We start from the raw sequence: 57,671 nt of genomic DNA on the forward strand, positions 1-57,671 counted from the left end.
ATCTTTCTTTCTTGAGTTTGGTATTTGAATCAGACATTAATGAAATTGTTTGTTTCTGCAGTGCTAGAGATTATTGGGAAAATGAAAGTCCTTTGTCGATATTCTGATGCGGTAATTTTCAGCTCTTTTTTGAAAGCATCATAAAAATTAGAGAGTGATTTGTATCCAACTTCAAATCCAATATCGCTGACTTTTTTCTCGGGAAATTTTTCTAATAGGTATTTGGCTTCTTTGATTCGGTAACTATGTAAAAAAGAACTAAAGTTAGTGCGTTTTTTTTCATTTAAAAATTCAGAAAGTTGTCTTGGGTGTAATTCTAGTTCTTCTGCAAGAACTTCGAGAGATAAATCCTCGTTCTGATAAATTTTTTCTACTTCCATCAGTTGGGATAGACGATTATCGAGCTGGTCTAAGTTTACTTTTAACAATCGTGATTTTGTATTATTTTTGTTTTTTCTTAAGTTGGCATTTGTAAAAAATGAATATCTTTCTAAGGATAATCTTAATCTTTCTTCTGAGGCTGGTTTTGCGAGGAAGTCAATGACACCGTATTCAAAAGCCCTGACTGCATTCTCTGGATTAGCCGAAACAACAATAGTATTGACTGTCTTTTTGGGGAACCTGTCCAAAACTTCGAAACTATCTGAACCGAAAATATTGAGATCTAAAAAAAATAAATCTATAGATGTTTGTTTTAAACAAAGATAAGCCTCCTCCACTGACGCAACATGACTGATTTCAGTAGTAGACAAATCCAAAATATCGTTCAATAACTTAGTTAAATATTTTGCGTGAACTGGTTCATCTTCTAGGATTAATATATTCATTCTAGTTATTTGAGACCGAAATCAATACTCTTGTTTTTCATTTTTTCTATTGGTTTCCATTTTTCTGATGTATATGTTCTTTTTAACTGAGGCAACGATATCCCCTTGGGAATCTACTATGTTGGTTGAAAAAGTGTAATTTGTTTTCCTTTGCTTTGTTAAAAGAGATTTGATATTTTCTATATCACTGTCCGTTACTTCAAATTTTGCATAAACAGATTCCTTGTTTTGTTTGATATAATCAATCTCTGCATGTTTGTCCCAAATCATATAAAGATTTCCTAATCTCTTTATCAATAGGTATACATAGAATGGATCACACATGGAATAGATTGATCCCCCAAAATGAGTTCCCATATACCCTCGAGTAAAAAAATTCATTTTTAATCTTACATCAATTTGGTGGTTTTCTTTGTCATAATTGATCACCCGGATTCCTGATCCTACAAAAGGGCTATATAAGTTGATGGCATATTTAAAACCCAAAAAAAATTCTAGCCACTTCCATTTGGGATCAAGTTGGAATTGATTGGAGTTTTCTTTTCTCATAATCGAGCCTTTTTATTTTCTACTGACTTTCAAAAACAATTTTTCTTTTGTTTGTGCGCACAATCAAAAATCTAATGAATATTGAAAAACGGTTTACTGATTGGTAAACTGTTGACTATTTGGTAAAGATGGCAAGATCGGTAACAGAAAAGAATGATTTGGTTTTTCCATTACTTGAGTTGTTTTGTGAATACGGCGTTGATGGTGTGTCTATTGCTATAGTTTCACAAAAAACTGGTTTAGGAAAAGGAAGTATTTATTATTTTTTCCCAAGTGGAAAGTCTGATATGGTTGAATTTGTTCTGAATCATGCAGAACGCACTCTTTCTGAAAAAATGGCCGTACTTAATGATTATAAAATAAAAGGTAAAAGAGGCATTGATGAGTTTTTAAACTTTTTTGTTAGTGATAAAGTGTTTCTGACTTATATTCATTTTGTAAGCATCTTGGTCTTGTCAAAACAGAAGGAATTATATCTTCATAAAATTAATTTATTTTATGAAGATATGACATCCAAACTTGCAAAAGCCATTGCAAAAGAAGGATATTCACCAAGTAAGGCTTGGAACATTGCAGAAAACGTTACTGTATCCATTTATGGCAGTTATCTTTTTTCTTGTTCTTTAAGTAATGAAAGTTATTTTACCAATCGAATCAAAAAACTCAATAAAATTGTCTCGGAAAATTTAAAAACTAAATCTTAAGTAAAAATGTCTGATTAGAAAACAAATTAAACATAACCTGAGCTTAGATTTTTTTTAGACTATATTTCAATTTCTTATGAGTTGGCAATAATTCTCTATACCAGCTTCATGTGTATGTGTTGGAGAACAATCTGCAGGGTAAACAGTATATGTTGCTCGTTGTTTGCATCCACTGGCACCAAAATTTTTGTTGTCAATTACGTTAACTTTAACATCTCCAACTGGGCAATCAAAATCGTATGCAGCTCTCGCCTTGACCTTATTTGTGACCAATTCGTTAAAACGTTTTTCTCCAACGGGGAAAGAGCCACAGTGAATTAAAAGTAATATAGCCAGAACAAACGGATTTAGTTTTTGAATCATAACCTTTTTCTCTCCTTAGAGTCGTTGCACTCATTCCATTTTAAAGTGGATGAAGAGAACTGTCGTCCTAGGACGGGAATCAGGATGAGAAATTTTTGATTGCTAAAAAAGAGATGGAAGAAATCTGAAAATCCACATATCATGAACAAAAGTTACATTAAGCGACTATAAACTTTAAGGAAAATAATTGTGGTTTCTAAGATTTTTAAAATATATATTTTTTTATGTGTTTTCTTTTCTCTGTTCTCATGTTCAACAGAACCCGTTAAGGAAACCACTTTAGAAAAATCTGAAGTATCCTCTCTGACAAAACGCAATTGGAATCCAGAACCAAAGTGTTGTGATCTGCATTCTGAATTTTTAGGAGTCGTGGTCTTGAGTAAAGTTTGTGTATCTGATACAGAAACAAAATTGGAATTATACACAAAAGAATCTAAAAAGGTATGTGTTTTAAAAGAAGGGATGTTGTTCCGGGATGATTTGGGAACTTCTTATCCATTCATAAAATCCGAGGGAGTGGGGCTCTGTCCCAAAAGAACCCAGATGAAAAACACTCCATTTACTTTATATTTCCCAAGTATTTCTTCTGAAACAAAATCCTTCGACTTAATTGAAGATAAGAATGCAAAACATGCATACAAACCTTGGGTTTTCGAAAAAGTAGATTTAACTCAGTGTGTTTGGAAATAAAACTTAAGATCTTTGTGACCAAGCAGAACACCAACCTTCTGTGGACACAACACCAGAGGAAATGATATTACATTTCCCCCAGGTTTCGTTGATCTTTGTAAATTGTGCACAATGTTTGCAAAACTGGTTTTTGGATCCTGGTTCTTTTCTTTCCGGATATAGGATAAAATCAGTTTGTTTTGCATCCTGATGAAACCCAAGTGCTTTTGCAGTTGGGTCCGACTCCGAGACTGGATGCAAACCATCAGGCAAAGGGGCAGAAGGTTTTTTATCTGCCATCAATTTTGTAACTAAACCCAATCCCCCCTCTAGAAAAAAGAGGGAGGTTGTCCAGACCAACGATGTTGTTAGGAATTGTTTTCGTGAAGGTTTTGACATTCTTATTTCTTTACATCAAACCTGTCGAGCATCATCACTTTGTTCCATGCAGAAACAAAGTCTTTGACAAACTTATCCTTTCCATCATCTGCTGCATATACTTCAGCTATGGCACGAAGTTCAGAATGAGAGCCAAGGATTAGATCCACAGAAGTGGCAGTCCATTTTTTAGCGCCTGTTTTGCGATCGACCCCTTCATACACTCCATCGGTTTGTGCAGATTTTTGCCATTTTGTCGACATATCAAGTAAGTTGACAAAGAAGACGTTGGTAAGAACTCCTGGGCGAGTGGTAAGGATTCCGTGTTTTGATTTTCCCGAATTTGCGTCCAGAGATCTCATTCCACCCAAAAGCACTGTCATTTCCGGAATGGTAAGGGATAACATATTGGAACGATCCACTAACATTTCCGTTGGAGACAAGGAATTTCCGGCACCATAGTAGTTACGGAATGCATCTGCTTTTGGTTCTAGAACCGAAAAGGAATTAACGTCTGTTTGCTCAGGTGTTGCATCCGTTCTCCCTGGAGTAAAAGGAACTTTCACATCAACTCCTGCTTTTTTTGCCGCATCTTCAATTGCTGTATTTCCAGCTAACACGATTAAGTCGGCAAGTGAAATTTTATTTCCGGATTCGTTAAAATCGGATTGGATTTGTTCTAACTTTTTTAATACCTTTGTTAACTCTTCTGGATCATTCACTGGCCAAGTTTTTTGAGGTGCTAATCGAATTCTTGCTCCATTGGCTCCCCCTCGCATATCAGTGCTACGGAAACTTGCAGCGGAGGCCCAAGCTACTCTTACTAACTCAGGGATTGTCAGACCTGACTTTAGGATTTTTCCCTTTAAGTTTTCGATCTCTTTTGCACCAACTAACTTATGGTCAACGGCAGGGAGCGGGTCTTGCCAAATGAGTGGTTCTTTCGGTAAATCTTTTGAGATATATCGGGAGAGTGGTCCCATATCTCTATGTGTGAGTTTAAACCATGCCTTTGCAAAAGCAAGTTCGAACTCTTTTGGATTTTCTTGGAACTTTTTAGCAATCACTTTGTAACTTGGATCAAATTTTAATGCCAAGTCTGTTGTGAACATGATGGGAGCATGTCGGAGTGTTTTGTCGTGAGCATCGGGAACCATATTGGCTCCGGCCCCATCTTTTGGAATCCACTGGATCGCACCTGCTGGGCTTTTGGTTTGCACCCATTCAAAACCAAACAAGTTATTTAAATATTGAGTGGTCCACTTCGTTGGGTTTGCAGTCCATGCACCTTCCAGTCCACTGGTAATGGTATCTTCTGCATTTCCCTTTTTATAATTATTTTTCCAACCAAATCCTTGTTCTTCGATGCCAGCTGCAGCCGGTTCTTTTCCTACGTGTTTGGAAGGATCAGCTTTTCCGTGAGCTTTTCCGAATGTATGACCACCAGCAATCAGAGCCACTGTCTCTTCATCATTCATCGCCATTCGGCCAAAGGTTTCTCGTATGTCTTTAGCGGCTGCTAGTGGGTCTGGGTTTCCGTTAGGTCCTTCTGGGTTTACATAAATAAGCCCCATTTGTACGGCACCAAGTGGATTTTTTAATTTTCTTTCACCTTCGTATCGTTCGTCGGCCAACCATTTTTTTTCTGGTCCCCAGTATACTAGGTCGGCTTCCCAATCATCTGTTCGTCCACCGGCAAACCCATAAGTTTTGAATCCCATGGATTCCAGTGCCACATTTCCTGTGAGGACCATTAGGTCGGCCCAAGAGATTTTTTTTCCATATTTCTTTTTGATCGGCCAAAGGAGACGTCTTGCTTTGTCTAGGTTGGCATTGTCAGGCCAACTATTGAGTGGCTCGAATCTTTGTTGTCCACCACCGGCTCCCCCGCGTCCGTCTGAGATGCGGTAAGTTCCAGCACTATGCCATGCCATCCGAATGAAGAAAGGTCCGTAGTGACCGTAGTCGGAAGGCCACCAATCTTGTGAGGTTTTCATCAAGGTTTTGATCTCTTCTTTTATCTGTTGGATGTCCAGATCTTTGAATTCTTTGGAGTAGTTGTATTGTCTCCCCATCGGATTGGATTCCGCAGCATGTTGGCGGAGAGGTGCCAAATCCAGTCTTTCCGGCCACCAAAACTGGTTAGAGTTGCCTTGGCGTTCCATCGAACTTGCAGATTCTTTAGTGTCCGCAGCCCCTAAAGAGCTTAAAGAGAGCACTAAAATGGCAATAGCAGAAATATTGGTTGTTCTCATATTGTCCTTCACTTTCTAGATTTAGTTTAAATTTAGATTTAATCTAGGTAACGAGAGCAAGCAATTTTTTAGATTTAGTCTAAATTTATGCAGTTGAGAAGTGGAAAACCTAGTTTTGTCAATGAGAACGAAAAAAAAATCTGAATCAGATTCTTTATAAGAACCCAAGAATGTCTGGATGTAATGTTTCAAGCATAGGATTCGGGTGGTGGCCGAAGCTATATCCGTTCCTCTGGCAAAGAGAGTTTAGATGGGTGAAAAGAGTCGCTATATTTTAAGAAGGACCCGACTAAGACCGGTAGGATCGAATTTGTTCCATTTCAAAAGAAAACAAAAACAGTATCTTCCAGATATTTGAGTTAAGAATTTGGAAGGTTGGTGTTCATTCTATTTTAGTGATCCAATCTTTCCATTCTTCTGCAATTGCAAAAAGTTCTGTTTTCTTTTTTGAATCCATTCGATTGAGATTCATAACTCCTGATCCTTGCGCATAAAGATCATATATTGATTTTAGTTGGCACTGGCACCAAAGAAGACAAATCAAAAAGTTGATTCCCAAGTACCAGCAAATCCATTTTCATTTTTTCTTTGCGTAATCATTAGACATTCTTCTGAAGAATTGCTCCAGTTCTATGTTAGTAAAAGAGAAAAGTTCTATCCGAAAGTTTCTTAATTAGATATAATCTGTCCATGGGTTATAGAATCATCCTTGGCACAAAAACTTACCATTTCCCCGAATTAAAAGATTTGTTAGCAAAGGCAAGTCCCCATAGATCAGGAGATGTTCTGGCTGGATTATCAGCAACTAACCAGGAAGAAAGAGTGGCTGCACAGATGTTACTTGCTGATGTATATCTTTCTGAATTTTTAAATGTAGAACTCATTCCAGCAAACAAAGATGAGGTGACAAGGCTCATTTTAGACTCCCATAACAAAGAGGCTTTTGCATTGATTTCTCACCTGACGGTGGGAGGGTTTCGTGATTTTTTGTTAGCGGAGACAACTGACAACGAGGTCATCCATTCGATTCGATGGGGAATAACGCCTGAAATGGCTGCTGCAGTCTCCAAACTCATGTCCAATCAGGACTTGATACTGGTTGGAAATAAAATAAAGGTGATCACAAAATTTAGAAATACCTTGGGATTACCAGGTCGGCTATCTGTTCGTTTGCAACCAAACCATCCTACAGATGATCCCAAAGGAATTGCTGCCAGTCTTTTAGATGGGTTACTACTCGGAAGTGGAGATGCTGTGATTGGAATTAACCCTGCTACCGATAATATCCCGACTAATATTGCTTTATTAGAGATGTTAGACAATCTTATCCAAAAGTATTCCATCCCCACGCAGTCTTGTATCTTATCTCATGTAACCACTTCGATGGAAGTGATGAAACGAGGAGCTCCTTTGGATTTGGTTTTTCAGTCGATTGGAGGAACCGAAGATTTAAACAAAAGTTTTGGTGTTTCTCTTTCTCTTTTGAAAGAATCAAGAGAATTGGCACTTTCCTTAAAACGCGGAACAGTAGGCGATAATGTAATGTATTTTGAAACAGGGCAAGGCAGTGCTTTGTCAGCAGGAGCCCACCATGGGATCGACCAACAGACGTTAGAGGTAAGAGCCTATGCTGTTGCCAGAGAATTTTCTCCCCTTCTTGTGAACACTGTTGTTGGTTTTATTGGTCCAGAATATTTATACAACGGAAAACAAATCATCCGTGCTGGTCTTGAAGATCATTTTTGCGGAAAATTGTTGGGACTGCCTATGGGTGTGGATGTTTGTTATACAAATCATGCAGAAGCCGACCAAGATGATATGGATACATTATTGACACTATTAGGTGTTGCAGGTTGCACTTATATTATGGGGATACCTGGTGCTGATGATGTGATGTTGTCTTACCAAAGTACATCCTTCCATGATGCATTGTATCTTAGGCAAGTATTGGGTTTAAAACCAACTCCAGAATTTGAGGACTGGTTACTCAGCCGAGGAATATTTTCAAACAAAATAGGCTTTTTACCCAAAGAAAATCGGGAACTTAGTTTACTCGAAGATTTATTAGGAAAATGACCTTCATGACTTTTTTAGAAGAATGGAAACAATTTAGTCAGGCAAGGATCGGGTTAAATCGAACTGGAGGATCAATTTCCACCAAAGATATATTAAAGTTTCGGTTGGACCATGCAAGGGCAAGGGATGCTGTATTGCTGAGTCCCAATTTTCCAAGTTTACTTGAAAACTTAAATGTTTTGGGCAAAGAAAAAAAAATCCCTGTCGTATTTGTGGAAAGCAGAGTCCAATCCAAAGAAGAGTATTTGTTACGACCGGATTTAGGACGAAGACTCTCGCAAGATTCTCTTGCGACATTGCAAGAGTTAGGTGGCGAATTTGACCTGGTTTTTATTGGTGTGGATGGACTTTCTGCAAAAGCTATCGATGATAATTTGATTCCATTTCTAAAAATCTTAATGCAAGAAATAAATCAAACTGGTTTACGAATTGGTCCACTTGTACTTTCAAAGTGGGGACGAGTGGCGATTGGGGACGAAATTGGTGAGGTTTTGAATGCCAAAATTTCGATCGTTGTGATTGGGGAACGTCCAGGTTTGTCATCTGCTGATAGTTTGGGTGTGTATATCACTTACAAACCGCAAGTTGGCAAAACTGACGAAAGTCGCAATTGTATTTCCAATATTAGGCCAGGTGGTTTTGTTTTTGAAAGTGCTGCCAAAAAAACAATGTATCTTGTCAAAGAATCAATGTTGAGGAAATTATCAGGTGTGAAATTAAAAGATGAGATGCCACCAGAGTTTTTATTGCAATCAAAAGACAAAAACCAAATTCCTGATTCTTATTGATTGTTTGTGTAGATAGAAAAAAACAATCATTCGAAACAGAAGATTGACAGAAATAACAAACTTCGTTTTAATCAAAGTTATTCCGGGAGGAATGAGGTGAAACTCCTCAACTGACGGTGCAACCGTGAATTCTATTCCAAAGGTATTGGATGGAAAAGTCGGATCTTCCCACAAATGAATCGCCCGTAAACGATCATTCGTCCTAAAGTTTTCAAAGGGTTCCCGGACAAAGTTACTGGAATTTCCCAACCTCTACCAACAGAGATTGTGCGATTCCTTTTTGAAAGGAGATACTTCTTGGAAGAATTCAAATCAAATACCTTAAAAATGTCTAACGAGAACCAAAAGAATCGCAAACACGAAGATAAAATTTGTCCCCATTGTTTACGAATTTTTGAATGTAAGGTCGGTTCCATTAGTCTTTGCCAATGTACTAAAGTGTCTCTATCTTTAGAAGAAAGAGAATATATAGCAACACAATATGCTGATTGTCTTTGTTACCATTGTATGGAATCTTTGGCCTTTGAATTCAGGATAGGCAAATCCTATAAGGCCATTACTTGGAGTTTTTGAGGTTTGGTATATTCGACGATTTTGTTTTCGTTACTTTCGTTCGCCAAATGATTGTAGGATTAAACTCAAATCTTTTTACACAAAGTGTAAATTTGAATGGTAAAAAAACTTAGGAAGTGGTCTTATTAGCAATAGTAAGGTTAAACTTCATTGTTATGAGTGTATTCTTTTTAGTTCCTTTGTTTGCATCTTTGGCAAATGTAAGTTGTTTTATTGAAAATATCACTCGTGACCACCGTTTTCACCGACTCTTAAGTCTTTTTTATTTTACGATTGGAATTCAGAATGCGGCCACAGCAGCTCTTTGTTTTGCTCCTGATGAGACCACTAGCCTTGCTTTTTGGATTTTCCAATGCCATTCTTTTTTTCTATTAGCCCCCGTTCTTGTTGCCATCTGTTCATTTTGTACGGGGAGGCGATTGTTGAACCGAGGGACTATCTCCATTGCCGTATATGCATTGGCTGTCGATTTACTTTGTTCTTCTATGCCAAAAACGGTAGTCTATGGTTTTACAAAATTTTCTTTTGGAATGGCTCCCCTCGTGACACAAGTTGGCGGAATTCTGGGTGGTTCTGTTCATTTTTTTGCGATTGCTTTGTCTTTATACTTTGTTCTTTTCCCATTGGAATGGAATTCCTTTTTTGAACGTAGGACCTTTCTCATTGCTCTTTGTGTTTGGTGGTTTGGATTGTTCTCCAACTTTCTGCCAATGTATGGTTTTGATTTTCCGCCGCTTCATCCGGTTGTGGATGCCACATTGTCCGTGTTATTATCAATTTATTTAAATCGGTTTAATGCTTCAAGACCCAGTGTTTATAGCCTAATCGCCTCCATATTAATCTCTCTTGCGGTGGGGTTACTTTTCGGTATCATCGTTTTAGGGATACTTCCTGTTTTTGTTTATAAAGAATTTCTAATCTCCATTGTTACAACACTGATCAGTCTTTTGTTTTTTGCATACTTGCTAAAAACTACACTCAAAGACAATCGGCCCAATCTTTCCTTCTCCTTACCACTTGAAAATTTTGGATTGTCCAAACAAGAATTACGAATTTGTGAGTTGATTGCGGAGGGCCATAGCCGTTCATTCATTCGTTTGATTCTTAATGTTTCCGATGGAACATTAAGAAATCATTTAAAAAATATATATGGAAAAGTGCTTCCTGAATCTAATTCTACCTCCAAAGACCAATTGCAACGTTTGACTGTGTTTTTATCCAAACAAAAAATCACTGACCGACAAAACATTGAATAAAATCTATCAGTTTGTATATATCAAATACTTGTTCATTATTGTTCGACACAAACTAACTCGCGATTGACGGAACAATTTTGTAATCCTTTTCCTGCTGTAAGTGTCAATATATCTTGAGTATAAGCATCTCCAGCGACTCCAAGTTCATAACTGGCATTTGTTGTCCATTTCAAACAGGCCCCATCTAAATAGGATGTCCAATCAAAATTGAGTCCCGTCCAATGGTCGGAACTAACAGTTGTAATTGGTGTAGATAGACTTGTTGTAAATAATCCATTGGCATTGGATGTTTCTATATTGATTCCATTTGGCCGTATATAAGCTTGGTTTGCCTTAAACACCCAATCGATTTGACCATCACCGACATTCTGTGTGATGCTAGCTCTACGTGATAATCCGTCGACAACCATTGCCTTGTAATTACCTGAACCAGGGTAGTTTGGATCCGAGTGGCAACTAGAATCAAAGTTCGAAGCTTTGCCAACATTGGCAGGATAAGCATTCTGGGTGATAAAAATGATACAATTGATACAGGAAGCCTGACAGTTGATTTCAATATCTTTTACGTTTTTGCCTAAGACCGTTCCCGTAGAATTGACCAACTCACAGTAGTTACCTTCCGCTTGTTTTGCAAAATTTACTTCGTAATTGGAACCAATTGGGATTTGAACAGGAAAAGCGAACTCTGTGCTACCAGAAGGAATCATAAGTGAGTTCTTCTGATTTAAAATTAATATCAATCCGCTTCCTGTTAGACCAGATATTTTCCCTCCAACAGTAAATCCTGTTTGATTTGATACATTCGCTGGAAAACAGGGATGGCTTGTGTCACCTAATATTGATTTTGCTGCTATGATTTTTGAAAATGATTCGGAACTTATATCACAAGTATTTTCTAATTGAGATGGAGAACAATTTGTTATCAAAACGAAGGAGATGATGAATTCATAAGTAACCTTAGCAAGGGAATGGAAACTGTAAAAAAGATTTTTACAGTTTTTTAAATCGCAAGTTGTGATTTGTTTCAAATCGTTTCTAATCCCAGATGTTCTCATAAAGTTTCCAAAAAAGGAACACCTGGAATTTACGAATCCGTAATCACTCATTGGGGATGTCTACGTATCCTTTTAAGAGTGTAAACCGGAAAGGTTCGTTTAGCATGACAAGTGATTGTACCTCTGCACAAAGAAACTCTTTCTCTTGAAAACTAAAACTTGTTTTCACTGTATGTTGGCCCGCCAAAGGAATCGCAATATCTAAATCAACTGATGGTGCAATCGACTCAGGTAAACTTCTTGGGCTAAGGGCACTTAAATCTAAATGAAATGATTTTCCATCAATGGGAAGAGTGAATTTTGCTGTGATTTCAATTTTGTCACCAGACTTGGTTGTTTCCAAACAATGGTCGGAACAATTTCCATATGTACCAGGTGATTTGATTGCTTCAGCGCACTTCCTTGCGTGTCCGATTCTTAATTCTTTTGAAGCGATTCCAAATTCATTTTTTGCAACAACGAACACTTTGTACTTTTTATCTGAATCACAAAGGTAGGTATAACCGGAAAAGTTACCAGCTGTGCGTTTTACTGATTGTAAGGCATTGGTCACAGTTCCATCAGCATTTAGTTCCATATTATTTTTCCCGAAGTACATTGTGAGTTCGGTGTTAGTTGGAACTGGTTTCTGAAAACTAATACTTGTTTTTTGGAATTGTAATAGCCCTTTGCTGGAGTAAGGATCGTCTGCAGGATTTGCAGGATTTGTGATGTAGGTAACTTCATTCAGAAGAGGAGGAACTTCGGGGATCTCACCTGCTGCAATGGGTGTTTCCGTTCCAGAACCCGTTTGGCTCCCTCCAAGGTTTGCAGCTGTGTTTGGATCTGCTGCAACAAGCAGTGGAACAAGAACGGTTTTGGGATCGGGAGATGAACCCTCACATTTTAGAAAAAAAAGAGAAAGTCCCGTCATCAGTAGAACTGGGAGGTTCCAACGAACAAACTGAATGGCTCTGCCTTGGAGCCGGTCAAAATGTCGAAATGTTTGGTTGGGTGTTTTCATGCACCAAAGGTAACATGTCCCTCAGGTTTCTACCATGTCCTGGATGTCACGACTGCGACTGCAGGCCTATCACAAATGTCATGTTTGGAAGTAGAGATCGGCAATCCCTGTTTTTTTTCGCCTCTCTCACTTTCGAAACTCACTTACTTTTTTCACCGGGTTACATCTTTTAAATAGTTATCCATTCGGGTAACTATTTTGCTTGCATTCAAACCTCGGCCAATTAATAGTTTTCCAAATGGATAACTATCAAACCCCAAACTTACTACTCTTCTTCCACCCACTTGCTTCCTTTTGCCATAAGGTTCTCATCGCTCTGAATGAAAATGGAATAGAGTTTGAGTCAAGGTTGGTGGATTTGATGGTGGAAGAGTCCAGCGCTGAACTATTTGCTTATTGGCCCGTTGGTAAAATCCCTCTCCTTCGTGACCGAGTGAAGGAAAAAACAATTCCAGAAACAAGTATCATCATTGAGTATTTGGATGAATTTTATCCCGGAAAAGAAAGGCTCATTCCTACAGAAAAAACCTCTGCTTTGGAAACAAGACTATGGGACCGATTTTTTGATTTATATGTCAGCGAACCGATGCAGAAAATTGTCCTCGATCGTTTGCGTCCGATCGACCAGAGGGACCAACTGGGTGTAGAACAGGCTTACCAAAGGTTACCGATTGCTTATGGGATGTTAGAAACCCAATTAAATTCCCGGACCTACATTGCAGGTGAGAGTTTTACGATGGCAGATTGTTCGGCAGTTCCTGCTTTATTTTATGCAGATACAATTTTGAGTTTTAGGAACAAACATCCGAAACTGGAAGCATATTTTGAAAGATTGTTGGAAAGACCTTCCGTCAAACGAACGATAGACGAAGCAGAACCGTATTTTCATATGTATCCCTTATTTGATAAAATTCCCAAACGCTTCTTAAAAGAAAAAAAGTAAGGACTTCTTTTTAGGGTTTGAAATTTTGAATTGATTCCATTATGAACTATCAATCCCCAGGTTTGGAACATATCTTTCGCGCACTTGCCGATCGCAGTCGATTGTCTATGGTCGAACGATTGAGTTTCGGCCCAGCTTCCGTTAAAGAATTAGCAGAACCTTTGGACATGGCTCTACCATCCGTGTTAAAACACTTAAAAGTTTTGGAAGAAGGTGGGATTGTTTTATCAGAAAAGTCTGGAAGAGTTCGCACATATAGATTGGATCACAAAAAACTAGAAGGAATTGATTCTTGGTTGGAAGAAAGAAAGGCAGCTTGGAATCGAAGTTTTGATCGATTGGGAAGTTTTTTAATCGAATCATCAGATGAAAATTCCGACGGAGAATAAATTGAAAGAAAGGCAAGTCAGAAATTCTACATTTACGATCGAAAGGATTTTACCTGCATCTAAGGAGAGAACCTTTGCTGCTTGGGCCAATGCCGATTCCAAACGAAGGTGGTTTGCTTGCCATGACGATTGGAAAACTGTTGAATTTAGTTTGGACTTTCAAGTTGGCGGAAAAGAAACCAATTTGGTTGTGACACCATCAGGCAGTCGACATGTATTTGATGGAACTTATTATGACATTATTCCTAACGAAAGAATTGTTTATGCTTTTGGTATGTATGTGGATAACATTCGTATCTCTGTTTCTTTGGTAACAGTGATTTTTGAGTCCATGATTGAAGGTAGAACAAAGATGATATTTACCGAACAGATTGTACTTTTGCAAAAACCACCAGTAGATGGATTTTCAACAGAAGAAGAAGTCAATGGCCGCGTAGAAGGAACCAATGCAGGATTCGATCGACTTGTAAAAGAACTATCCTAGGTTCACTAGTGTTGGAACCTAGGAATTTTTGAAATGTTCGGACCACAAATTCAAAACGTTTCAAACCGGGTATAAAAATTCATAAAAAGTGCCATTGACCAAGGGGACTCTGATATTCTTTAAATCTCCCTTTTCTTCAGTTTCTAAGTATTGTACAAAAGGTTTTTCTGGTTTATAAAAATATTTTGTCCTAGTTCTTTCTAAAGACTGAAGTGCGTTTTGTATGTATGTTTCTTTTGGTTCTTTTGAACTGACAAACTGAAAGAGTTGGCGGTTTTTTGCGGAAGCCGGAAGGGAAGACTCCCAACAAATTTCTTCTTCAATCGAAAGAATCTCTTCATACAATTCCGAATGCTCTGTTGGGCCACCAAGGGTAACCAATTGTAAAGAAAGATCATAATACTCTTCAAGTAAGGATTCCATGTATTCCATATTCTCTTTTAACCTCTAATCATTAAGATACCAGTCCCCTGGGACAAACTAAGCTAGGAGTCGAAAAAAATGAAAATAAGGAAGGGATTCAACCTGATTCTAAAACTCAAATAGATAGAATCGAATCCCAGAGGAGATCAATTTTTGCAAACGGTAGCGTTGACAGTTCGAAAATTACCGATTTATGTATGGCTTTGGACTATCGGATATGTGATAAGTACGAACTGTTCTTCTGAATCAAAGGAGAATGAACCGAAATTTTCAGAAAAATATTCTTTTGCCAAAAATTTGAGTGATTGAAGGAAAGAATCCAAATACATATAGATAAAAATTCTATATGACAAATTCTAGTTCCATGTCTCAAACCTCTCTCCAAGAAAAGATTAACAAAAGTAAGGTGATCGGAATCAAAGGCCAACTGATGTTATTTATATTTTTGATTCTTTCGACAGTACTTTCCTGTATTTTTTATATTTCTTATACAACTGCAAAAGACCAGGTATTGAATGTGGGGGAAGAGATGTTTACCAACGTTCTCAAAGATGCAGTTGGGTTGGTGGATGCTTTAAACGAAAGAGTAAAGGCTGGTGATATGACCTTGGAAGAGGCTCAGGAAATGGCGAAAACATACATTGTTGGTCCTAAGATGCCAGATGGAAACCGAGATATATCCAAAACAAAAATGTCGACAAACGATTATATGTATCTTTGGGGAATTACACCTGAAGGGATTGCAACCATGCATCCATTTAATCTCGAAGGTGTTAATATTTGGGACTACCAAATCCAAGGTAAGTACACAGTGAGAGATACTTGGGGGAATCCAAAAGCAACAGGATATCCATTACGTGAAATTTGGCAAAACCCTGGAGAACCCATTTACACTTTTATGGCCTACCAAGCTTACTATAAACCATGGAACTGGGTGATTGGTGCAGGCGGTAGAGAACAGATTATTTACGAAAGAAGATTACGTGGAATGCAAGGTATCTTTCTCCTCAGCGCAATCATAAGTTTAACATTTTCTATGTTGTTATCATATTTTTTAGCATCTTTTATTTCGAAACGAATTCAGAAAATTAAATTCGTGGTAGAAAAAGCAAGTCAAGGAGACCTTCGAGAAAAAGTTGATTTGAGTTTTAAAGATGAGTTCGGAATTCTCGGTGATGATTTTAATATCATGGCAGCTAACTTAAGAGAAATGATGAAACATGTTTCCAATTCATCAACTAAGGTTGCTGAATCTGCAAAAGAAATGTATATGAGTGCTGAAAATTCTTCTGCTGTTGCCGGTGATATTGCAAAATCCATTAAACAAGTTGCTGTCAATACAGAATCACAACTAGTCGCCTTCACAGAAAACAAACGAGGGATGCTTGAAAATTCTCAAGCAGTCGCAAAAATTGCAGAGTCTACTGCAACTGTTTCTGATTTGGCAAGTGAAGTTTTGGAAAAAGTTCAAGATGGAAGGAATGTGATTGGAACTACCATTAAACAGATGTCAGTTGTAAATTCTTCTGTCAGTGGGATTTCGAATAGTATTCATGTTTTAGGTGAAAATTCAAAAGCGATTGGTCAAATTGTAGAAACGATTAATCAAATCGCGAGCCAAACGAATTTACTTGCTCTGAATGCTGCCATTGAAGCGGCCAGAGCCGGAGACCAAGGGCGAGGTTTTGCTGTGGTTGCTGATGAGGTTCGAAAGTTGGCAGAACGATCTGAGTATGCAACCAAACAAATTAGTGTTTTGATTGGTGAGATTCAAAACAATACAAGTTCTGCTGTTGCGATGATGGAGAATGGTGCAAGAGAAGTGGAACAAGGTGTTTCTATGGTCAATGAAGTGGGACAAACATTTGAAAGAATTGCAGGTTCCATTGAAAAGGTAACTGATGAAATGCAGGGTGTTTCTGCTACTACAGAAGAAATCTCGGCAAGTACGGAAGAGTTAAATGCATCGACAGAACAATTGGCACAAATTTCTAACGGAATTTCTGATAGCACACAAGCCATCGCCGCTTCTTCAGAAGAACAACTTGCATCATCTGAAGAAGTAACGGAAGCGGCCAATAACTTAGGGGTTCTTGCCGAAGACTTAAAAGCAGAAATTGATAAGTTTAAGATTTAACACTTAAAGATTAACCTTCTAAGTATTTCATAAAACTAGCAGATGCTTTCAGTTTTTCCATAAGAACTTTGAGGATAGCGATTAAATCTTTTTCTTTGTGTTCAAAGAAGCGGATGATTTGTAGAATTTCCCAAACTTCTTTTCCGACTTCCATGGTTTTTTTGACCATAGGAGGAGGATTTTTTAGATAAAGATTTTCCCCTGCAGCGTTGACCTTCACAATCATTTCTGCAAGGTTAGTCGGGATTTTTGCAATGTCTGTGACGTATTTCCAGTTATAACTAAGTCCTGTTAGGAGGGGATTGTCTAACCCATTAAATTCAGTTCTTGGATCATTTTTGTAAATGACGATGGGTTTTCCAACGGCAAAGGATATGCCTGTTTCAGAAATAGAACCATCATCAGCTGGTCTTCCATTCATGTTGAATACAGTTGCACTGCATCTTTCAACAACTTGATAAACATCCATTGCGAACACTGCTTTTTGCACAAAAATCATAATATCTCTAAAGATTTCGCCCGAAATGATAGGTGTGTTGACCATTGCCATGACTTTGGCTACTTCGATTCCGTCCCTTTGCGGAAGGTACGTTTTGTATCCTGCGCTTTCTAGGCTTGCGGCAATACTTGCCATTGTGTTCAGTTCTTCTGGACTAAACATCGGGCCAGAACAATAAATATATTCGCTCATAATATCCTCTCATTCATAGGAAATGAATTAGGAGAGATTTTGAATGTCTAAGAAATTAAAGCATCTCAAATTTCATTAAGATTAAAAAAAGTTAGATGTTTGGTGAGATCAGAGGTCAACAACTACGAGTGTTATGTCGTCATCTGGAACAGTTTTTCCGCAAAATTCTTTGATTTGTTCTAAAAGTCCATCTGCAAATAGATCGGCTGAACTGTCTCTAGAATTTTCAATTATATAATGGCTGAGTCGCTCATCACCAAACATCTCTCCTGCGAGATTTCTTGCTTCGGAGATTCCGTCTGTATATAAAATGACTCGGTCACCGACAGCAAAAGGAATGTCCAAAATTTCATCAGGGATCTCTGGAAAACATCCGAGAATTCTTCCTTTGGGGCGAACCATCTCTACTTTATTAGTTTTTCTTCTATAAAATGCTACGGGAGGATGGCCGGCACTTGCATAAAGGATTCTTTTGTTTTCTAAATCAAAAAATAAATAACAAGCCGTAACAAATTGTTTATGAATTGAATCCAGTAGTAACTTGTTGATTCTTTTTAAAACCTCGTTTGGTTTTTTAGAAACATGTTTCTGTAAGTTAAATGCCATCTTAAACATTGCTGCTACAATGGCGGCTGGTATCCCATGACCTGATACATCGGCAATCACAACACCTAAACTATATTCGTCGGGCGTGTGAAAGTCGTAATAATCCCCACCAATCGAAGTCATTGGATTGTATCTTGATACAATGGTTGCCCTTCCACCAGTTGGTGGATGTAAGGGAAGGGAAGAGTCTTGGATTTTTTTTGCTAATTTTAATTCAGCTTTGATACTTAAATAATCTTCTTTTTCTTCAACCGCAGATTTTAAAAGGATCAACGTGTTGACCCTTGCTAGAAGTTCTCTTTTGTCAAAAGGTTTTCCTAAGTAATCATTGGCACCGGCTTCCAATCCAGAAAGTACATCTTCAATTCTATTTTTTGCCGTTAACATAAGAATTGGCATTTCATACATCGAATAAGATTCTCTCAATATTTTGCAGACTTGGTAACCACTCATTTTTGGCATCATGATGTCTAACAATACCAAGTCTGGTTTGATTTCATTTGCTACATTGATCGCTGTTTGACCATCTAACACTGGTACAACGTGAAATCCAGAGCCACTAAGTTGAATTTTTAAGACTTCTAAATTGATTGGATCATCGTCGACAGCAAGGATGGTGAGATTTCTATTTAAATCTTTCGACAGATTTGAACTAAGTTCCATCCTTTCAATATATGCTTGTTCCACGATGAAATTTCCCCGTAAGTCTTCTGTAGACATCCAAATATGGGCACCGTCTGCATTTGAGTTTTGAGGAAATTGAAATTCTGTTTGGCCATTCGCAAGAGGCAATGTGAATCGAAATACAGATCCTTTGCCTAGTTCTGATTCAACAGAAATAGTTCCTGTATGTAATTCTACCAAGTTTTTCGTGATGGAAAGACCAAGGCCCACTCCACCAAAATTTCGCGAAATACTAGCATCTGCTTGGGCGAAGGGCGAAAAAATTTTATTTTGGTCTTCTTTTGTGAGACCAATTCCTGTATCGATAACAGAAATTTCTAAATAGTCAACCAAGCCATTGTTAATTGTTCTGACGGTTATTCGGATACTTCCAGATTCTGTGAATTTGATAGCATTACCAATTAAGTTAAAGAGGATTTGTTGGATTCTACTTTCATCTCCATAGACTAAAGGAGTGTTATCAGGAATTTCGGTGATGAGAGTGATTCCTTTTTCTCTGGCAGTACGTTCGAGTAACCCCATCGTTATTTCAACAGTAGGTTGGATGGCGAGTGTGATTGGAAAAAGATTAAACCTTCGATTTTTCATCATCGAAAAATCAAGAAGGTCATTAACTAAATTAGAAAGTCTTTTTGCAGACGATATGATGAAGCCTAAGTTTTTAGCGACTCCATTGCTGACTGTACCCATCGTTCCTTCGATGAGAGATTCGGTAATTCCAATGATTCCGTTAAGTGGAGTTCGGAGTTCATGTGAAGTATTGGATAAAAACTCATTTTTCATTTTATCTAATGAAATTAGTTCTTCATTTTTCTTTTCTAACTCACTTTTTAATTGGTTAGTTACTTCATAAAGTTTTGCGAAACGAATTGATAATGCAAATGACAAACTTAAGGTGTAAAATAAAAATCCTTCAGAAAGAGATCGATCTAGGATTGAAACAAAGATTTGAAGATAACTTAAAACAGAGAAGATCGCAGTAATCCCAAGTCCGATTTGTCCAATTAAAATAATAAAAGCACCTGGTTGTTTGTTCCGAACTGCTTTGATAGTGAAGACAAAAATAAAAAGAAGTTCTATAAGTGAAAGGATATCATTTGCATTCAAAGTATACTTAGAGTAAATATCCATGATAAATGGATGAAATGTAAAAAAGGAGACGATGGAGAGGATTGAATGAAACCAAAGAACTCCCTTTATCAACTTTGATGGTTTTTGTCCTGAAAAATCAAAAAAGAAAAGAGTCCCAAATATACCCATTAGGTTTAACGCAGGATGAAAAATGAAATGGTTGAACCAAAAATTATCCCAAATAAAATACGGGAGTGATAAGTTTCCGAAAGTTGCAAGTCCCGCAAGGATTGCAAAAATGAAATAAATTAAATAAGCCCGTTCTCTGCGACTACGTAACCAAAGAATCAAACAATAAATTGCAGAGTATAAAAAAGCAAAACAGATTGCAGAATTCCACATGATGTATTTGTAGAATTTGCCTTGGATGAGATCTGACTCGCCTATATAAAATTCAGAATTTACAAACCCACCCCAACCTACATCATCTGCCACTCGCACGGCAATGGTGTTTTCTCCTTCATAATTGATGATATCGGATGGGATTGTATAGACACTGATTCTACTGCTTTTTTTAACCAATTCACCGGATTCGGAAATCAAACCGGTTCGACCAACAAGAACTCCATTAATGTAAATTTCATTGGCATCAGCAATGATAGGAGTGAGGATACTTATCTTTTGGTTTTTAAATGATTTCGAAACTTGGAAGGATTGCCTATACCATCCTATTTGAAAACCGGACAGACCTGAATTATTCCATTGGGCAGGAACAGACAGTTCGCCCCAGTGGGTATCGGGAAATTCTTTTTGGGCTTGGGTTATGTCATCTTTAGGGTTGAATCTCCATTGGCCGGCTAATTTCGCCAGTTCTTTAGGGTTGTTCAATTGAAAGTTGGTAAGATTGGGACTTGCATGGAGAGGAAGTAGGGCGATAAGAGAACAATAAATCGCAAATAGATAACGAATTTTCATTACAAATCCAAAGAAAAGGACTCTGCCTTTTACATAATTAGCCTGGATAGCGGAATTTAACCAAGAACAAAAGGGTTTTGTTTTTAAGAAAACATGTGAAGTGGAATCAAAATAAAAACGAACAGCATGATTTTACTCGTGATATAACTTAAGTCAAAATGCTACAAAAGTAACTAAAACCAGAAGTGAGCAATAACGAAATATAGGTGTTTTTCTTCGTATAACGGGCAGAAGTTTTTCTATTTACAACTCTACCACAAGTGATTTGATAGCCCAATCATTCTTAAGTTAAAAAAAGGAACTCTTATGAAATTTAACAAGTTATTCCCGTTGATGATTTTAATCTTCATCGCAGTTGGATGTAAATCTATCCCTACACAAAATCCCGCAGCAAAAGACAGCTCAGTTTTGGCTGTTGAAGTAAGCGTAAAACAATTTTTAGGAAGTAAATCTGCTTCACGTGTTCATGTTGTACGTGTTGATAAAAAAGTAAATCCTGGCCAGACTTTAATTACAAAAACTCCGGTCATTGCATCTAACTGGTCAGATCGTGGAGTTATTTATTATTTAAACGTTGAACCAGGTGAGTATGTAGTTGTCGCTTTTGAATACGAAGTTGAACAACAAGCACAACAAACTTCTTCTACTACTAGTGGTAACGTAACAGTGACTACTTCTTCCGGTGGTGGTAAAACTATTTTTACAGTGATTACTAATAAAGAAACAGCAGAAAAATCTAAAACAAAAGTAGCTGCTGGTCAATTAGCATATATGGGAAGTTTCCTTGTTGATACAAACAAAGATTTTGCAGAAGCAGATGAAATTCAAAAGCATTACGCAAATATTTTAAAACCAGGAATGTTGGAAAAAACAGGATTATTCGGTAATTTTTTCAGCGTAGATTTACTTGGAACACTTGTTTCTTTTACAAAAGATGAAGAAAAGATAAAAGAATTCAAAGAAGATTCTAAAAAATCTTTTGCAGAAACTCCTTGGAGTTATCTAACAGAAAAATAATTTCGAATTCGTATGTTTGGCAAATTGATTTTGTCAAACATACGATTGTTTATCAATTCATACTGGAAATATATGTTCAAAACTCGTAGATCCCGCCTTTGGCTTTTCTTACTGATCGGACTCGTCGTTTTATCTTTTTTAAGACCGAAGGATGAAGGTTCCGCTTATCAAGAATATTTTTTTGCCCTAAACCAAGAGTTGAAATCTAATGGTTTTGGAAAACCGGTTGTACTTTTGGACTTAGATCGGTTGGATGAAAATTTATCTACACTTTCGAAAAACATACCACCACCTTTACACTATCGTATTGTTGTAAAGTCACTTCCATCTTTGGATCTCCTCCGTTATATTACTAAAGCAACAAACACAAATCGTCTTATGGTTTTTCACTCAGGTGACCTGGTGATGTTACTAGGCAATCCTGAGTTTTCTTCCTTCGATATCCTTCTTGGAAAACCGATGCCAGTGCGTGCATTAGAAGATATTTATCAAAAAACAAAAGTTGATCGATTCCAAAAAATTCACTGGTTGGTTGATACAGAAACAAGGATGAAGCAATACTTGGAGTTTTCAAAATCAAAGAATATAAAACTCAACCTTGTTTTGGAGATTGATATTGGCCTTCACAGGGGTGGATTTGTGAATCCAAAGGAAACAAATCAAATTCTTTCTATCTTTCAAAACCATCAGAAATACTTAGAGTTTGGTGGATTTATGGGATACGAGCCACATGTCGCCTCCGTTCCAAATCTATTAGGTGATAAGAATGAGGCGATAGAAAAAGAGATAGGATACTCATTGAAAAAATATGAAAGATTCGTTCAATCTGGTAAAGAATCATTTCCATCTTTGTTTGCAAAAGAATTACTTTTGAATGGTGGAGGAAGTAAAACGTATCGATTTTATCAAAAAAATCAAAATGTGGTCAATGATGTATCTGTTGGTTCCGCACTCGTGATGCCGACAGATTTTGATGTGAGTACACTTGTAGAACACAAACCTGCGTTTTTTATTGCAGCTCCTGTTTTGAAACGATTGGAAGGAACCACGATACCCTTTTTAGAATCCATTTCATTTTTATTTCCTTTGTGGAATCCTAACTTACAGGTGACTTATTTTATTTATGGAGGTGCTTATCTTGCAAAAAAAGAATCTCCCCAAGGACTTTTTGACAATAGCCTTTATGGTGTTAGTACAAACCAAGGGATCTTAAACGGAAGTTTGGCGACTGGCTTAAAACCAGATGACTATGTTTTTTTTCGTCCCACCCAAAGTGAAAAAGTAATGGCTGAAATGGGCGAAGTGGTTCTTTTACGAAAGGGAAAAATCATTGGAACTTGGAAGTGTTTTATCAATTAGTATGCCAACGGTTGGCATACTAATGAGTAATGTAAGGTTTAGCTTTATTTGCCGGTAAAAAATTCCCACATAAGATCGTTTGCTTTGATGGCTGTTGATGGTGTGGCAGATCCAAAGAAAAGGGAAGGTTTTTTGCCACCAGGCCAAGAATGCCCTCCTGATTCGGTGACACAAAGTTTTACCTTCACACCATTTTTGCATTCATTGTATTCATCGCAAGTGACACCTGGTTCATCTAAGACACGTTTGGGTGTAGGATTACACTGGTTGAATTGAACCCATTTGTCTACCGATTTAGGAACAGAAACAAAATCAGTAACAAGTGATCTATCCTTAAAGCTATTGCCAGCACCACCAAAAAACAGAACTTTATCATCATCTTTTGCGTGAATATGCAATACAGAAATTGGTTTGGAAGGATTACAAGAGATTGTATTGTCAGTACCGGCAACGGTTGTGATTGCTGAAAGTTTATCTGTCATTTCACATGCAAGGCGATAGGTCATCATTGCTCCATTGGACATCCCAGTAGAATACACTTTGGATTTGTCGATGTGCAATTGTTTGGTGGTATTGTTTAATACTTCTTTGATAAAACCAACATCGTCAATTTTTTTGTCACGAGCTTCTGCACAACAATTCCCCGCATTCCATGTAGCGATTTTTCCTGATTTGTATTTACTATATCCATTCGGGAATACGGCGATATGTCCGTTTTCTTCCGATTTGGAAATTTGATGGTAATATTCTTCTTTAGCTTGGATTTCCATATCACCACCACCTCCATGTAAAACAAATAGGAGAGGCGTTTCTTTGTTAGGTGAATATGATTTTGGAACATGTACTTTGTAATATCGAGGGATTCCATCAAAAGGAAAAGTGAATGTATAATCACCCGGACTTTCTATTTTTTGGCTGAGATCGTTGGAAGCAATTGGTGCTGGTTTTTCTTCCATTTTTTTTTGGAAACGTTCTTGGATTTTACTACGCAACCAACCGCGGGAACAAGAAGCGGTTGAAAAAATGAGGAGGATGGAAGACAAAACCAAAAAGAATTTAGATTTTTGTTTCATAAACGTTTCCTTGTTATGGCAAGATACGACCTGAAAATTTTAATAAAAGTTCCAGGTGTTTTTACGTATATCCATTCAAAAATAGTAAGTTAGGGAAAGAAAAAAATGAAAGAAATAGTCTCATTTTTTTTTCACTCAATTTCCAAATTTGCCAAAATTTCTAAGGACCTAATTTTTTTATCTATATCATAAATAGAGGTAACTGTCATTAACTCATCAGCTTTTGTCTCATCTGAAATTTTTTGAATACCCGCTTTCACTGTGTTTGGTGCACCAACAACAGAATAAGATAACATTTGAGTCGCCATTTGTTTTTCTTGTGGAGACCAATAGGAATCGATGTCTTCAATGGGAGGTGGAAAAGTACCTCTCATATTTCGAAGAATCCGAGTAAAGGATTGTTGGGAACTTGTGAAAAGATGTTTGGCTTCTTTGTCTGTATCTGCTGCAATCACATTCACTCCCACCATTACATAAGGTTTGTCCAAATACTGGGAAGGTCGGAATTGTTTTCGATAAATACTTATGGCTTCCATCAAAGCACCCGGTGCAAAATGTGAAGCAAAGGCGTAGGGAAGCCCAAGGATTGCTGCAAGTTGAGCTCCAAACAAACTAGAACCTAATATCCAGACAGGGATATGAGTTCCCATTCCAGGAATAGCACGTATTTGTAATTGGTGATCATCATCTTCAAAATAAGCGAGTAGTTCTTTGACATCTTCAGGAAATGATTGTGCACTCATGGCATCACGTCTTAACGCGCGTAAGGTGAGTTGATCAGTCCCGGGAGCACGTCCAAGACCTAAATCAATCCTTCCAGGATATAAACTTTCTAAGGTTCCAAATTGTTCTGCAATGACAAGAGGGGAATGATTTGGTAACATAATCCCTCCGGCGCCAATGCGTATGGTTTTGGTATGTCCTGCTAAATGACCGATGACAACAGAGGTAGCTGCACTTGCGATGGATGGGAAGTTATGGTGTTCAGCAACCCAAATACGATGGTAACCCAAACTCTCTGCCACTTTTGCCACTCGAACGGAATTCGCCAGAGCTTCTTTTGCGGTATTTCCTTCATTGATAAAAACTAAATCGAGAATTGAAAATTTTGCCATTAAGAACACATTCCCTTTTTGCTCTCTCACGTGTAAATGGGTAAAAAAGGAAAATCATGTTTTATAGAAAAAAAGATAAATTCGATTGTTATGTGAAATTTTAATTTGTGGTGTTCATTGATAAAAAAACATTCCAAAGAGTTAAAATAGAAGTCTAAGTAATTCGCAGACCAAGGTTTTCTCTTTTCAAGTTCTTTTCATGAGAAGTTAGGAATCAAAGGTATGCCGTAAGATAGTTTGAATTAAGATTGAATGAAAGTTTGGAACCCTAACTTAAGTCCGAAGGAAAAATCTCTCGTCCAAACTGTATTTGTATTTGAATCCAATCATGGAGAGAAACATAAACTTCCTTTTTATGCAGATGGATTTCCTGGAATTGTATTTTTTCATTCCGAAAAACCTGTGACGGTTTTTGTTGGATCGGAATCCAAAGTAATGGATCCAGTATTTGTTTATGGGCAGACCATTGATCCCATACAAATTGAGATTGAAGGTCCTTTTTTCTTTGTGATGGTCCAACTCCTCCCTGCAGTGGTCGAAACAGCTTTGGGCATTCCTGTTCTTGAGCTAACCAATTCTTGTTGGACAATCCCTAAGTTTGAGTGGGACTTTGAACCTAATTTTAGTTTGGCGATTAAAGAGTTTTCTTCTTCTTTGGCAACCCAGGCATTACTGAATTTTATTCTCGAAAAAGGAAAGATGTTTCGGCCAGATCCGGTTTTGTATGTTTGTATCGAAGAAATTTTAGAGAAAAAAGGGAACTGTGAAATCGGGAAGTTATCCAAAAAACTTGGGCTTTCTGAAAGAACACTGCAAAGGCGATTCCAAAACTATGTAGGTCTTACCCCAAAACAGTTCTCAACCATCATTCGGTTTCAATCTAGTTTAAATGAAATAAATACAGATAATAAATTTAGTTTAACCGATATAGCGTATGTTAGTGGATATTCGGACCAATCTCATTTTATCCGCCAATTTAAATCCTTTACCAAACAAAAACCATTTCAATTCAGAGAAAAAATCTAAACCCTGTCGGGTTTGTCCAATTTTTCTTTTCCTGTTTCTTGTATTCTTTGTTACATGAAACCAAAAACACTTATCATTGGATCCAGTGGAAAAACTGGATCACGAATCCTATCAAAACTCAAACAAGCGGATTATCCAGTTCGGTTGGGATCAAGAAAGGCGGAACCATCCTTTGATTGGGAAAATCCAGAAAACTGGGAAGAGACCCTCCAAGGAATCGATCAGGTTTACATTAGTTTCCAACCAGATTTGGCAGTGCCATCTTCTTTGAAGGCGATCCAATCTTTTGTGCAAGTTTGTCAAAAAAACAAAGTGAAACGTCTTGTTTTGTTATCAGGTAGAGGGGAACCTGAAGCAAAAGCTTGCGAACAAGTTGTACAAAACTCAGGTTTAGAATGGACCATCCTTCGGTCGAGTTGGTTCTTACAAAATTTTAGCGAAGGGATGTTTCTCGAACCAATTTTGGAAGGTAAAGTTTTATTTCCTAAGGTAGCAGCCAAAGAACCCTTTGTGGATTTGGATGATCTAAGTGAACTTGCCTTTGCCTCTCTTGTCACAGACAAACATAAAAATAAACTCTATGAGCTGACAGGTCCAGAACTAGTAAGTTTTAAAGATGTTTTCAAAACCATAGCAGAAGTCACAAATCAAACGATAGAATTCGAAGAACTTCCATTAGATGATTATTTGTTAACTTTAAAGGAATTTGGACTTCCAGAAGATGTTTTATGGTTAATCGATTATCTGTTTCGGACCGTGCTTGATGGAAGAAATGAATCAGTCGTAAGCGATCTGGAGCTGGCACTAGGCAGAAAACCAAAAGATTTTCAAACCTATGCCAAAGAAACTGCCAAATCTGGAATTTGGAAAATGCCAGAAAGAGTCAGTTAACTTTAATTTGATGATTCGGCGGGGTATCCGCCGTATGTCATCTTTCCAGTTAAATAGATCGGACTTTTTTGTTCTAAGAGAACCCGCTTGTTGAGTTTGGATTGGATCTCCATCAGTGTTTGTAAGGAATACGACGTGCTTCCCCCATCTACAATTAAAACATAATGGTAAGAAGAGTTTGGATTTTCATCTAAGTCCAAATCATCCCATACATGTAAAATATTTCCCGAACCAACCTCTCGATTTCGATCGGGAGTGATGATGGCTTCATTGATTTCTTGGTTAGGGCTTGTTGGTAATGATTGGTTATAGATTTTTTTTTCGGAAACTAAGATTGCCTTTGTCGGATCAAAATGAGAAGGAAGATAAATCTCTGTGGGTGCATCCGAAAACCTTCCTTTCCAAATAACAAACTGAAATCGTTTCCCTACAAAGTATTTTGGTTCCAAATCTCCAGGTTTGATTGCGGCCCATGAAAATACATTGTTCCAGGTATCATATCCAACCGTGTTATAGTGACTACTGATGATCCGGCCTTGTGACTTACGTAGATAACCGCGTTCGATGGTATGGTTATTTAAGTTGAAACTAGTTCCATAATTTCCTACCACAGAGAAATCTTCTTCATTCCATGCATCTTTTGTGGTAACAAGTTTATTCGGATTTCCATTCATATATTCTGCATGGTTGTTGTAATAATAATCCCAGTGCCACTGGGTTCCCGATACAATTGGATTGTAAAAATCGGCGAATCTAGATTTAGAACTTTGGTTCCCATCTGAAATTTCCATCGCTTGGTAAACAGCACTGATCATTCTTGGTGTGTCTTTTGCACCTGTGCCCTTGAGCCACATTCCAAATTCACTGAGAAACGCGGGAATTTTTAAAAACCTAGATTCCTTTCTGATTTCATCTAAATATTTGAAATACGTTGCGTTATCAATTCCTGTCAGATCTGTTCCCATACGACCAGCATCATAGAAGTGAGAGTTAAAAACAAATCCAGGGCCTGGTGGTGAAAGTAAATGACCACCTCCTGTTGCGGGTGCAATCGCCGAACCAATGTTTGTATTCCAAAAAACAAGTGGTTCTGCAAATACCCATTTGTTTTCCCAACCATTTTGATTTAAAATGGCTCGGATTTTCTTGTAAAATGGCCATAACTTTTGGTTGTCCCACTGGGCAGGTGTGAATCCTTCCATTCCCCCGTCCACTGGTTCATTAAATGGATCAAGTCCGAGTACGTAAGAAAATTCTTCTGCACTTAGTTTTTCTTTGAGATAGGCTGATGTTTTTTCGATTTGCCATAGAAACTCTGTCTGCATATTTTTTGTTCCGGAATTTGTGGAGAGAGGGGCATTGTTCCAAAAATTACGAAAGGCTCGCCGCACTGCTTCATTTGTTAAATTGTTTTGGCTCCAACTGGCACAAATAAATCCGCAGTATTCGGTGGGATAACTTCCACCTTTTGTGATCCAAGCCGGTGCGCCGTTACCAGTATGCCATGAGTTTTTATTAAAGAGATGGCGAGAAAATAAATCCTGGTGGTAGTCGAGAAGGATATACATTCGTTTGGCAGTTGCTTTTTTGATTTGGTTTATGACAGCATCTAAATAATTATAATCGATTGTGTCCACAGCAGGATGGACTCCTTCCCAAGCGATCGTATAACGAATGATATTTGAACCTGTGGTTTTTCCGAGCCTGGTAAATGCAATCTCAGCGTCAGATTCATTGGCAAAAGGTTTGAATCCATGTTGTGCTAGTTTCATATTCCCCGAAATATTAAAGCCTCGGAAACTGACCTCACGTCCAAGTCCATCCACAAAAATTTGGTCTGTGAACTGGTTGTTTGTTTTTTCCGAAATCAGAATTTCCCTCTCCTGGGATGTAAGACTATAATCCAAACTATGTGGAGAAATTAAAGTTGTGGTTGCCTTTGCTAATCCCAAGGAATGGTTTTCCGTGTTTCCCGGTTGCCTATCTCCACCTGATGATAGTAAGGCGAGAATGTTTGACTCGGAATCTTTTGCCGGAGCACAGGCAAGAGTGCTGAGTAAAAAAAAGCGGGTAAGGGCAGAGCCTAGGGTTTTTAGTTTCCGGTTTGGTTTCATAATTCCTCGTTTGGCATTCCTTGGGAATGGCTTTGGCCAGTTGCCTCACGCTAGCCGACATTTGTCGATTAAAAAATTTGACACTAAATTTCCATAAATATGCAATAGAGAAATCCAAATTCGGATAATTCACCCGGTTGCAAAAAGAAAGTGACTTACCTTTTTCCCCCAGGAGAATTTTACACCCAATTACATCCCATTTTCTTTCCAATCTGTCCAATTCTTGGGGAATTTACTCTTTCTTTGTAGCGGAAACCTGAACACTGCTCTATAAAAATCGACATATGTCGATTAAATTTCTTGCCATATTTTTAACACTGTTTAGACTTATAAACCGAATTTGGTTTTGGATCGGCCTTGGCCCTGAGAGGAAACCCAAGCGAAAAACTGTTTTATTTAGAAATTTAGATTCGGAGAAAGTATATGAATTCCAAAAGAGAATCCCGAGTGCGCTTGGGTTTTACCATGATTTGCAGTTTTCTGGTTTTGCATTGTTCCGACCAGAAACCGTCCCCATCCCCCATTCTTGGGCTTGTCAGCGCAGGTGCGAGTGAGAGTTCTCAATCGGATTTGGTGAGTTCGTCTGGTGTGAACCGGGCAGTGGCACCAAATCTAGGTTCATCGCCCTATTTAGTCGGTGCAGGAATGTATGACATCACGGGCCCTGCTGCAGAAGTAGGGATGATGGGATTTGCCGAAAGTGCGCAAAAAACAGAAGGGATTTATATGCGACTTTGGTCAAGAGCCTATATCATTGGCGATGCTTCCAAACGAGTGGTATTTGTCAGTGCTGATTTGGGTATGATCTTTCAATCGATCAAACAAGCAGTGAGTAAAAAAATTGCCTTGGATTCAGAACTTTCTCCTTATTACAATGAAGCCAATGTTTTGCTTTCTGCAACTCATACGCATAGTGGTCCTGGTGGTTACTCCCATTATTTTTTATACAATGCAACCACAGCAGGTTTTATCAAAGAAAACTATGACGTAATTGTAGATGGAATTTATCGTTCTATCAAATTAGCTCACCAAAATCTAGTTCCTGGGAATGTCTATATCAACCAAGGAAACCTAACCGATGCTAGTAAAAATCGTTCCGCCGTTGCTTACGATAAAAATCCAGTTAGTGAAAGGAACTTTTATGGATCGAACGTAGACCATACAATGACTTTGTTGAAACTAGTAGCGGCAGATGGTAGAGAACTAGGAATGGTCAACTGGTTTGCTGTACACCCAACCAATGTTGGTCCAACTAACAAGTTGATTGGCGGTGATAATAAGGGACTTGCTTCTTATTTATTTGAAAAGTCAAAAAGTGCAAACTATTCTGCAACCCAAACCTTCGTGGCAGCTTTTGCTCAATCGAATGCTGGTGATGTAACTCCAAACCTATGGGGACCTGCTGATGGAGTGAATGATTATGCACGTCAAAAGATTATTGCAGAAAAACAATTAAACAAAGCACAATCATTGTATTCTTCTGCCAACACCCAGTTGACTGGTTCTGTTGACTTTAGACATACGTATGTTAACTTTTCAAACCTTTATATCAGCAGTTTGGGAACCACTACTTGCCCTGCGGGAATGGGTGCTTCATTTTCTGCCGGGAGTGTGGAAGATAATGCGGTCTCTGTAGACTTTTTTGATGAAGGAACCACGGTGGATTCCCTTGATTGGAATACAAATACTGCGGACGCATTTAAAGCAAGTTTCCTCGGCGGATTCCTTGGTGTTCTTTGGCCCACTTCCGTGAGCGAAGCATATAAACTTTGTCATGCAGAAAAACCTGTCCTCATTCCTACAGGTGTGGCAAGTTTTGATGGCAATCCTTGGACTCCACCAGTGATTCCGATGCAGATCATAAAAATTGGAAACCTGGCGATTCTTGCCATTCCTGCCGAAGTGTCCACTATGGCTGGCAGAAGGCTTCGTTCTCTCGTAAAAAATGTTTTGGAAAACGAATACACAGTCGTAGCAGGACTATCCAATTCTTATACTTCGTATCTGACAACAAGAGAAGAATACTCTTCACAACAATATGAAGGAGCTTCCACTCAATTTGGACCGAACACTTTACTCGGTTATGAACAAGAATTCGGAAAGCTAGCAAGCGCTATGCGAAATGGGTCAACTTCTCCTGCAGGCCCCATCCCACCGGACCTCACCAATTACCAGGCAACTTTCCAAACTGGCGTTGTATTTGATGATGTTCCCCTCTTTAAAAGTTTCGGAACGGTATTTACCCAACCTTCAGCATCATACAGCAGTGGTGCCACTGTGAATGCTGTCTTCTGGGGAGCTCATCCGAAAAATAACATGCTCATCGGAAGTAGCTTTGTGGATGTGGAAAAACAAAACGGATCGACATGGTCAGTGGTAGCAAGGGATTACGATCCATCCACAACATACCGATGGCAACGAGATGGGGTTGCCTATTCCAAAATTAATGTTTCTTGGAATACAACCTCCTTTCCTGCAGGAACCTACCGACTCAGACATCGGGGCCATTGGAAATCTGGTTGGACTGGAGCGATCAGTGCATACCAAGGGGTCACAAACAATTTCACAGTGCAGTAATATCTGAACAACCACTCACCTGACCCTTAAAAAAGGTCAGGTATTTTCTTTACAACGAGATTGACTGGGTAAGATTTTCTAGAAGGCTCGTAATATGGATAAATTGGTAGACGCATCCTTATCCCCAGACCTTGCTTCCAGGCCCTTCAAGTTCACAAGCAAACAGGGAAGAAACAGACGCACACAATTGTTAACAATTGCCTTGGAATTCCTTCGGGAAAAATCTCCAGAAGAGATTAGTTTTGCAGACATTTGCAAAGAAGCCAAAATCCCGAGGCCATCTGCTTATCATTTTTTCCCCAACGTGGAAGCCATTTTCCATGGCATTCGGTTGTTGCATTCAGAAAGCCTTATCGAAAAATCTTTGTTATTAAAAAGAGAATCCTTTGATTCCTGGAAAACATATATTGAAAGATCGATCGATGTTGCGGTAGAAGTAACCAATAAAGAAAGGGCTTTCCCACGATTGATTTATGGGTATCGAATGAGTAACCCTGAGATGCGCCAAGTGGGCCAGGAATTGGATGCAAAGTTAGCAAACCTTGCCAAACTCGGGCTTATGGACAGGTTTGAATTGCCTGAATTAGAACAGACAGACCAAATCTTCGGAGTTGCTTTTTCGATTGCTGATTCACTCTTAAAACATTCATACAGAACCTATGGTGACTTCACAACTTGGATGGTGAGTGAAACTAAAAAAGCAACAATTTCCTATTTAAAAAACTATTTACCGGAAGTTTGTAAACCAAAGTAAAAATTTAGTAATTACCTGAATAAGTAGGTCCGCCAGTAGTCCCCCCGTTAATAGTTGTTATGCTGTTTATGGGGTTAAATCCTTGATCATAATAAAGTGCGGTTTGGCAACCGAAAAGCCTGTTTCCATTAAAACTAATCGGACTTGATCCTCCATCTTCATACAAACAATACTGAATGGAACCACCTGAAGTAAAAAGTGTGTTGAACTGATAGTTCCCGACATCACCGGCGCCTGCACCATGATATATCGCATAACTGGTATTACCTGATCCACCATTCAGAATGTTACCAGTGACAACCGAATTGGAAGGATGGCTTGTGTTAAATGCATAAGAAATATTTCCAATACCGCCATCAACTGTATTGTTAACAATCGTCGGCGTATTTGCATGAGGCGAATTATAAATTCCGTGGGAAGAACCATTGGCAACCCCACCATAAATGGTATTGTAAACCACAGTTGGCGAAGAACTATCTTGGGCTACGACTCCAAAAGTATTTGTGACAGAAGAAGTTCCCCCTTGAATCGTATTATTGGAAATGAATGCCGAAGAAGTGGAAAGAAAAATAGCGACTGAAATAGCATTACTGACGACACCTCCTTCCAATCTGTTGTTTGTGATTGAGGGCGATCCTAATAAACAATTGAAGGCAATTGATGCTGTAGGAGCATTCGGATTTGATGCACCTCTAATGGTAAATCCATCCACCACTGTAGAGGTTGTGATCGTAGCCCCGGCATTGACCGCGATGGAATCGGCGTTTGCCGTTGCTGTATCTATAATCCTAACAACGTAAACACTAGAATTACGATTTAAAAATCCAGAACTAAACCCACCGTATAAAGAAACATTATTTGTCAGATTCACTTGAGTTCCGAGTCCACTGTCCACAGGATAAATCCCTTCCGAAACAAAAACAGCCGCTGGTGGAGTTGCTCCTGTAATGGCAGAAGTAATTGTGAGTTTTGCATTCCCCGGAGTCGTTCCTAAATTTCCATCATTTCCAGAAGGACTTACATAATATAAATTGGTATTTGCAGCAAGAACAGTGTAATTGCCGCTGATAGGTGATAAATGAATTCCAAGTGAATCTGTTGCATCCAAAATGAAGGAATGAGTTCCGACTGGGATGGAACCCGAAAGATCCACAGTGTCATTGGCAACGTAAGTGTCTGACCAAACGGGAGTTAGGTTAACTCCAAGAATTGCAGAGAATGAATCTGGAATCATACTCCGACTGAATATGATTCGAATTTTTGTATTAGCGAGAATGACATTCCCGAGAGAGGGAGTGATGGCCGCTGTTGGGCTCCCATAAAGTCCCAAAAGGAAACCAAGTTGTTTTAGTTTGTCATTTTTTTTGGTTGGATCGAGGTCCAAAATTTCCCTAACAATTGGGTTTAACAAACAATGGAATTGAAAACAAATCAGAACGAAAACAAATAGAAAAGAAACCCTTCCGTATTTTCTATATTTTCGCATAACACAACCAGAGTTGTGTAAGTTATGTTATTTTGTCAATCAGGCAATTAATATATCAATTTAGAATGGACAGTTTGTTCGAAGAAAGGAGTAGATTTTTAACCTGAAAGTTCCGGGTTATACGGATTTCATTCCAACGTAAGCGTATTCTGTCACCGTTTGGATGAATTTTTCCATTTCTTTCGGGTCGTTTTTCATCTGCAATCGGCCTTCTAAAAATAACATAGCAATTCCGTGAATCATCGCCCAAGAAGCTAAGGTTTTTTCTCTGGTATTTCCTTTTTCTAAATGACCCAAAGATTGGCCCAGTCGAATGATCTCATGTAACTGGCGATAGGTTCTCCTGGAAACAGCCAGCAATGTTGGATGGGTTTTTGCATCCACTCCAGTTCCACCAAACATAATCCTTGCGAACTGCCTGTTTTCCATAATGAACTGGAAGTAGGTCCAACCGAGGGCTCTGTATCTTCCTTTAAAGTCTTGGTCAGTTTTTTCTAATTCTTTTTGATAAGTTTCAAAATACTTTTGGAATCCGATTTCGGCTAAGGCTGAAAACAAAGCATGTTTATTTTCAAAATGGTGGTAGGTGGCGACATGGCTCACTCCCGCTTTTGCGGCCACTTTGCGGAGTGAGATATCTTCGAGAGAAGTGGTTCCGAGGAGTTCCAAACCTGCTTGGACCAATGCTTCTTTCACATTCATTCCATTTTCTTTTGAAGGGCGGCCTACTGCCTTCGGTTTTTTTGGTATGGTTTTTTTTCTCGAAATCGCCATTTCCCCAATTCTTGTTCAGACTCTTTTAATGACTAGTGTTAATTACCGGTGGTAATTTTAGGACTTGCTTTCAAAATTCGAAATATTACCAATGGTAAATTAATTCAAACTAGGAAATTGTCAGAATGAATCCAGCATTTACACCGATCCAAATTGGTAATTTTACCCTCCCCAACCGTTTTATTATGGGCTCCATGCATCTTGGTGTGGAAGGAGAAACCGGCACAGCTGAAAGGATGGCCGCTTTTTATGGCAAACGATTCGACGGGGGAGTGGGTCTTATCGTGACCGGTGGGATCAGTGTGAATGAGGAAGGGAAAGGATCTCGGACTTTTTTTAACATCCAGAAAGAAGAACATTTTAATGAATTAAAACGAATGAATGAACTCCTCTCAGGCAAAGGAACCATGTGTGCACAACTTTTTCATGCAGGTCGTTATGCTGCGGATAGAAATTGTGTGGCCCCGTCTGCCATTCGTGCACCAATCAATCGTTATGTGCCAAAAGCTCTGACAGAAGACCAGTGTTGGAAAACCATAGAAGACTTTGGAGTGGCGGCAAAACTCGCACGAGAAAGTGGGTTTGGTGCCGTTGAGATTATGGGGAGCGAAGGATATTTATTAAACCAGTTTTTTTCTCCGGTCACCAACCAGAGAGATGATTATTTTGGCGGGGATGCAATTCGCCGGATGAACTTTTCCATAGAAGTCCTTCGTGTTGTGAAAAAACAACTCCCGGAAGGATTTCCTGTTATTTTTCGTATGTCAGGGATTGATCTGATTCCAGGAAACCCAAACTTTGAAGAAGTCATTCAGCTAGCGCAAGTTTTGCGGGATGAAAAAGTTTCTGCTTTGAATATTGGTATCGGTTGGCATGAATCTAGAGTTCCTACCATTAGCCAACTGGTTCCGAGAGGGGCTTGGGTTCCCATAGCAAGTCGGATCAAGGAAAAGGTCACTGGAGTTCCTATCATTGCATCGAACCGAGTAAATGATCCCATCACGATGCAAAAAGTTTTTGATGAAAACAGGGCAGATATCATTTCAATGGCAAGACCATTTCTGGCAGATCCATTCATTGTCAAAAAATTCCAAACCGGAATGTCAAACCGAATCAACACTTGTGTGGCCTGTAACCAAGCCTGTCTTGACCATGCCTTCCAAGAAAAATTTGTTTCCTGCATTGTGAACCCAGAAGCGGTCCATGAATTAGAATTTTCGAAACCTAAAACCAAAGATCCTAAAAAAGTTCTCGTGATTGGAACAGGGCCTGCAGGGCTTGAGGCAGCACGTGCCAGTGCAAACCTAGGCCACAAGGTCACTCTTGTGGAAAAAGCCAATGTCCTTGGTGGTCAATTCCAATTGGCATCTAACATTCCAGGTAAGTCAGAATTCAAAGAAACCATTCGATACTTTGCCAATGAACTTCCTGCACTTGGAGTTGAGATTCGTTTGAATACAAATGCAACCTTAACATTGTTAGAAACAGAAAATCCCGATGTGACTATTTTTGCCAGCGGTGTGAAACCACGTGAGTTTTCTTTAAAAGGACTAGAAAATCTTCCATCAGGAAATTATACTGAGTATCTTACAGGAAAATTCAAACCAGGAAAACGTGTAGCGGTGATTGGTGGAGGAGGGATTGGTGTGGATGTGGCCCATAGATTGACGGAAGAAGAAGATCCTACTTTAAATTCCTATGATAAAAAATACAATATCAGTTCCTTTACCAATGCTGGAGTTCAGAAAGAAAAAGCACACAGGGATGTGGCTGTCTTTCGTAGGAATGGAAAACACGGAGCAGGGCTTGGGCCTACAACATTTTGGGCCCTCAAACAAGAGTTAGAGTCTGTGGGAGTGGAGTTTTACCAAGGCCTTACATACAAAGAAGTCACAAAAGAAGGTTTAAAAGTGGAACTAAAAAATGGAGAAGAGTTTTTGTATCCTTGTGATTCACTGATTTTATGTGTAGGCCAGGAAAAAGAAAACTCTGTATTAGATGAATTCAAATCTAAATACCCAAACAAACAAACCATTGTGATTGGTGGGGCAAAAGATCCAAAAAATATCGATGCCAAACGAGCATTTTTAGAAGGTTTAGAAGCAGCGCATAGCATTCATTAGGAGGAAAACATGATCGCAAATAACTATTTTTCAGAAGACGAAGACTTACAGGTAATTTTTAACCAACTTCTTGATTGGGATTCCATCATTAAAGAAACAGAAGGGGAAGGTTTTTTTGACCACCAAACATTTGTAAAAACAAATAACCCTCGTTATGAAATGGCTCCTTCTACAAAAGAAGAAGCACTCGAATTATATACTTCTAGTTTGGAAGCAATGGGTGATTTTTTTGGAAACGATGTGTCCCAAAAATCTCAGACAATGGATCGTAATGAATTAAAGTATTCCAATGGAAAGGTGATTTTTCCTAAAGAAACCATCGAGGTTTATGAAAAGTTTCGAAACACAGGTCTTATGGCATATTCTCTTTCGAGAGAAGCAGGTGGTCTTGCTTTCCCGGCAACGGTGGGCGCACTGTATGCGATGCTTATGGCAAGGGCCGATGTTGCTTTTTGTATGACGACTACCTTACTCAACTTAGCACAAATTGTGGACCGGTTTGGAACTCCTGAACAGGTAGAAACCTATGCCACAAAGGCCGCAACCGGAGAGTGTTTATTTGCTATGTCACTCACGGAGCCTGATTATGGATCTGACCTTAACAATGTAAGAACTGTTGCAGTGAAACAAGAAGATGGAAGTTACCGCTTAACAGGAACAAAACGGTTTATCTCACAAGGTTGTGGGCTTGGTGACCATCCAGCCCTTCTTCTCACATTGGCACGCACTGGAAAATCGGAAGGTGGAGCAAGAGGACTCTCTGTATTCATTGTAAAAAGTGAAGATGTATTTGTGGCAGGTATCGAAAAGAAAATGGGAATTCATGCTTCTCCCACTTGTGAAATTGTCTATGAAAACACATACGGGGAAATTTTAGGAGAAGAAGGACTTGGTCTCACTCGTTATACAGCTGGGATGACAAACTTTATGCGTCTTGTCAGTGCCTCCGGTGGTTGTGGTGGGGGAGCTGCTGCTTATTTCGAATGTGTGAAGTATGCAAGCGAAAGAAAACAATTCGGAAAACCCATTGGTGAAATTCCTGCAGTGGCAGAGATGATTCATAAAATCAAACGGGAAACAAATGCAATGCGACTTCTCACTTTAGAAACAGCTCGTGTGATCGATATGTACCAACACCATCAAATCCGAATGGAAAAAGCTGGAAACGAAGATAGAGAAATTCGAAAAGATGAAAAGGTAAAGTATTGGTCTACACTTGCTTCCACTCTCACTCCGATGGCTAAGTATTATAGTTCGGAAGAAGGGCATAAATGTACCAATCTTGCAGTGCAAGTGTTTGGTGGTGCAGGTTACACAGAAGATTACGATATCTCTCGTATGTTTAGGGACTCTCGAATCAATACCATTTATGAAGGCACAAGCCAAATTCATGTTCGAATTGCTACAGGTGCTATTCTTGCCGGTATGGCAGGTGATGGAAATTTCAGAAAGTATCTCAATTCTTTGAAAGCTGAGATTCCAACTCCATCATCGTTTCTTTTGGAACAAGAAAGAATTTTGGAAGAATCCATCCGTGTGATGCGAAACATCCAAGAAGAAGTAAGAAAAGAAACAGTCGCAGAAAACTTAATGATCCAAATGACTCGTTACATCTGTAGTTTGTTATACGAAAAATCAATTTCCAAAATTAAGGACTCTAAGGTCAAAGAAACTTGGGAAAAAGATTGCCGGGCTTATGTTGTTGATAGTGCAGCCATCGCCCAATCTTCTTTGTATCGAATTCAAAATTTTGGATAAAACGATAGAATAGAATTGATCACTTAGCGGTTGTTATGATTTTTTCAACTAAGTCCAAAATTTTTTGGATGGAGGTCGGATCTCCATAACCACCAGCAGTGGTAACAATTACCATATCTAAACTGGGGATGGAGAAAATGAGTTGGCCTCCATTCCCTAGTGCAAGGGACCACGGAATTTTTTTCTCCAAATAGATCGTTTCTCCGAGCCACCATTGGTACCCGTAACCAAGAGACTTCCCATCTTTTCTAAATATTTTTACCTCTGAATCGATTTGAAATTTAAGTGAGTCATTTATCCATTGTTTTGGAACAATTTGTTTCCCTTTCCAGTATCCATGGTTTAAAACCAACCTACCTAACTTTAACATATCCCTCGGTCTTAATCGAAGCCCTGCATGTGGAAGTGCTCTTCCATTTTGATCTTCCACCCATTCAAAGTGTTGAATTTCTAATGGATCAAATAACCATTCTTTCGCCAATTCTTTCAATGATTTGTTGGTTTTCGCAACTAGAATATCAGAAAGAACCGATGTTCCACCTCCGTTGTAATTGAATTTAGTTCCTGGTGGATTTAATATTTTTCTGTCAAAAACAAAACTTGGTATGTCCTTTTTCCAAAGGAGTCGTGTTTCATCACTAAATAAAAATACATACCTCCATTCTTCCCAATTTAGTCCACTACTCATTGTTAGTAGGTGTTTCCAAGTAATCTTTTGTTTGGGATCATCCACTGCAACGGGTAACGCAGGGTAAAAAGAAAGAACAGATGTATCGACTCCATCGATAATTTTTTTATCAATAGCAATCCCAAAAAGTAAAGAAACTACCGATTTACTAACTGATCTCACATCATGTAATGTATTAATATCAAATTTTGTTTCTTCATCAAAAGGGAATCTGAGACCATAACGTTTATTAAACGGATGGTCTTCTCTGGTATTGTAAACTTCTGCGATTAGTTTCCCATGTCTTTCGATGAGGAATGAATGAAATTCACTTTCATCAGAACTAATTTCTTTTATCAACTGGCAAAACTTTGTATCATCAAATTCAGTTTCGGTCGAATTCGAAATTTCCCAATCGCGAAGAGCAATTGGTTTTGCACAGTTTTCTTTTTCAGTTGGTTCTGAATCGATCGGATGGTTTGTAAAAGAAAAAAGGAAAAGTGTTACATTGATCAGAATCTTTTTTTGGTTCACAGTTTGTATCCAAGGATTATGTTTCCGAAACGATAAACGAACGTAAATCATTGGAAATCAAAAAAATAGAATGAATATAAAAAATTTGGAAATGAAAAAATTCAATGAAGGTGTTGACGAAAGGAAAAAAACGATCAAAAATACCGCAGAGGTTTTTCTATGAAAAAAATTCTAACGATCTTAACAAGTGTTGCCTTGGTCGCGACGGCTTCTGTGTTTGCTCATGACCACGACGGTCATGGAAGGAATGCGATGGCTGGAGATCATTTTAAAAAAATGGATGCCAACGGTGACAATAAAGTTTCTAAAGAAGAATGGCAAAAATTTCATGATGGTTTTTTCACTGAACTTGACAAAGACGCTGATGGATCAGTGACTTTAGAAGAGATGAAGGCCGCTCGTATTGAAAAACGAGATGAGAAAAAAGAAGAAATGAAAGAAAAAGTCAAAGAAGCGAAAGCCAAAAAAAACGATAAAAAGAAAAAACCATCCGAATAACATCTGTTTGGGACGGGGCGCCTCGCATCTAGTTCTATCATCGAAATCCAAAGATGAATCGACCGGGCTCTCCGCTCCAATCTTTGCCCTTCGGGCAAAGGATTTCCGCTGCGATCCTTGGCGCAGAGTTTTTATTTTTTACTATGAACGGAATCGAGAAATGTTTCACCGATTCCACTGCAGTTAACTAAAAAACAACCTAAGAAGCTAATACAAATCCAGACTCAATGCAAAAGGAGTAGAATTAGAGAATTTCTAATCTGCTTTAGGAGTATCTACATTCATATCGATCGGCATTGAGTTTCGATTGACGTTGGAAAATGAAGGAAACTAAATTGGACAAACGAAAGTCTTATGAAAGCGAAAAAATCCAAAATCAAACCATCCAAAAAATCGAATCATTCTAGTAAACCAACGAACAAACAAAAAACTTCATCCAAAAAAAAAGAAATCATCCAAGAGAGTTCCACAACTAACTTACGAACACAGGATAACCTTTCTCATCAATCAACGGCAGAACTGATTGATACCATTCATGAATATTCCATTGGACATGAAATTGCAAATGCAGTCACACATGGAATTGGAGGTGGACTCAGCATTGCTGGTCTTTCTATTTTATTGACAATGGCCGTTTTGTATGGAGATGTTTGGCATATTGTGAGTTCGGCAATATATGGAGCCACTCTCATTCTTTTGTATCTTGCTTCTACTCTCTACCACGGAATTTATCACACAGCAACAAAACGCATATTTAAAGTAATCGATCATGCCTCCATTTATTTGTTGATCGCAGGTACATATACTCCATTTACGCTTGTTAGTTTGCGTCAACACTCGGAGTGGGGATGGACCTTGTTCCTAGTAGTTTGGATTTTGGCTTTTGCCGGGGTTCTATTACTGTTATTGTTCCCAGGAAAATATAGTGGTGCCCGAGTTGTCGTTTATATCTTAATGGGTTGGCTTGCGATTTTTGTTATCAAAGACATTCGAACGGCCATTGGAATGGGAGGTATATCTTGGCTTGTAGCAGGTGGGCTTAGTTATACAGTAGGTGTAATTTTTTATCTTTGGGATAGCCTGCCATTTAATCATGCGATCTGGCATCTATTTGTTCTTTCGGGAAGTCTTTGTCATTTTTTTGCAATTTTGTTTTATGTATTACCTTCGGTGACAAAGTAAAAAAAAGATTTGTCAATTAATTGCGACGTATAAGAATCCACTGCTTTTATTGTTTTTAAAACAAAAAGAAAAACTCAGATAAAAACAAATTAAAGATTTAATAAAGCTACCCCAAATTGGCGTGGTAGCTTTGCGAAATTGATTACATTAGCATTCAATCATTGTCTATGTTGATTGCTACATTTCCCTTTTTGTGTCCAGCTTCCACATATCGATGTGCTTCTGCCATTGCTTCCAGTGGGAAAAACTTATCAATAACTACCTTATAGATTCCTTTTCTTGTGAGTTCAGTTAAAATATTTAAATTTTCAAGAGTCTCAGCTATTGGTCCAAATTTAATATTGATACCTTTTGTGAGAGAAATCCAAGCAGCCTGAAACATCTCTTTGAAGGAAGCACCTACTAAAACCAAAACTCCTCCTTCTGAACGATGTAATAAATTGGATGTTATGGAAGATTTCCCAACACACTCAAATACAACATCATATTTTTTGTTATGTGATTCTGATAAAAAGGTTTCATAATCCATTACGAAATCGGCACCTAATGATTTTACCAAATCAAAGTTCTTTTGGCTACAAACGGCTGTTACTATTGCACCAAAATGTTTTGCCAATTGGATCGCTGCCGTTCCCACAGAACTGGATGCTCCATAAACAATGAAAGTTTGATTTTTTTGAAGATTACATTTTTGAATAAAATCAAGTGCAGTCAATCCACCAAAAGATAGGCAAGCACCTTCCGAAAAACTTATTTCCTCAGGAAGGCGGAGGATGACAGAGGATTCAGGTATACAAGTATATTCTGCGTAAGCTCCTAGTCGCATTCCCGTGGATCCAAAAACCTTATCCCCAATTTTGAATTTTGTTACATCTTTGCCTAAAGAATCGACTACACCTGCGATTGATATTCCTAAGATAGGCTGTTTTGGCTTAAAAATTCCAAAATATAATTTTGCCAGTTTAGGATCTGCTTTGCGGATGCGCCAATCACCAGAATTGACTGCAGTATTGTAAATTTTGATTCTGATTTCATTTTTTTTTGGCGTTGGGATTTCCCGTTCTTCCAGTTTTAAAACTTCAGGTGGTCCATAATTTCTATAAGCAATTACTTTCAAAGAGTTGACTCCTGTTAGGATTTGGACTTACACTGTAAGTATGTCAACAAAATTTATTTACTGGGTTTCCTATTTTTTAAAATAGGTTATAGCGATATTTAGGATAAAGAAAGTTTGTTTATGGTAAAAAAGAAAACAGAGAAACCAAATAAAAGCCCACTAAAAACAAATTTAAAAAAGAGGAATGCCCTATCGAAACATTTGGTTCTAATGACAGCAATCCAGTTGGCGGATGAGTCCGGTTTAGAAGAATTATCAATGAGAAGTTTGGCCTTACGTCTTGGTGTTGAAGCAATGTCATTGTACAATCACGTAAAAAATAAAGATGAACTTTTGGATGGAATGGTAGATTTAGTAGTCTCGCAAATCACTTTACCGAAGATAGGCGGTGACTGGAAAAAAGAAATGAAAAAGAGGGCAAGATCTGCCAGGGAGATTTTAAATTTACATCCTTGGTCACCAATGTTGATTGTATCCCGGATCAATATAGGACCTGCTATGTTAACTTATTTTGATGCTACGCTTGGTTGCCTTCATTCTGCCGGATTTTCATTGCCTATGGCAGACCATATTATCAATGCGATCGATAGTCATATCTATGGATATATATTACAAGAGTTGAATTTCCCCATTGATCCCAAAGAATACTCCAAGGTTGCTGAAGGTTATTTGACAAGTTTGGAGAAAAGTCCCTTCCTTAATTTGATTAGTTTAACAAAAAAAGTTGTGTCTGGAAAATACAATGGTCTTCATGATTTTGAATTTGGTTTGGATTTAATTTTGAATGGTCTTTCTCCGCAAATGAATGTTGCGAAAGTCTATAGAAAGAAAAAATAAAAACCCCGGTAAAAAAAACCGGGGAAAACAATCTGTTTCAGAAAAAGCAAATTAAATGGCAAACACACTCTGGAAAGTAAAGTAACTTGAGTTTGGTTTGAAATCGTACCGATGGTATGGATCGGTTTCGTGTGGATTATTTTTTTGATTTCGAATTGCATCTCCCGCATATAAAGAACTTGCACCAAACCAAAAGGAAACATTTTCGAATGGTGTGACGATATAGATAAGATTAATTTCTGTGGCCACATGCCTTCCTAACTTTGGTCGGTTCTGATTATATGCTTCAGTATTATAGTAATCTTCAGTCGACGCGGTTTCCCCTGTTGCTTTACTTCCTGCAACATAGTTATTGTTATCATAATAACCATCTTGGAGTTTTACTTTATAATACCAGTGTGGGTTAATAATAAATACTCCCCACTTTGCAGATTCATATTTAATGTGAACGGAATAGTCTTTGATGTTTTGCCAGAAAACCATTCCCGAATTTCCGTTTCCTGAGAATGGCATCCCACCTCCGGCCATTCGTCTTGTTGCAAAGAGTGGGTTGTACGTCGCAACACTTCCATCATTTCTATTGGGGTCCCCAGAAGCTTGGACATATTGTACGCCAATTCGAAATTCTTTTACAGGTGTGTAACCTAACTGAACGGCAACGATATTTGCTTTGTATTGAACTCGGGATGATAAAGGAGGGGGTTCTCCGGTTTTTTTATCCGTTGTATATGTTCCTGTTTGGTTTAGCCAATCTGGCGATACTCTTTCTCCATTAAATCCTGTTTGCCATGCAGCTTCTACCATCCAGTCAATTCCTGTTTCACTTGCGATTGTATTATTTTTAGTCCTGTTGGTAAGTCGAAATCCAGAAGTGTTGAGTTGGTCTGGACCTCGGTAATAAATTTCGGATCCATAGTTTGCAGTTGTACTGGTTGCTTTCTGTTTTTGTTTGTATAAAGTAAAATTATAAACCTCAATTCCTAACCATTCCCATGGTTTATACCCATAATGAGCACCATAATAAGAAGCATTTCCTGTCCCACCAAGTCTTGTCGAATTGTTAGATACCATACTGTTGGCGTTATTTTCTGAACTAATGATTGCACCAAAAAAATCTAAACTTTGTTTTTGGATGTTAAATGTTGTTCGCACAGCATCAAAAGAGTTACCGTTCAAACTATCATTTCTAGATCCCAGAATTCTTCCGTCTCCATAGTCCAGAATTTGGCGACCCGTACGAACTCGGAACATTTGGTTGGTCGTTTTTAAATCAACAAAGGCTTCGCGAATGCCAGTATAATTGTTTAAAGCAACTTCCTTTTGTTTGGTGGTATCAACTAGAGTTCCACCATTTGGGATCACACCAAATTTTTGATCTGCAGCTCCACTTGTAATTTCTCCACCCCAAAGGCGTACATCCTGCATGGTTATTTTAAATAAAACATTAGGAGTTAAATCCCCAATAATATAAAACTGAGTTTGGTTGCTCACCGTATTCCGATTGTCAGGTGTGGACCTGTCAAAGTCTGTATTATAAAGTGAATCTGCTTTTGGTCGAATGCCAAATCCAACACGGAAACGATCGGCAAACCAAAGGTTAGTGTTTTCTTGCATCGCCTTTCTTTGTTTTGCGGTAACTTGTAAACTTTTTAAGTATTCTCCGGATAAATTTCCTTTCATCGGACTCACGTATTCAACTGGTTCTTCCGGCAAAGCAGGGGGTTGTGGTGGTGGCGTTGGCGGAGGCGGTGGAGTTTCGGGCACTTCTTTTTTAGTGGGAGTGATGAACTGTGCTTCCAAAGGTATGGTAAAGGATGTTAAAAAAATCCCCAACCATAAGAGACCAATGATCATTCGATGATTGCCTGCGTACATTTGATACCACCTCTGTTTTTCAGCCAGTGGATATAGTTTGTAACAACATTCAAATCTTATATTTTTTGATGGGTAGGAATCTTAGGATTTGTCATAGGAATCAAATAAAAATTTGGAAAGAAATTATTGTCCAAGTTGGCGCCATCCTTCATGGCCTAATTTTTTCATCGTTTTTCGATTGTTTTCAAAAATACTGTCAATATTTGGATGTGTGTCAACGATTCGACTGATGGAATCTTCACGTAACAGATGTAATATAGGATATGGAGATCGTCCAACAAAATTAGTTATGTCGTCTATGTGTTGATCAGCAAACTGAAAATGAGGATGGAAGTTTGCGATTTGTATGATCCCTTCTAAATTCAATTGGCGAAGGAGGCGGTCCGTCTCATCTAAAAAATCATTTTGATCAAGAAAATCATCCAAAACATAAGGATGGATGAGGAGGGTAGTTTCAACCAGAAGAGGATCACTCGAAACAATGGTATTTAATTCTGATTTTAGATCGGCTAAAAGTTCTTTGTTGTTTTGAGAATGGCTGATCGTATAACGAATTGTATTGGATGAAAAACTAGGTTTTGCAAAAGGACAAAGGTTAAGCCCTATCACTGCTTTTTGAATCCATTCTTTTGTTTTGAATAAAATCTCATCTGCAGTCTCTGAATGCTTTGGTTGTTTTTCCAATTTGTATCCTTTTATTTCTGATTCTTTGTTGATTTCAGAAAACCGATCATTAAAAACAAGCCAATTGTTCAAGATTCGGATTTTGTTAGTGATTATTTGATTTACGAAGTGACCCTGGGTCAGAAGATTTCAAATATCTCTTCTTATGAATGCCAACACTACAATAGAATTGACTCAATTTCTTTTTGAAATGACAACAAAGTCGGAGCGCGAGTGGTTAGAAAACAAAACAAAAACCAATGTTTTGGATTTAATGACTGCGTTTGTTGCAGCACCTCGGTTTTTATCAAAAAAAAATATTTCTTATGATGATAAAGTAAAAGGAAACTTAATTCCACATTTGCCTGGGTACCAAGTTGACGGGTGGAGCCTTGTTCATTTAGCGAGAGTTTGGTTGTTGTTGCAAATTCCTCAAGATCCAAAAGAAGATTGTATAAAAAATATTGAAACTCTTTTTGATACAGCCGAATTAAATGAATTGGTTGCTTTATATTCCGCCCTGCCTCTTCTTCCTTATCCTTGGGAATGGCTATCACGAGCAACAGATGCAGTTCGTTCAAATATGGGTTTTGTATTTGATGCTATATCTCTTTTAAATCCTTATCCTGAATTATATTTTCCTGAATCTGCTTGGAACCAACTTGTATTAAAAACTATTTTTAACAGAAAACCAATCCATTTGATTTATGGATTAGATCGACGTAAAAATAAGGAATTGGCTATTTCGATTTCTGATTTTATCGATGAACGATTTGCTGCTGGGAGAAAAATCCCTCCGCAAATTTTGCGACTCCTCACACCGTTTTCAAATGAGGAACATTCTTCTACTCTTATTCGTATGTTTGCATCTGAAGAAAGTGGAGAGAAAGAAGCAGCAGCTCTTGTCTGTTTTGAATCCAAAGAACCTAAACTTCGCTCTTTACTAGCAAACCATCCAGAATTAGAATTATCAATACAAAACGGAGAATTGGATTGGTCTAAACTAGAGTCCATCCCTTAAAAAATCAATGTGCCAAAATCCAAACGAACCAAAAAAAAATCCTTCTCATTTTGAATCTATAGAACATTCCGAAGATACTCCAACCCATAGGGATTTGTTATGGGAAGATTATGAGAACCTGATCCAAGGGATGCGATTTTTTGATCCTCATATCCATATGGTATCGCGGACAACTGATGACTACCAAATGATGGCAAAGGCCGGGATCGTTGCCATCATTGAGCCAGCATTTTGGGTGGGCCAACCAAGGACTGGACTTTCTAGTTTTAAAGACTATTATAGCAGTCTTGTTGGTTGGGAAAGATTTCGATCTTCTCAATTTGGTATCAAACACTACTGCACAATGGGATTAAATTCTCGAGAAGCAAATAACGAACGTCTTGCGGAAGAGGTGATGGAAATTTTGCCTTTGTTTGCTTTTAAAGAAGGTGTCGTAGGAATTGGAGAGATTGGTTTTGACGACCAAACAGTTTTAGAAGAAAAGTATTATCGCCTCCAATTGGAACTTGCAAAAAAAGCTAAGTTACCCGTACAAATTCATACCCCGCATCGAGATAAAAAAAGAGGAACAGAAAGAAGTATGTCGATTGCCATCGAACATGGTTTAGATCCTTCTTGGGTTGTGGTGGATCATAATAATGAAGAAACCGTTAAGTCAGTGTTAGACCAAGGATTTTGGGCTGCCTTTACCATTTATCCATTTACTAAAATGGGAAATGAAAGAATGGTTTCTGTCGTTGAAAAATATGGACCAGAAAGGATCATGATTAATTCAAGTGCCGATTGGGGAATTTCAGATCCCCTTGCAATTCCAAAAACTGCTGCTCTTATGATGCAAAGAGGAATTCCAAAGGATGTGATCCGGATGGTCACTTACCAGAATGCCATTGATGCTTTTGCAAAAAGTGGACAGATTGATGTAAAAGATTTTGATTTAGAATTTTCGCCTGATCCTAATGCAAAATTTCATGGTAACTCTGTCCTTAGGGGTGGCCAACAACCAGTGATCAATAAAAACTCTTTGTTTATCCAATAAATGAATTTAAAAGCTTACTTAACTTTACTGAGACCGGCAAATGTAATCACAGCTTTGGCTGATATACTTGCAGGTATGGCCATTGTGGGTTTTGTTTGGAAGGACAATACTCCTATTTTTCTTTTTCTTTCCACCATATGTCTGTATGGTGGAGGTGTTGTATTAAACGATTATTTTGATGTAGTGATCGATACGAAGGAAAGACCGGAACGTCCCATTCCCAGTGGTAAGGTTTCTAAACATTCAGCTTTACTGTTCGGTAATATCCTACTAGGACTTGGTCTTTTATTTTCTTTTTTATATCAAACACAAAGTGGATGGATTGTTTGTTTTATTATTTTGGCAATTCTTACTTACAACCGTTTTGCGAAACACCATCCGGTTTTAGGTCCAGTGGTTATGGGGCTTTGTCGTGGTGGTAATTTGGTTTTAGGAATGAGTTTGGTAACAAATATTGAATCCAACCGACTTTTCCTTTCTCTTTTCCCAATTCTTTATATTGCAGCAATCACGATGATTAGTCGAGATGAAGTCCATGGTGGAAAAAAAACTAACTTAGTGCTTGCTGGTGTCTTGTATTTGATTGTGATTTTTTCGCAATTGGCACTTTCTTTTTTCTTAGGAAATTTTTATTATAGTTTTCCTTTTGGACTTTTGCATTTGGGAATGATTTTCCCTCCTCTAGTCGCGGCCTACAAAAATCCAATTGGACCAAATATTGGTAAGGCGGTAAAAATGGGCGTAATATCCCTTATCATTTTAAATACATCTTTTGCTTCCAGTTTTGGATTTGTTTTTGTCGCTTTTTTGATTCTTTGTTTGTTGCCGGTTTCTTTGTTGTTGGCAAAATATTTTTCGGTTACCTGAAAATTGAATATGTTTGAAAGTTTATATCCTTCTCTTTCTTCTGAGTTCCAAGTTAAATTTCGTTATACAGTTCAGTTTACGAAAAAAATTTTTCATCCAGAAAATCCTACTTTGTCTCGATTTTTCATTTCTGAACAGAACCTAGGAACTACAAAAAAGGCTTTAGTTGTTTTAGATGAAGGTTTACTTTTCCATTTCCCAAATTTAGTTTTTGAAATTCGCAGTTATTTTCAGGATTTGGATCAAGTAGTTCAACTAACGAGTGATATAATGGTGGTTCCTGGTGGTGAAAGTTGTAAAAACAATCCAAAAATTTGGGAATCTTTAGTTGATGCCGTGGACCAGTTTGGGATTGATCGCCATTCTTATATCATCGCCATCGGTGGAGGTGCCATTCTCGACTTAGTTGGTTATGTGGCAGCTGTATCACATAGAGGAATCCGATTGGTCCGAATTCCTAGTACAGTTTTATCACAAAATGATTCGGGAGTAGGAGTTAAAAATAGCATCAACTACCAAGGTAAAAAAAACTTCCTTGGAACTTTTGCACCACCAGTAGCCGTGTTTAATGATCTCAGTTTTTTAGAAAGTTTAGATGATCGGGATTGGCGGTCAGGAATGGCTGAGGCAATCAAAGTTGCTTTGATCAAAGATCCTATTTTTTTTGAATGGATTGAATCGAATGCTGTAAACTTAAAGAATCGAAATTTAGATACAATGTCGTATTTAATCCATCGTTGTGCAAAACTACATATGGACCATATTGCAAATGGTGATCCATTTGAATTTGGTTCTTCTCGGCCCCTTGATTTTGGACATTGGGCAGCCCATAAATTAGAATACTTAACTGAGTTTTCATTGCGGCATGGTGAAGCTGTTGCTATTGGAATGGCTTTGGATACTGTGTATTCCTATCAGAATCAACTTTTACCAAAGGAAAGTAGGGATCGAATCCTGCTTTTATTGAAACAACTAGGATTTGCAATATATCATCCCAAATTATCCGAGAATAAAAAAGAAAATTTATATTTAGGATTGCGAGAGTTCCAAGAACATCTTGGAGGTAAGCTCACCATTATGTTGTTATGTGGTATTGGAATCAGTAAGGAGGTTCACGAAATGGATTCAAAAACTTTGGCTGATTCTGTAAACTTCCTGGAAGAATACACATGAAGACAAAATACGGCCATTTGACCTATTGTTCCAATATTCATCCTGGAGAATCCTGGTCCGATCATTTTTTACACCTAAAATCTCACTTACCTGGAATACACAAATCCGTTTCCCCTGATGCACCAATGGGATTGGGGTTACGTTTAAGCAATGAAGCTTCCTTGGAGTTGATGGACTCTAAGGTTATGGCTGAATGGAAAGAGTGGTTAAACAAAGAGGGGATTTATGTTTTTTTAATCAACGGGTTTCCGTATGGCGGCTTTCATGAAACCGTTGTTAAAGAAAATGTTTATCGACCAGATTGGGCAACGAAAGAAAGGTTTGATTACACTCTTCGTTTGTTTTCTATCCTCTCCGAATTATTGCCCGAAGGAATGGAAGGAGGAGTTTCTACACCTCCATTGTCTTATTTTTATTTTGATTCAAATGAATCCTTGCGTAAAGAAAGGATTTTATCGGCAACTGAACAAATCGTAAATGTGGCAATACATCTGATCCAAATGAAATTGGATCATGGCCAAAAATTACATTTGGATATAGAGCCGGAACCGGATGGAATTTTAGGAAACGTACAACTTTGGGTAGAATGGTTTTTGTCTGATTTTCTTCCAATGGTTGTACCAAGAATCCAGATGATGTTAGGTGTGGATCAGAAAGCTGCTGAACAAATGGCCAAAGATCATATTCGCATTTGTTTGGATGCCTGTCATGCTGCAGTAAGTTTTGAAGATAACAAAAGTATTTTATCCTTACTCGCTAAACATTCTATTCAAGTTGGAAGGATTCAAATTAGTTCAGCTTTAAAAATAAATTTTTCAAACGAAACAAATTCATTACTAGACTTGGTTTCTAGTTTTGACGAGCCGACGTATCTCCACCAAGTGCTCATCCAATCGAAAGACAGTACATTGGAATCTTTTCCTGATTTACCACAAGCAATCCAAAATGGGAAAAAACAATTTGTTGAATGGAGGATACATTTTCACGTTCCTGTATTTTTAGAATCCTACGGGCACCTTTCTTCCACACAAAAGGAAGTATTAGAACTTTTAAATCTACAGAAACAAACTATATTCACCAAAGCTTTGGAAGTAGAAACCTACACATGGGGAGTTTTACCAAAGGAAACACAAATCCCAGTTTCAGAATCGATTATTCGTGAATTGCAGTGGGTACAATCTGTTTTAGAAGATAAAAATAAGTGAGAAATTTTTAAAATGAAACAATCAAAAAACAAAGTATTCCAAAAAACAATTGTCATTGATGTTGTCGGACTTAGCAGTCATTTGGTGGGAGAGTTCACACCTTTTTTAAAAAAATTTCTGGACCAAAGAAGAACTCTCCTCATCGAGCCTATGTTACCTGCCGTAACCACAAGTGTCCAGTCTACTTACCTAACAGGAAAATTACCTAGTGAACACGGCATTGTTGGAAATGGATGGTATGACCAAGAGGATGCAGAAATTAAATTTTGGAAACAATCCAATCATTTAGTTGCTGCAGAAAAAATTTGGGATAGAGCCAAAAAAATAGACCCGAACTTCACTTGTTCTAAAATGTTTTGGTGGTACAATATGTACTCTAGTGCCGATTATTCTGTGACCCCAAGACCACAATACCATGCTGATGGAGTCAAAGCACCTGATTGTTATTCGCATCCACCGGAACTTCGTGAAGAACTCCAATCCACTTTTGGTCAATTCCCTCTATTCAACTTTTGGGGGCCGAATGCAAATATCAAATCGACCCAATGGATCGCCGATGCAACTATCTATGTTGATAAAAAATATAATCCTAATTTAACCCTTGTATATCTTCCGCATCTAGATTATTGTCTTCAAAAATTTGGTCCCGATTTTTCTAAGATTCAGAATGAACTTTTGGAAATTGATTCTGTATTAAAACAGTTAATCGAATATTATGAATCACAAAAAACTAAAATTGTTTTGCTTTCTGAATATGGAATTACACCAGTCAATCACCCCATCCATATCAACAGAATTTTAAGAGAGAATGGTTATCTTTCAGTTCGAAAAGAAAGGTGGTATGAACTTTTAGATCCCGGTGCATCCAAAGCTTTTGCTGTATCCGATCACCAAATATCTCATATATATTGTAATGATCCAACAAACAAAAAACAGATCATGGAAATTTTGAGTAAGGTCTCCGGCATTAAACTTATTTTAGATAAAAAAAGTCAAAAAAAATACGGAATAGACCACAAACGCTCTGGAGATATTGTGTTGGTTGCCGATTCTGAATCCTGGTTTACATATTACTACTGGTTAGATGAAAGGAAAGCTCCAGATTATGCTCGTTTGGTGGATATTCATCGAAAACCGGGATATGATCCTTGCGAAATGTTTATGGATCCAAAAAATCCAATGATTAAACTTAAGGCGGGGCTGAAATTACTCCGCAAAAAACTGGGATTTCGATACCTAATGGATGTCATCCCTTTGGACGCGAGTTTGGTTAAGGGCTCTCATGGGGCCTTGCACCAGAAAAAGGAATTTTACCCTATTTTTTCCTCAAACAAATTATATCCCCAAAAAGAAATTTCTGCTACTAAAGTGTACGATTTGATTTGGGATCAGATGACTTCAGAGATTTAAGTGTTTGACTCGTATCCTTCGGAAACATTATTTTTAACCCAGTGTCTGTAGAAGAAATCAAAGTTGTTAATTATTCCAAAGGTGCTGCCATTGTTGTGCAGAATTCCATTAATACAGGAAACTTTTTTATTGTCAGGTCTGGCCGTGTGTCCGTTGATTCCGAGCACATTGTGGTGGATCATGAGCTTGCTTTTTACGAAGCAGGAGATAGTTTTGGACTCGTCTCCGCTCTCACAGAACATCGGTTTTTAGTGACTTTGTTTGCTGACACAGATGTAGAACTAGTACAAATTCCTATCCGACTTCTCGGCTCCTATCTCAAAGAAAGAAAAGAACTCGCAATGAAAATTTTGGGTTTGTATTCAAGAGAACTCAGAACCTTACAAAAACATCTTTCCAAAGCAAATAAACCAGCCGATCGTGATTACCATCCTGAACGTTTGGTGCTCAATGCTCGGACTTACCTTTCTTGGCAAAAACCAAATTTAGCTGCTTATTCCCTACAGACGTTTATCAAATGGTCAAAAGAAAATAACTCAACAGAGAATTTATCAGAAGCCACTGAATTACTCAGATCCATTGGATCCAATTACAAACCTTTTGTTTGGGAAAGTATGCAGGCCAATTTAGAAGCCGGCGAGATTCTGTTTGTCGAAAGTGAAAAAAATAACGAAATCTATGTTGTGTTAGAAGGGAATGTCAAACTATTCAGCATTGTTCGTGGGTATGAGTATGTAATCGATGTGTTGGGGCCTGGTGAAATTTTTGGGGAGATGTCATTGATTGACAATGCCCCCCGAATGGCCTCGGCCATTACGGAAACAAAAAGTAAAATACTTCGTGTTACTGCAGAAAACCTCTTTGAATCTGTGGGACCATCCTTATTACAAAAAATCTTTGAGAGTATTGCCAGAAGGATATGGTTTTCGCACCAACGTTTGGTGATCCTTCGGTTAAAAACACCCGTGATTCGACTTTATGCCTATTTGTATAATTCGATTCGAGACCAGGACATTCGTTTGGGTAGAACTTTAGATGAAAGCCTTGCCAATGCTCATACCATTTACATCCAAATGGAAGAACTTTGTAATATGTGCGGGATCATCAAAGTCAAACAGGACACCATCCAAGAATTTTTGTCCGACACAAATCTTGTGATTGAACCGAGTCGTATCACGATCAAAAGCCGCAAACGTTTGGAAGAAAAATTGGGACATTATAAATCAAAAGAGGGGCAGATTGTCGCTTAAGGAACCAGGGGGGAGTCTAAATTTTCCTGGTTTTGGGGTCAGGTCAAAAACCGCGTAGATCATTTTTCTAACATTCAAAAATTTGTAATGATTTTTTTTTCCGCTATGTTCTAGTTCGGTGATGAAAAAGTTTCTCGTGTATTCTCTCGGGGCGTTCTACATAACAGCTGGCATCAATCATTTTTTCTCTCCCGAATTTTATTTGGAAATGATGCCTGACTACCTACCTTTTCATGAACTATTGAATGTTACGAGTGGACTTGCAGAAATCACCTTGGGATCCCTTGTTCTTTATGAAAGGATGCGGAAGATGGCAAGTTATGGAATTATCTTACTTCTTTTGGCGATTTATCCTGCCAATATCAATATGTTGTTAACTGCATTGGAAGGCAAAGATTATGGCGTTCCAATCTGGGCTTTGTATGCACGATTACCATTTCAGTTTTTGTTTATTTATTGGGCATGGCTTGTGCGAGAATACAAATGGTCTAGTGAATCTACTGAATCAATGTAAGTTAGGTGAAGGTAATCCGAAGATCGTTCTTTTGATTTTTTAGTGGATGAATTGAGCAGGTAGTATTAGCTGGAGCATTAGGAGTTTATGTTTTTTTAATGGAATCTCCTGTTTGGATTTTAAATAGTAAAAATGATAAAAGAGCCGAAGAAAAAATTGCAAGAGAACACTAAAAAAGGAGGCCAGTGGACTTTTCTCTCTAACCATGCTCATGTTTTGATTTGTTTGAGCAAAGACCCTGAAATTCGGTTGAAGGATGTAGCAACTCTTGTTGGCATCACCGAGAGAGCAGTGCAAGCAATTGTTAAGGATTTGGTTGAAGCTGAAATTTTAGAAAAAAGCAAAGATGGAAGAAGAAACCAATACATCATCCAAACCGAACAAAAACTACGACATCCTTTAGAAGCCAATCATTCCATTTTGGAATTACTTAGGTTAGGTAAATAACGAAAGAAAGTTACCAATTTTTTGTTATAGGCTCTTTTCTAATTCTTTTACTTTCGCAACAATCCATTCGTTTTTTGGAACTTGAATCCTATAGTTGTTTGCAATTTTTACAACTTCACCATTGATAAAGTCAATTTCTGTTTTTCGCCCATGATCTAAATCTTGGACCATCGAAGTACGAATTTTATAATACTTTAGGCCAAGTAAAATTAGTATTAGATGGCGTATCCATGTAGGCATAGCACCTTTTCCACCGCCTAATTTTTGTATTGGAAAAGATCCTGGAACTACTTGTTCTTCAATCTTTAGATGATTCATCAGTGATTTAATTTCTGTCACAGTATCTAATGCATCGATTCTTGAATTTTTATTTAGAAACAACTGACCTAAACTCAACTGTTTGGATGCTGCCAATCCGTTGATGATGGAATTGATTGCAAGTTTATGCCAACGATAACCAGTAATTTGGTCTGTTCGTATTATAGGGATATGTGGAGGAAGTAGTTGGTTCCAGATGGGTTCTGGTTTTGGAACTCCTCCGATAATGAGACTTCCTACATTTGATTGGTAATAAGTTCCATCGGCTAAGGTTTGTGTATTCCAACCAACAACTCCACCGAGTATTTTATTTTGATAGGATTCAAAATGACCTTCTGGAATTCCATTTTGAATGAGAATCCATTTCCCTTCTTGCTTCAAAAATGATTTGGTTTCTTCTAAATATTCTGGAAGATTCTGATTTTTGCATCCAATGAAAATATAATCAAATGAATCATTACAATCATGAATATTCGTTAGGTGTTCATTTAAATCAATTGAAACAATGTGGCCTTGAGGTCCTTTGAACCTAATTGGATTCTCACTTAAAAATTGAAATCTGCTTTCGTTACGACAAAGAATTTTAAATGGAATGGAATTTTGATAAAGAGCATGGATGATGGTAGCTGTAACGGAACCGATCCCGCTAATGGCTATGGAAGGATGTTTCGTTTGCATATCGCTCTGAACAAACAAAAAAGGGAAAGTTATTTCCCTCTGAGTGTAATGACAAGTTTAACGTTCTCTAATTTTTTACCTGTCTTTCTAAAATAACTTTCCTTCAATTCATCCAAAACTTTTGACTCAAGTCCTTCGTCCATCTCTACGTCAGTGATCTCGCCAGTTTCTTCATTGAGGGCATGATGGTGAGGGCCAATGTTGGAATCAAAATGTGTCACACCACTTTTTAGTTCCAAAGTTCCTAACATTCCTTTTTCTGCGAAGAGTTTGAGATTGTTGAAAATGGTAGCTCGCGATGCATGTGGAAAATGGGAATTCACCAAATGGAATACTTCTTCTGCAAAAAGATGTTGGTGCCGCTCTAGGAGCAAATGTGCCATTTCCAATCTCTGCGAAGTGGGGCGAATCCCATGAGATTCGAGGAGTTCCTTGGTTTTTTGGTAACTTAAATCCATCTCAGTTTCACCTTCTCTGGATGCTTTTTTTTGTCAATAATTAGACTAAGTCTAAAAAATCATTTGCTAGGAATGAGTTTTATTTTAGATCGAATCTAATCAAAATGTTTTCTGGAAGGTAAGTCGGTGCATAAGGAAACCCATGTTATTTTGTGAACAGATGGAATGGGTTAGTCTGGAGAAGAACAATGTCCGAAGTGACGGAGTGCTTAAAGATTTACAGAATCGACTATGAGGAGGGTTCTCTGGGCTTTGCTGGGTTCATTCTGCAACCATCTACCGGTGAGAAGCGATCTTTTCACAGTTACTGCAAAAGGAAAGTCACTTACCTTTTTGACTGAGGGAAGAAATCCATTCCCTAACAAAAGAAAACCCATCATCCACTTGTGCCTTGCTTCCATAGATTCCATTGTCTCTTATTCCTCACCTAACTAATGCAGGTGACGATTTTCTCCATATCAAAATGAAACTTGCTGGGTCCAAAAAAATCCTTGCACTTCGGAAAGGTTCGGGTTCAATCCTTTCGGTGTTCTACCGAGATTCTAAAAAACATCGGAATTGCCATCCAATGAGATATTTGTTTCTTCTCCTTTTTTTCTTTGTGTATCCTCTCGGAGCAGAAGTAATTTCCTTGGAATCCGGTTGGACCTTCCAAGAAGAAGGTAAAAAAGAAATTAATCCTGTGTTAGTTGGTGTTCCCCTAGTAAAACAAGGATACAACGTTCCCTTGCGGGGAAAATATCGACTAAAGATTTCTGTTCCAACTTTTCCTGAGTTTTCACAGGCAATCTATATGGACCGGGTACATTCTGCGGATCAAACTTTTTGGAATGGAGTTCCCATTGGCACAACGGGGAGTTTTTCGCCAGAATATTATCCATATTGGTATAAAGTTCGTTACTATGAGATTCCAAATTCTCTCTTGAAGCAGGGTGAAAATGAATTGGTTGTGGAT

52 protein-coding genes (1 of these 52 only partly in view) are annotated in these 57,671 nt (G+C 38.1%); 31 read left to right on the forward strand and 21 right to left on the reverse strand.

Annotated features, from left to right (window positions below):
- Positions 1-29: 29 nt before the first annotated feature.
- Positions 30-827 (reverse strand): response regulator transcription factor, encoded by a 798-nt coding sequence (locus EHR01_RS10940; protein ID WP_135694822.1) that lies wholly within the window; start codon positions 825-827, stop codon positions 30-32.
- A 21-nt stretch (positions 828-848) separates the two neighbouring features.
- Entirely contained in the window at positions 849-1,376 is a 528-nt protein-coding gene (locus tag EHR01_RS10945; protein ID WP_135694823.1) for a DUF4442 domain-containing protein, read from the reverse strand.
- A gap of 128 nt (positions 1,377-1,504) precedes the next feature.
- Between EHR01_RS10945 and EHR01_RS10950 the strand changes: the two genes are divergently transcribed.
- A complete protein-coding gene (locus EHR01_RS10950) occupies positions 1,505-2,080 on the forward strand; it encodes a TetR/AcrR family transcriptional regulator (protein WP_135694824.1) in 576 nt (191 codons plus the stop codon).
- Between the two features lie 66 nt (positions 2,081-2,146).
- Here EHR01_RS10950 and EHR01_RS10955 read toward each other — a convergent pair whose 3' ends face one another.
- On the reverse strand, positions 2,147-2,443 hold the full coding sequence (locus EHR01_RS10955; RefSeq protein WP_135694825.1) for a hypothetical protein: 297 nt from the start codon (positions 2,441-2,443) through the stop codon (positions 2,147-2,149).
- 369 nt (positions 2,444-2,812) lie between these two features.
- On the opposite strand from EHR01_RS10955, the gene EHR01_RS10960 reads away from it, so the two are divergent.
- A complete protein-coding gene (locus EHR01_RS10960) occupies positions 2,813-3,133 on the forward strand; it encodes a transcriptional regulator (RefSeq protein ID WP_244310084.1) in 321 nt (106 codons plus the stop codon).
- Between the two features lie 3 nt (positions 3,134-3,136).
- On the opposite strand, the gene EHR01_RS10965 is transcribed toward EHR01_RS10960, so the two are convergent.
- Positions 3,137-3,433 carry a high-potential iron-sulfur protein gene (locus EHR01_RS10965; RefSeq protein ID WP_244310085.1) on the reverse strand — a complete coding sequence of 99 codons (297 nt, stop codon included), beginning with the start codon at positions 3,431-3,433 and terminating at the stop codon, positions 3,137-3,139.
- A gap of 80 nt (positions 3,434-3,513) precedes the next feature.
- Positions 3,514-5,745 (reverse strand): catalase/peroxidase HPI, encoded by a 2,232-nt coding sequence (gene katG, locus EHR01_RS10970; RefSeq protein ID WP_135694828.1) that lies wholly within the window; start codon positions 5,743-5,745, stop codon positions 3,514-3,516.
- Positions 5,746-6,435: 690 nt separating this feature from the next.
- Between katG and EHR01_RS10975 the strand changes: the two genes are divergently transcribed.
- The 4 genes from EHR01_RS10975 to EHR01_RS10990 all read left to right on the forward strand — a co-directional run bounded on the left by EHR01_RS10975 (position 6,436) and on the right by EHR01_RS10990 (position 10,438).
- On the forward strand, positions 6,436-7,821 hold the full coding sequence (locus tag EHR01_RS10975; RefSeq protein WP_135694829.1) for an ethanolamine ammonia-lyase subunit EutB: 1,386 nt from the start codon (positions 6,436-6,438) through the stop codon (positions 7,819-7,821).
- Positions 7,822-7,826: 5 nt separating this feature from the next.
- Positions 7,827-8,609: an ethanolamine ammonia-lyase subunit EutC gene (eutC, locus tag EHR01_RS10980; RefSeq protein ID WP_135694830.1), complete on the forward strand. Its 783-nt coding sequence runs from the start codon at positions 7,827-7,829 to the stop codon at positions 8,607-8,609.
- Positions 8,610-8,936: 327 nt separating this feature from the next.
- Positions 8,937-9,182 carry a cysteine-rich CWC family protein gene (locus EHR01_RS10985; RefSeq protein ID WP_244310102.1) on the forward strand — a complete coding sequence of 82 codons (246 nt, stop codon included), beginning with the start codon at positions 8,937-8,939 and terminating at the stop codon, positions 9,180-9,182.
- A 155-nt stretch (positions 9,183-9,337) separates the two neighbouring features.
- Entirely contained in the window at positions 9,338-10,438 is a 1,101-nt protein-coding gene (locus EHR01_RS10990; RefSeq protein WP_135694832.1) for a helix-turn-helix transcriptional regulator, read from the forward strand.
- Positions 10,439-10,473: 35 nt separating this feature from the next.
- Here the strand turns inward: EHR01_RS10990 and EHR01_RS10995 are convergent, their stop codons facing one another.
- On the reverse strand, positions 10,474-11,493 hold the full coding sequence (locus tag EHR01_RS10995) for a DUF1554 domain-containing protein (protein WP_135694833.1): 1,020 nt from the start codon (positions 11,491-11,493) through the stop codon (positions 10,474-10,476).
- Between the two features lie 43 nt (positions 11,494-11,536).
- Positions 11,537-12,496 carry a hypothetical protein gene (locus EHR01_RS11000; RefSeq protein WP_135694834.1) on the reverse strand — a complete coding sequence of 320 codons (960 nt, stop codon included), beginning with the start codon at positions 12,494-12,496 and terminating at the stop codon, positions 11,537-11,539.
- 238 nt (positions 12,497-12,734) lie between these two features.
- Here EHR01_RS11000 and EHR01_RS11005 point away from each other — a divergent pair, with 238 nt between their 5' ends.
- The 3 genes from EHR01_RS11005 to EHR01_RS11015 are packed head-to-tail and all read left to right on the forward strand — an operon-like array spanning position 12,735 to position 14,312.
- Positions 12,735-13,439, forward strand: coding sequence for a glutathione S-transferase family protein (locus EHR01_RS11005; protein ID WP_135694835.1), 705 nt, complete (start codon positions 12,735-12,737; stop codon positions 13,437-13,439).
- A 41-nt stretch (positions 13,440-13,480) separates the two neighbouring features.
- Positions 13,481-13,828 carry an ArsR/SmtB family transcription factor gene (locus EHR01_RS11010; protein ID WP_135694836.1) on the forward strand — a complete coding sequence of 116 codons (348 nt, stop codon included), beginning with the start codon at positions 13,481-13,483 and terminating at the stop codon, positions 13,826-13,828.
- Between the two features lies 1 nt (position 13,829).
- Positions 13,830-14,312, forward strand: coding sequence for an SRPBCC family protein (locus tag EHR01_RS11015; RefSeq protein ID WP_135694837.1), 483 nt, complete (start codon positions 13,830-13,832; stop codon positions 14,310-14,312).
- Positions 14,313-14,372: 60 nt separating this feature from the next.
- Here EHR01_RS11015 and EHR01_RS11020 read toward each other — a convergent pair whose 3' ends face one another.
- On the reverse strand, positions 14,373-14,735 hold the full coding sequence (locus EHR01_RS11020) for a hypothetical protein (protein ID WP_244310086.1): 363 nt from the start codon (positions 14,733-14,735) through the stop codon (positions 14,373-14,375).
- 346 nt (positions 14,736-15,081) lie between these two features.
- Here EHR01_RS11020 and EHR01_RS11025 point away from each other — a divergent pair, with 346 nt between their 5' ends.
- Positions 15,082-16,872, forward strand: coding sequence for a methyl-accepting chemotaxis protein (locus tag EHR01_RS11025; protein ID WP_135694839.1), 1,791 nt, complete (start codon positions 15,082-15,084; stop codon positions 16,870-16,872).
- A 10-nt stretch (positions 16,873-16,882) separates the two neighbouring features.
- Here EHR01_RS11025 and EHR01_RS11030 read toward each other — a convergent pair whose 3' ends face one another.
- Both EHR01_RS11030 and EHR01_RS11035 read right to left on the reverse strand, forming a co-directional pair.
- Positions 16,883-17,563, reverse strand: coding sequence for a nucleoside 2-deoxyribosyltransferase (locus tag EHR01_RS11030; RefSeq protein ID WP_135694840.1), 681 nt, complete (start codon positions 17,561-17,563; stop codon positions 16,883-16,885).
- A gap of 108 nt (positions 17,564-17,671) precedes the next feature.
- Positions 17,672-20,899 carry a SpoIIE family protein phosphatase gene (locus tag EHR01_RS11035; RefSeq protein ID WP_135694841.1) on the reverse strand — a complete coding sequence of 1,076 codons (3,228 nt, stop codon included), beginning with the start codon at positions 20,897-20,899 and terminating at the stop codon, positions 17,672-17,674.
- A 306-nt stretch (positions 20,900-21,205) separates the two neighbouring features.
- Here EHR01_RS11035 and EHR01_RS11040 point away from each other — a divergent pair, with 306 nt between their 5' ends.
- Positions 21,206-21,916 (forward strand): hypothetical protein, encoded by a 711-nt coding sequence (locus EHR01_RS11040; RefSeq protein WP_135694842.1) that lies wholly within the window; start codon positions 21,206-21,208, stop codon positions 21,914-21,916.
- Between the two features lie 72 nt (positions 21,917-21,988).
- Positions 21,989-23,275 carry an alanine racemase gene (locus EHR01_RS11045; RefSeq protein WP_135694843.1) on the forward strand — a complete coding sequence of 429 codons (1,287 nt, stop codon included), beginning with the start codon at positions 21,989-21,991 and terminating at the stop codon, positions 23,273-23,275.
- A 44-nt stretch (positions 23,276-23,319) separates the two neighbouring features.
- Here EHR01_RS11045 and EHR01_RS11050 read toward each other — a convergent pair whose 3' ends face one another.
- Positions 23,320-24,348 (reverse strand): extracellular catalytic domain type 1 short-chain-length polyhydroxyalkanoate depolymerase, encoded by a 1,029-nt coding sequence (locus EHR01_RS11050; RefSeq protein ID WP_135694844.1) that lies wholly within the window; start codon positions 24,346-24,348, stop codon positions 23,320-23,322.
- Between the two features lie 131 nt (positions 24,349-24,479).
- The gene (locus tag EHR01_RS11055) at positions 24,480-25,463 is read right to left on the reverse strand and encodes an LLM class flavin-dependent oxidoreductase (RefSeq protein WP_135694845.1); all 984 of its coding nucleotides are present in this window, start codon (positions 25,461-25,463) and stop codon (positions 24,480-24,482) included.
- Between the two features lie 252 nt (positions 25,464-25,715).
- On the opposite strand from EHR01_RS11055, the gene EHR01_RS11060 reads away from it, so the two are divergent.
- Both EHR01_RS11060 and EHR01_RS11065 read left to right on the forward strand, forming a co-directional pair.
- Positions 25,716-26,489: a helix-turn-helix domain-containing protein gene (locus tag EHR01_RS11060; RefSeq protein WP_135694846.1), complete on the forward strand. Its 774-nt coding sequence runs from the start codon at positions 25,716-25,718 to the stop codon at positions 26,487-26,489.
- Positions 26,490-26,543: 54 nt separating this feature from the next.
- Positions 26,544-27,380, forward strand: a complete 837-nt coding sequence (locus EHR01_RS11065; protein ID WP_135694847.1) for an NAD(P)H-binding protein — start codon at positions 26,544-26,546, stop codon at positions 27,378-27,380.
- Positions 27,381-27,382: 2 nt separating this feature from the next.
- On the opposite strand, the gene EHR01_RS11070 is transcribed toward EHR01_RS11065, so the two are convergent.
- Positions 27,383-29,494 (reverse strand): cellulase family glycosylhydrolase, encoded by a 2,112-nt coding sequence (locus EHR01_RS11070; protein ID WP_135694848.1) that lies wholly within the window; start codon positions 29,492-29,494, stop codon positions 27,383-27,385.
- A gap of 423 nt (positions 29,495-29,917) precedes the next feature.
- Between EHR01_RS11070 and EHR01_RS11075 the strand changes: the two genes are divergently transcribed.
- Entirely contained in the window at positions 29,918-32,071 is a 2,154-nt protein-coding gene (locus EHR01_RS11075; protein ID WP_135694849.1) for a neutral/alkaline ceramidase, read from the forward strand.
- A 94-nt stretch (positions 32,072-32,165) separates the two neighbouring features.
- Positions 32,166-32,825 (forward strand): TetR/AcrR family transcriptional regulator, encoded by a 660-nt coding sequence (locus tag EHR01_RS11080; protein WP_135694850.1) that lies wholly within the window; start codon positions 32,166-32,168, stop codon positions 32,823-32,825.
- A 4-nt stretch (positions 32,826-32,829) separates the two neighbouring features.
- Here the strand turns inward: EHR01_RS11080 and EHR01_RS11085 are convergent, their stop codons facing one another.
- Positions 32,830-34,311 carry a hypothetical protein gene (locus EHR01_RS11085; RefSeq protein ID WP_135694851.1) on the reverse strand — a complete coding sequence of 494 codons (1,482 nt, stop codon included), beginning with the start codon at positions 34,309-34,311 and terminating at the stop codon, positions 32,830-32,832.
- 117 nt (positions 34,312-34,428) lie between these two features.
- Positions 34,429-35,085 carry a TetR/AcrR family transcriptional regulator gene (locus EHR01_RS11090; protein WP_135694852.1) on the reverse strand — a complete coding sequence of 219 codons (657 nt, stop codon included), beginning with the start codon at positions 35,083-35,085 and terminating at the stop codon, positions 34,429-34,431.
- A 125-nt stretch (positions 35,086-35,210) separates the two neighbouring features.
- Between EHR01_RS11090 and EHR01_RS11095 the strand changes: the two genes are divergently transcribed.
- Together EHR01_RS11095 and EHR01_RS11100 are read left to right on the forward strand one after the other, a co-directional pair.
- Positions 35,211-37,208 (forward strand): oxidoreductase, encoded by a 1,998-nt coding sequence (locus tag EHR01_RS11095; RefSeq protein WP_135694853.1) that lies wholly within the window; start codon positions 35,211-35,213, stop codon positions 37,206-37,208.
- A gap of 9 nt (positions 37,209-37,217) precedes the next feature.
- Positions 37,218-38,966, forward strand: a complete 1,749-nt coding sequence (locus EHR01_RS11100) for an acyl-CoA dehydrogenase family protein (RefSeq protein ID WP_135694854.1) — start codon at positions 37,218-37,220, stop codon at positions 38,964-38,966.
- Between the two features lie 19 nt (positions 38,967-38,985).
- On the opposite strand, the gene EHR01_RS11105 is transcribed toward EHR01_RS11100, so the two are convergent.
- Positions 38,986-40,167, reverse strand: a complete 1,182-nt coding sequence (locus EHR01_RS11105) for a serine hydrolase domain-containing protein (protein ID WP_244310087.1) — start codon at positions 40,165-40,167, stop codon at positions 38,986-38,988.
- A 159-nt stretch (positions 40,168-40,326) separates the two neighbouring features.
- Here EHR01_RS11105 and EHR01_RS11110 point away from each other — a divergent pair, with 159 nt between their 5' ends.
- Entirely contained in the window at positions 40,327-40,665 is a 339-nt protein-coding gene (locus EHR01_RS11110; protein ID WP_135694856.1) for a lipoprotein, read from the forward strand.
- A gap of 354 nt (positions 40,666-41,019) precedes the next feature.
- The gene (trhA, locus tag EHR01_RS11115) at positions 41,020-41,847 is read left to right on the forward strand and encodes a PAQR family membrane homeostasis protein TrhA (RefSeq protein WP_135694857.1); all 828 of its coding nucleotides are present in this window, start codon (positions 41,020-41,022) and stop codon (positions 41,845-41,847) included.
- Between the two features lie 154 nt (positions 41,848-42,001).
- Here trhA and EHR01_RS11120 read toward each other — a convergent pair whose 3' ends face one another.
- Positions 42,002-42,964 carry an NAD(P)-dependent alcohol dehydrogenase gene (locus EHR01_RS11120; RefSeq protein WP_135694858.1) on the reverse strand — a complete coding sequence of 321 codons (963 nt, stop codon included), beginning with the start codon at positions 42,962-42,964 and terminating at the stop codon, positions 42,002-42,004.
- 120 nt (positions 42,965-43,084) lie between these two features.
- Here EHR01_RS11120 and EHR01_RS11125 point away from each other — a divergent pair, with 120 nt between their 5' ends.
- Complete coding sequence (locus EHR01_RS11125) at positions 43,085-43,801, forward strand: TetR/AcrR family transcriptional regulator (protein WP_135694859.1); 717 nt, start codon at positions 43,085-43,087, stop codon at positions 43,799-43,801.
- A gap of 51 nt (positions 43,802-43,852) precedes the next feature.
- On the opposite strand, the gene EHR01_RS11130 is transcribed toward EHR01_RS11125, so the two are convergent.
- Both EHR01_RS11130 and EHR01_RS11135 read right to left on the reverse strand, forming a co-directional pair.
- A complete protein-coding gene (locus EHR01_RS11130) occupies positions 43,853-45,676 on the reverse strand; it encodes an alginate export family protein (RefSeq protein ID WP_135694860.1) in 1,824 nt (607 codons plus the stop codon).
- 123 nt (positions 45,677-45,799) lie between these two features.
- Positions 45,800-46,432, reverse strand: coding sequence for a DUF1415 domain-containing protein (locus tag EHR01_RS11135; RefSeq protein WP_244310088.1), 633 nt, complete (start codon positions 46,430-46,432; stop codon positions 45,800-45,802).
- Positions 46,433-46,505: 73 nt separating this feature from the next.
- Here EHR01_RS11135 and EHR01_RS11140 point away from each other — a divergent pair, with 73 nt between their 5' ends.
- The 9 genes from EHR01_RS11140 to EHR01_RS11180 all read left to right on the forward strand — a co-directional run bounded on the left by EHR01_RS11140 (position 46,506) and on the right by EHR01_RS11180 (position 55,262).
- Positions 46,506-47,360, forward strand: coding sequence for an EboA domain-containing protein (locus EHR01_RS11140; protein ID WP_135694861.1), 855 nt, complete (start codon positions 46,506-46,508; stop codon positions 47,358-47,360).
- Between the two features lie 7 nt (positions 47,361-47,367).
- Entirely contained in the window at positions 47,368-48,396 is a 1,029-nt protein-coding gene (locus EHR01_RS11145) for a TatD family hydrolase (RefSeq protein ID WP_135694862.1), read from the forward strand.
- Positions 48,397-49,263: a UbiA-like protein EboC gene (gene eboC, locus EHR01_RS11150; protein ID WP_135694863.1), complete on the forward strand. Its 867-nt coding sequence runs from the start codon at positions 48,397-48,399 to the stop codon at positions 49,261-49,263.
- A gap of 9 nt (positions 49,264-49,272) precedes the next feature.
- Entirely contained in the window at positions 49,273-50,436 is a 1,164-nt protein-coding gene (locus tag EHR01_RS11155) for a 3-dehydroquinate synthase (RefSeq protein ID WP_135694864.1), read from the forward strand.
- Entirely contained in the window at positions 50,433-51,641 is a 1,209-nt protein-coding gene (eboE, locus tag EHR01_RS11160; protein WP_135694865.1) for a metabolite traffic protein EboE, read from the forward strand. The genes EHR01_RS11155 and eboE overlap by 4 nt, the downstream gene beginning before the upstream one ends.
- 12 nt (positions 51,642-51,653) lie before the next feature.
- Positions 51,654-53,051 (forward strand): alkaline phosphatase family protein, encoded by a 1,398-nt coding sequence (locus tag EHR01_RS11165; RefSeq protein ID WP_135694866.1) that lies wholly within the window; start codon positions 51,654-51,656, stop codon positions 53,049-53,051.
- Positions 53,052-53,092: 41 nt separating this feature from the next.
- Positions 53,093-54,301 (forward strand): Crp/Fnr family transcriptional regulator, encoded by a 1,209-nt coding sequence (locus EHR01_RS11170; RefSeq protein WP_135694867.1) that lies wholly within the window; start codon positions 53,093-53,095, stop codon positions 54,299-54,301.
- Positions 54,302-54,422: 121 nt separating this feature from the next.
- Entirely contained in the window at positions 54,423-54,815 is a 393-nt protein-coding gene (locus EHR01_RS11175; protein ID WP_208721767.1) for a DoxX family protein, read from the forward strand.
- 132 nt (positions 54,816-54,947) lie between these two features.
- A complete protein-coding gene (locus tag EHR01_RS11180) occupies positions 54,948-55,262 on the forward strand; it encodes a winged helix-turn-helix domain-containing protein (RefSeq protein ID WP_135694869.1) in 315 nt (104 codons plus the stop codon).
- Between the two features lie 24 nt (positions 55,263-55,286).
- Here EHR01_RS11180 and EHR01_RS11185 read toward each other — a convergent pair whose 3' ends face one another.
- Together EHR01_RS11185 and perRA are read right to left on the reverse strand one after the other, a co-directional pair.
- Positions 55,287-56,258, reverse strand: a complete 972-nt coding sequence (locus tag EHR01_RS11185; protein ID WP_135694870.1) for a ketopantoate reductase family protein — start codon at positions 56,256-56,258, stop codon at positions 55,287-55,289.
- Positions 56,259-56,287: 29 nt separating this feature from the next.
- Entirely contained in the window at positions 56,288-56,716 is a 429-nt protein-coding gene (gene perRA / locus EHR01_RS11190) for a peroxide-responsive transcriptional repressor PerRA (RefSeq protein ID WP_135694871.1), read from the reverse strand.
- A 568-nt stretch (positions 56,717-57,284) separates the two neighbouring features.
- On the opposite strand from perRA, the gene EHR01_RS11195 reads away from it, so the two are divergent.
- Positions 57,285-57,671 carry the 5' portion of a PP2C family protein-serine/threonine phosphatase gene (locus EHR01_RS11195; protein WP_135694872.1) on the forward strand. The gene runs 1,500 nt beyond the window's last position, so the window shows 387 of its 1,887 coding nt (coding positions 1-387); it begins with the start codon at positions 57,285-57,287; its stop codon lies off the right edge, out of view.

The sequence above is a fragment of the Leptospira mtsangambouensis genome (genome assembly GCF_004770475.1).
Lineage (GTDB): Bacteria > Spirochaetota > Leptospiria > Leptospirales > Leptospiraceae > Leptospira_A > Leptospira_A mtsangambouensis.

Excerpts from the sequence above, each read along its gene's own strand:
- EHR01_RS11145 (WP_135694862.1), top strand. The coding sequence starts at position 47,368 with ATGTGCCAAAATCCAAACGAACCAAAAAAAAATCCTTCTCATTTTGAA.
- EHR01_RS11020 (WP_244310086.1), bottom strand. The coding sequence starts at position 14,735 with ATGGAATCCTTACTTGAAGAGTATTATGATCTTTCTTTACAATTGGTT.
- EHR01_RS11055 (WP_135694845.1), bottom strand. The coding sequence starts at position 25,463 with ATGGCAAAATTTTCAATTCTCGATTTAGTTTTTATCAATGAAGGAAAT.
- EHR01_RS11005 (WP_135694835.1), top strand. The coding sequence starts at position 12,735 with ATGGATAACTATCAAACCCCAAACTTACTACTCTTCTTCCACCCACTT.
- EHR01_RS11060 (WP_135694846.1), top strand. The coding sequence starts at position 25,716 with ATGAAAGTTTGGAACCCTAACTTAAGTCCGAAGGAAAAATCTCTCGTC.
- EHR01_RS11140 (WP_135694861.1), top strand. The coding sequence starts at position 46,506 with ATGAATGCCAACACTACAATAGAATTGACTCAATTTCTTTTTGAAATG.
- eboC (WP_135694863.1), top strand. The coding sequence starts at position 48,397 with ATGAATTTAAAAGCTTACTTAACTTTACTGAGACCGGCAAATGTAATC.
- EHR01_RS11025 (WP_135694839.1), top strand. The coding sequence starts at position 15,082 with ATGACAAATTCTAGTTCCATGTCTCAAACCTCTCTCCAAGAAAAGATT.
- EHR01_RS11130 (WP_135694860.1), bottom strand. The coding sequence starts at position 45,676 with ATGTACGCAGGCAATCATCGAATGATCATTGGTCTCTTATGGTTGGGG.
- EHR01_RS10990 (WP_135694832.1), top strand. The coding sequence starts at position 9,338 with ATGAGTGTATTCTTTTTAGTTCCTTTGTTTGCATCTTTGGCAAATGTA.
- EHR01_RS11040 (WP_135694842.1), top strand. The coding sequence starts at position 21,206 with ATGAAATTTAACAAGTTATTCCCGTTGATGATTTTAATCTTCATCGCA.
- EHR01_RS11085 (WP_135694851.1), bottom strand. The coding sequence starts at position 34,311 with ATGCGAAAATATAGAAAATACGGAAGGGTTTCTTTTCTATTTGTTTTC.
- EHR01_RS11000 (WP_135694834.1), bottom strand. The coding sequence starts at position 12,496 with ATGAAAACACCCAACCAAACATTTCGACATTTTGACCGGCTCCAAGGC.
- EHR01_RS11165 (WP_135694866.1), top strand. The coding sequence starts at position 51,654 with ATGAAACAATCAAAAAACAAAGTATTCCAAAAAACAATTGTCATTGAT.
- EHR01_RS11175 (WP_208721767.1), top strand. The coding sequence starts at position 54,423 with ATGAAAAAGTTTCTCGTGTATTCTCTCGGGGCGTTCTACATAACAGCT.
- trhA (WP_135694857.1), top strand. The coding sequence starts at position 41,020 with ATGAAAGCGAAAAAATCCAAAATCAAACCATCCAAAAAATCGAATCAT.
- EHR01_RS11095 (WP_135694853.1), top strand. The coding sequence starts at position 35,211 with ATGAATCCAGCATTTACACCGATCCAAATTGGTAATTTTACCCTCCCC.
- perRA (WP_135694871.1), bottom strand. The coding sequence starts at position 56,716 with ATGGATTTAAGTTACCAAAAAACCAAGGAACTCCTCGAATCTCATGGG.
- EHR01_RS11035 (WP_135694841.1), bottom strand. The coding sequence starts at position 20,899 with ATGAAAATTCGTTATCTATTTGCGATTTATTGTTCTCTTATCGCCCTA.
- EHR01_RS11125 (WP_135694859.1), top strand. The coding sequence starts at position 43,085 with ATGGTAAAAAAGAAAACAGAGAAACCAAATAAAAGCCCACTAAAAACA.
- EHR01_RS10975 (WP_135694829.1), top strand. The coding sequence starts at position 6,436 with ATGGGTTATAGAATCATCCTTGGCACAAAAACTTACCATTTCCCCGAA.
- EHR01_RS11045 (WP_135694843.1), top strand. The coding sequence starts at position 21,989 with ATGTTCAAAACTCGTAGATCCCGCCTTTGGCTTTTCTTACTGATCGGA.
- EHR01_RS11075 (WP_135694849.1), top strand. The coding sequence starts at position 29,918 with ATGAATTCCAAAAGAGAATCCCGAGTGCGCTTGGGTTTTACCATGATT.
- EHR01_RS11070 (WP_135694848.1), bottom strand. The coding sequence starts at position 29,494 with ATGAAACCAAACCGGAAACTAAAAACCCTAGGCTCTGCCCTTACCCGC.
- EHR01_RS10995 (WP_135694833.1), bottom strand. The coding sequence starts at position 11,493 with ATGAGAACATCTGGGATTAGAAACGATTTGAAACAAATCACAACTTGC.
- EHR01_RS11090 (WP_135694852.1), bottom strand. The coding sequence starts at position 35,085 with ATGGCGATTTCGAGAAAAAAAACCATACCAAAAAAACCGAAGGCAGTA.
- EHR01_RS11100 (WP_135694854.1), top strand. The coding sequence starts at position 37,218 with ATGATCGCAAATAACTATTTTTCAGAAGACGAAGACTTACAGGTAATT.
- EHR01_RS11050 (WP_135694844.1), bottom strand. The coding sequence starts at position 24,348 with ATGAAACAAAAATCTAAATTCTTTTTGGTTTTGTCTTCCATCCTCCTC.
- EHR01_RS11180 (WP_135694869.1), top strand. The coding sequence starts at position 54,948 with ATGATAAAAGAGCCGAAGAAAAAATTGCAAGAGAACACTAAAAAAGGA.
- eboE (WP_135694865.1), top strand. The coding sequence starts at position 50,433 with ATGAAGACAAAATACGGCCATTTGACCTATTGTTCCAATATTCATCCT.
- EHR01_RS10945 (WP_135694823.1), bottom strand. The coding sequence starts at position 1,376 with ATGAGAAAAGAAAACTCCAATCAATTCCAACTTGATCCCAAATGGAAG.
- EHR01_RS10950 (WP_135694824.1), top strand. The coding sequence starts at position 1,505 with ATGGCAAGATCGGTAACAGAAAAGAATGATTTGGTTTTTCCATTACTT.
- EHR01_RS10985 (WP_244310102.1), top strand. The coding sequence starts at position 8,937 with ATGTCTAACGAGAACCAAAAGAATCGCAAACACGAAGATAAAATTTGT.
- EHR01_RS10955 (WP_135694825.1), bottom strand. The coding sequence starts at position 2,443 with ATGATTCAAAAACTAAATCCGTTTGTTCTGGCTATATTACTTTTAATT.
- katG (WP_135694828.1), bottom strand. The coding sequence starts at position 5,745 with ATGAGAACAACCAATATTTCTGCTATTGCCATTTTAGTGCTCTCTTTA.
- EHR01_RS11080 (WP_135694850.1), top strand. The coding sequence starts at position 32,166 with ATGGATAAATTGGTAGACGCATCCTTATCCCCAGACCTTGCTTCCAGG.
- EHR01_RS11030 (WP_135694840.1), bottom strand. The coding sequence starts at position 17,563 with ATGAGCGAATATATTTATTGTTCTGGCCCGATGTTTAGTCCAGAAGAA.
- EHR01_RS11010 (WP_135694836.1), top strand. The coding sequence starts at position 13,481 with ATGAACTATCAATCCCCAGGTTTGGAACATATCTTTCGCGCACTTGCC.
- EHR01_RS11185 (WP_135694870.1), bottom strand. The coding sequence starts at position 56,258 with ATGCAAACGAAACATCCTTCCATAGCCATTAGCGGGATCGGTTCCGTT.
- EHR01_RS11110 (WP_135694856.1), top strand. The coding sequence starts at position 40,327 with ATGAAAAAAATTCTAACGATCTTAACAAGTGTTGCCTTGGTCGCGACG.
- EHR01_RS11155 (WP_135694864.1), top strand. The coding sequence starts at position 49,273 with ATGTTTGAAAGTTTATATCCTTCTCTTTCTTCTGAGTTCCAAGTTAAA.
- eutC (WP_135694830.1), top strand. The coding sequence starts at position 7,827 with ATGACTTTTTTAGAAGAATGGAAACAATTTAGTCAGGCAAGGATCGGG.
- EHR01_RS10940 (WP_135694822.1), bottom strand. The coding sequence starts at position 827 with ATGAATATATTAATCCTAGAAGATGAACCAGTTCACGCAAAATATTTA.
- EHR01_RS11065 (WP_135694847.1), top strand. The coding sequence starts at position 26,544 with ATGAAACCAAAAACACTTATCATTGGATCCAGTGGAAAAACTGGATCA.